The sequence below is a fragment of the Mesorhizobium sp. M0663 genome (assembly GCF_040320585.1).
Classification (GTDB): Bacteria; Pseudomonadota; Alphaproteobacteria; order Rhizobiales; family Rhizobiaceae; genus Mesorhizobium.
In genome coordinates, this window is sequence record NZ_JAMYPX010000003.1 from 57525 (window position 1) to 114212 (window position 56688).

The 56688-nt window shown below is 63.7% G+C and carries 52 protein-coding genes, 1 tRNA gene and 1 other RNA gene (2 of these 54 running past the window's edge); 30 read left to right on the forward strand and 24 right to left on the reverse strand.

Annotated features, from left to right (window positions below):
- The 15 genes from NKI54_RS06725 to NKI54_RS06795 form a co-directional block, all read right to left on the reverse strand.
- Window positions 1-262, reverse strand: partial view of an amino acid ABC transporter permease gene (locus tag NKI54_RS06725; RefSeq protein WP_023676829.1) — the start only. It extends 413 nt beyond the left edge of the window; only the first 262 of its 675 coding nucleotides appear in the window; it begins with the start codon at window positions 260-262; its stop codon lies beyond the left edge, outside the window.
- Window positions 263-371: 109 nt separating this feature from the next.
- Complete coding sequence (locus tag NKI54_RS06730) at window positions 372-1163, reverse strand: ABC transporter substrate-binding protein (protein ID WP_023676830.1); 792 nt, start codon at window positions 1161-1163, stop codon at window positions 372-374.
- 177 nt (window positions 1164-1340) lie between these two features.
- A complete protein-coding gene (locus tag NKI54_RS06735; RefSeq protein WP_023676831.1) occupies window positions 1341-1736 on the reverse strand; it encodes a RidA family protein in 396 nt (131 codons plus the stop codon).
- A 72-nt stretch (window positions 1737-1808) separates the two neighbouring features.
- Window positions 1809-2957 carry an acyl-CoA dehydrogenase family protein gene (locus NKI54_RS06740; RefSeq protein WP_023676832.1) on the reverse strand — a complete coding sequence of 383 codons (1149 nt, stop codon included), beginning with the start codon at window positions 2955-2957 and terminating at the stop codon, window positions 1809-1811.
- A gap of 224 nt (window positions 2958-3181) precedes the next feature.
- On the reverse strand, window positions 3182-3994 hold the full coding sequence (locus NKI54_RS06745) for an enoyl-CoA hydratase family protein (protein WP_023676833.1): 813 nt from the start codon (window positions 3992-3994) through the stop codon (window positions 3182-3184).
- Window positions 3991-4461, reverse strand: coding sequence for a MarR family winged helix-turn-helix transcriptional regulator (locus NKI54_RS06750; RefSeq protein WP_352690999.1), 471 nt, complete (start codon window positions 4459-4461; stop codon window positions 3991-3993). Before NKI54_RS06750 ends, NKI54_RS06745 begins: the two co-directional genes overlap by 4 nt.
- The gene (locus tag NKI54_RS06755; RefSeq protein WP_023676835.1) at window positions 4455-5228 is read right to left on the reverse strand and encodes an SDR family NAD(P)-dependent oxidoreductase; all 774 of its coding nucleotides are present in this window, start codon (window positions 5226-5228) and stop codon (window positions 4455-4457) included. The genes NKI54_RS06750 and NKI54_RS06755 overlap by 7 nt, the downstream gene beginning before the upstream one ends.
- Complete coding sequence (locus tag NKI54_RS06760; RefSeq protein ID WP_023676836.1) at window positions 5225-7519, reverse strand: bifunctional salicylyl-CoA 5-hydroxylase/oxidoreductase; 2295 nt, start codon at window positions 7517-7519, stop codon at window positions 5225-5227. The genes NKI54_RS06755 and NKI54_RS06760 overlap by 4 nt, the downstream gene beginning before the upstream one ends.
- 138 nt (window positions 7520-7657) lie before the next feature.
- A complete protein-coding gene (locus NKI54_RS06765) occupies window positions 7658-8257 on the reverse strand; it encodes a VOC family protein (protein WP_023676837.1) in 600 nt (199 codons plus the stop codon).
- An 80-nt stretch (window positions 8258-8337) separates the two neighbouring features.
- Window positions 8338-9168 (reverse strand): ATP-binding cassette domain-containing protein, encoded by an 831-nt coding sequence (locus NKI54_RS06770; protein ID WP_023676838.1) that lies wholly within the window; start codon window positions 9166-9168, stop codon window positions 8338-8340.
- Window positions 9161-10051: an ABC transporter ATP-binding protein gene (locus NKI54_RS06775; protein ID WP_031211797.1), complete on the reverse strand. Its 891-nt coding sequence runs from the start codon at window positions 10049-10051 to the stop codon at window positions 9161-9163. The genes NKI54_RS06770 and NKI54_RS06775 overlap by 8 nt, the downstream gene beginning before the upstream one ends.
- Window positions 10048-10896, reverse strand: a complete 849-nt coding sequence (locus tag NKI54_RS06780) for an ABC transporter permease (RefSeq protein WP_023676840.1) — start codon at window positions 10894-10896, stop codon at window positions 10048-10050. The genes NKI54_RS06775 and NKI54_RS06780 overlap by 4 nt, the downstream gene beginning before the upstream one ends.
- A complete protein-coding gene (locus NKI54_RS06785; RefSeq protein WP_023676841.1) occupies window positions 10889-11896 on the reverse strand; it encodes an ABC transporter permease in 1008 nt (335 codons plus the stop codon). Before NKI54_RS06785 ends, NKI54_RS06780 begins: the two co-directional genes overlap by 8 nt.
- 64 nt (window positions 11897-11960) lie before the next feature.
- On the reverse strand, window positions 11961-13487 hold the full coding sequence (locus tag NKI54_RS06790; RefSeq protein WP_023676842.1) for an ABC transporter substrate-binding protein: 1527 nt from the start codon (window positions 13485-13487) through the stop codon (window positions 11961-11963).
- A 107-nt stretch (window positions 13488-13594) separates the two neighbouring features.
- Window positions 13595-15169, reverse strand: coding sequence for a phytoene desaturase family protein (locus NKI54_RS06795; RefSeq protein WP_352691001.1), 1575 nt, complete (start codon window positions 15167-15169; stop codon window positions 13595-13597).
- Window positions 15170-15286: 117 nt separating this feature from the next.
- Between NKI54_RS06795 and NKI54_RS06800 the strand changes: the two genes are divergently transcribed.
- The 5 genes from NKI54_RS06800 to NKI54_RS06820 all read left to right on the forward strand — a co-directional run bounded on the left by NKI54_RS06800 (window position 15287) and on the right by NKI54_RS06820 (window position 22062).
- On the forward strand, window positions 15287-16078 hold the full coding sequence (locus tag NKI54_RS06800; protein WP_023676844.1) for a cyclase family protein: 792 nt from the start codon (window positions 15287-15289) through the stop codon (window positions 16076-16078).
- A gap of 149 nt (window positions 16079-16227) precedes the next feature.
- The gene (locus NKI54_RS06805) at window positions 16228-17799 is read left to right on the forward strand and encodes a phytoene desaturase family protein (RefSeq protein WP_352691003.1); all 1572 of its coding nucleotides are present in this window, start codon (window positions 16228-16230) and stop codon (window positions 17797-17799) included.
- Complete coding sequence (locus NKI54_RS06810; protein ID WP_352691005.1) at window positions 17799-18278, forward strand: MarR family winged helix-turn-helix transcriptional regulator; 480 nt, start codon at window positions 17799-17801, stop codon at window positions 18276-18278. Before NKI54_RS06805 ends, NKI54_RS06810 begins: the two co-directional genes overlap by 1 nt.
- 42 nt (window positions 18279-18320) lie before the next feature.
- On the forward strand, window positions 18321-20474 hold the full coding sequence (locus NKI54_RS06815) for a thiamine pyrophosphate-dependent enzyme (protein WP_352691007.1): 2154 nt from the start codon (window positions 18321-18323) through the stop codon (window positions 20472-20474).
- A complete protein-coding gene (locus NKI54_RS06820; RefSeq protein WP_352635811.1) occupies window positions 20467-22062 on the forward strand; it encodes an indolepyruvate oxidoreductase subunit beta family protein in 1596 nt (531 codons plus the stop codon). The genes NKI54_RS06815 and NKI54_RS06820 overlap by 8 nt, the downstream gene beginning before the upstream one ends.
- A 36-nt stretch (window positions 22063-22098) precedes the next feature.
- Here NKI54_RS06820 and NKI54_RS06825 read toward each other — a convergent pair.
- Window positions 22099-22174: transfer RNA gene (locus tag NKI54_RS06825), tRNA-Thr, on the reverse strand.
- 354 nt (window positions 22175-22528) lie between these two features.
- On the opposite strand from NKI54_RS06825, the gene NKI54_RS06830 reads away from it, so the two are divergent.
- Complete coding sequence (locus tag NKI54_RS06830) at window positions 22529-23692, forward strand: hypothetical protein (RefSeq protein ID WP_352691009.1); 1164 nt, start codon at window positions 22529-22531, stop codon at window positions 23690-23692.
- Between the two features lie 102 nt (window positions 23693-23794).
- Here the strand turns inward: NKI54_RS06830 and NKI54_RS06835 are convergent, their stop codons facing one another.
- Window positions 23795-25396, reverse strand: a complete 1602-nt coding sequence (locus NKI54_RS06835; protein WP_352635863.1) for a cisplatin damage response ATP-dependent DNA ligase — start codon at window positions 25394-25396, stop codon at window positions 23795-23797.
- A 238-nt stretch (window positions 25397-25634) separates the two neighbouring features.
- A complete protein-coding gene (locus NKI54_RS06840; protein ID WP_023676852.1) occupies window positions 25635-26645 on the reverse strand; it encodes a ligase-associated DNA damage response exonuclease in 1011 nt (336 codons plus the stop codon).
- Window positions 26646-26752: 107 nt separating this feature from the next.
- On the opposite strand from NKI54_RS06840, the gene NKI54_RS06845 reads away from it, so the two are divergent.
- Together NKI54_RS06845 and NKI54_RS06850 are read left to right on the forward strand one after the other, a co-directional pair.
- Complete coding sequence (locus tag NKI54_RS06845; protein WP_352635808.1) at window positions 26753-27697, forward strand: methyltransferase domain-containing protein; 945 nt, start codon at window positions 26753-26755, stop codon at window positions 27695-27697.
- Between the two features lie 55 nt (window positions 27698-27752).
- Entirely contained in the window at window positions 27753-28109 is a 357-nt protein-coding gene (locus NKI54_RS06850; protein WP_023676854.1) for a hypothetical protein, read from the forward strand.
- 7 nt (window positions 28110-28116) lie between these two features.
- On the opposite strand, the gene NKI54_RS06855 is transcribed toward NKI54_RS06850, so the two are convergent.
- Together NKI54_RS06855 and NKI54_RS06860 are read right to left on the reverse strand one after the other, a co-directional pair.
- Complete coding sequence (locus NKI54_RS06855) at window positions 28117-28980, reverse strand: prephenate dehydratase (protein WP_023717847.1); 864 nt, start codon at window positions 28978-28980, stop codon at window positions 28117-28119.
- Between the two features lie 32 nt (window positions 28981-29012).
- Complete coding sequence (locus NKI54_RS06860) at window positions 29013-29741, reverse strand: 3-deoxy-manno-octulosonate cytidylyltransferase (RefSeq protein ID WP_352635806.1); 729 nt, start codon at window positions 29739-29741, stop codon at window positions 29013-29015.
- A gap of 191 nt (window positions 29742-29932) precedes the next feature.
- Between NKI54_RS06860 and NKI54_RS06865 the strand changes: the two genes are divergently transcribed.
- The 9 genes from NKI54_RS06865 (at window position 29933) to NKI54_RS06905 (ending at window position 40223) form a co-directional block, all read left to right on the forward strand.
- Window positions 29933-30592, forward strand: a complete 660-nt coding sequence (locus NKI54_RS06865) for a c-type cytochrome (RefSeq protein WP_352455085.1) — start codon at window positions 29933-29935, stop codon at window positions 30590-30592.
- 173 nt (window positions 30593-30765) lie between these two features.
- Entirely contained in the window at window positions 30766-32649 is a 1884-nt protein-coding gene (locus NKI54_RS06870) for an extracellular solute-binding protein (RefSeq protein WP_352635804.1), read from the forward strand.
- Complete coding sequence (locus tag NKI54_RS06875; RefSeq protein WP_352635802.1) at window positions 32649-34517, forward strand: extracellular solute-binding protein; 1869 nt, start codon at window positions 32649-32651, stop codon at window positions 34515-34517. Before NKI54_RS06870 ends, NKI54_RS06875 begins: the two co-directional genes overlap by 1 nt.
- Before the next feature lie 30 nt (window positions 34518-34547).
- Complete coding sequence (locus NKI54_RS06880) at window positions 34548-35642, forward strand: microcin C ABC transporter permease YejB (protein WP_352635800.1); 1095 nt, start codon at window positions 34548-34550, stop codon at window positions 35640-35642.
- Window positions 35642-36781: an ABC transporter permease gene (locus tag NKI54_RS06885; protein WP_352691012.1), complete on the forward strand. Its 1140-nt coding sequence runs from the start codon at window positions 35642-35644 to the stop codon at window positions 36779-36781. The genes NKI54_RS06880 and NKI54_RS06885 overlap by 1 nt, the downstream gene beginning before the upstream one ends.
- A gap of 46 nt (window positions 36782-36827) precedes the next feature.
- A complete protein-coding gene (locus NKI54_RS06890) occupies window positions 36828-37061 on the forward strand; it encodes a hypothetical protein (RefSeq protein WP_031211801.1) in 234 nt (77 codons plus the stop codon).
- A complete protein-coding gene (locus NKI54_RS06895) occupies window positions 37061-37561 on the forward strand; it encodes a type II toxin-antitoxin system VapC family toxin (RefSeq protein ID WP_352691014.1) in 501 nt (166 codons plus the stop codon). The genes NKI54_RS06890 and NKI54_RS06895 overlap by 1 nt, the downstream gene beginning before the upstream one ends.
- Window positions 37558-39186, forward strand: coding sequence for an ABC transporter ATP-binding protein (locus tag NKI54_RS06900; protein ID WP_023676864.1), 1629 nt, complete (start codon window positions 37558-37560; stop codon window positions 39184-39186). The genes NKI54_RS06895 and NKI54_RS06900 overlap by 4 nt, the downstream gene beginning before the upstream one ends.
- A gap of 95 nt (window positions 39187-39281) precedes the next feature.
- Window positions 39282-40223: a 2-hydroxyacid dehydrogenase gene (locus tag NKI54_RS06905; protein ID WP_023676865.1), complete on the forward strand. Its 942-nt coding sequence runs from the start codon at window positions 39282-39284 to the stop codon at window positions 40221-40223.
- 24 nt (window positions 40224-40247) lie between these two features.
- On the opposite strand, the gene NKI54_RS06910 is transcribed toward NKI54_RS06905, so the two are convergent.
- Genes NKI54_RS06910 through NKI54_RS06920 form a run of 3 tightly spaced genes read right to left on the reverse strand, consistent with a single transcriptional unit; the run spans window position 40248 to window position 41975 of the window.
- Window positions 40248-40550 carry a Dabb family protein gene (locus tag NKI54_RS06910; protein WP_023676866.1) on the reverse strand — a complete coding sequence of 101 codons (303 nt, stop codon included), beginning with the start codon at window positions 40548-40550 and terminating at the stop codon, window positions 40248-40250.
- A 25-nt stretch (window positions 40551-40575) separates the two neighbouring features.
- Window positions 40576-41517 carry an NAD(+) diphosphatase gene (gene nudC, locus NKI54_RS06915; protein WP_352570306.1) on the reverse strand — a complete coding sequence of 314 codons (942 nt, stop codon included), beginning with the start codon at window positions 41515-41517 and terminating at the stop codon, window positions 40576-40578.
- A gap of 38 nt (window positions 41518-41555) precedes the next feature.
- Window positions 41556-41975 carry an HIT family protein gene (locus NKI54_RS06920; protein ID WP_023676868.1) on the reverse strand — a complete coding sequence of 140 codons (420 nt, stop codon included), beginning with the start codon at window positions 41973-41975 and terminating at the stop codon, window positions 41556-41558.
- Window positions 41976-42334: 359 nt separating this feature from the next.
- Between NKI54_RS06920 and ffs the strand changes: the two genes are divergently transcribed.
- From ffs to NKI54_RS06985, 13 genes are all read left to right on the forward strand, one after another.
- Window positions 42335-42431, forward strand: an RNA gene (gene ffs, locus NKI54_RS06925) — signal recognition particle sRNA small type.
- Between the two features lie 104 nt (window positions 42432-42535).
- Window positions 42536-44356, forward strand: a complete 1821-nt coding sequence (locus tag NKI54_RS06930) for a DNA polymerase III subunit gamma/tau (RefSeq protein ID WP_352448578.1) — start codon at window positions 42536-42538, stop codon at window positions 44354-44356.
- A gap of 32 nt (window positions 44357-44388) precedes the next feature.
- Entirely contained in the window at window positions 44389-44712 is a 324-nt protein-coding gene (locus NKI54_RS06935) for a YbaB/EbfC family nucleoid-associated protein (protein ID WP_023676870.1), read from the forward strand.
- Window positions 44713-44933: 221 nt separating this feature from the next.
- Entirely contained in the window at window positions 44934-45872 is a 939-nt protein-coding gene (locus NKI54_RS06940) for a cell wall hydrolase (protein WP_352589010.1), read from the forward strand.
- 122 nt (window positions 45873-45994) lie between these two features.
- Window positions 45995-46600: a recombination mediator RecR gene (recR, locus tag NKI54_RS06945; RefSeq protein ID WP_352448580.1), complete on the forward strand. Its 606-nt coding sequence runs from the start codon at window positions 45995-45997 to the stop codon at window positions 46598-46600.
- Window positions 46601-46778: 178 nt separating this feature from the next.
- Window positions 46779-48056, forward strand: coding sequence for a lytic murein transglycosylase (locus NKI54_RS06950; protein WP_352621951.1), 1278 nt, complete (start codon window positions 46779-46781; stop codon window positions 48054-48056).
- A 201-nt stretch (window positions 48057-48257) separates the two neighbouring features.
- Entirely contained in the window at window positions 48258-49901 is a 1644-nt protein-coding gene (locus NKI54_RS06955; protein ID WP_352635792.1) for an ABC transporter substrate-binding protein, read from the forward strand.
- Between the two features lie 31 nt (window positions 49902-49932).
- Window positions 49933-51000, forward strand: a complete 1068-nt coding sequence (locus NKI54_RS06960) for an ABC transporter permease (RefSeq protein WP_023676874.1) — start codon at window positions 49933-49935, stop codon at window positions 50998-51000.
- A 13-nt stretch (window positions 51001-51013) separates the two neighbouring features.
- A complete protein-coding gene (nikC, locus tag NKI54_RS06965) occupies window positions 51014-51934 on the forward strand; it encodes a nickel transporter permease (protein WP_352448584.1) in 921 nt (306 codons plus the stop codon).
- Between the two features lie 10 nt (window positions 51935-51944).
- Complete coding sequence (locus NKI54_RS06970) at window positions 51945-52778, forward strand: ABC transporter ATP-binding protein (RefSeq protein ID WP_023676876.1); 834 nt, start codon at window positions 51945-51947, stop codon at window positions 52776-52778.
- Window positions 52775-53524 (forward strand): ABC transporter ATP-binding protein, encoded by a 750-nt coding sequence (locus tag NKI54_RS06975; protein ID WP_352635790.1) that lies wholly within the window; start codon window positions 52775-52777, stop codon window positions 53522-53524. The genes NKI54_RS06970 and NKI54_RS06975 overlap by 4 nt, the downstream gene beginning before the upstream one ends.
- A gap of 44 nt (window positions 53525-53568) precedes the next feature.
- Entirely contained in the window at window positions 53569-53883 is a 315-nt protein-coding gene (locus NKI54_RS06980; protein WP_352635788.1) for a hypothetical protein, read from the forward strand.
- A gap of 287 nt (window positions 53884-54170) precedes the next feature.
- On the forward strand, window positions 54171-55448 hold the full coding sequence (locus tag NKI54_RS06985; RefSeq protein ID WP_352635786.1) for a 4-aminobutyrate--2-oxoglutarate transaminase: 1278 nt from the start codon (window positions 54171-54173) through the stop codon (window positions 55446-55448).
- A gap of 9 nt (window positions 55449-55457) precedes the next feature.
- Here the strand turns inward: NKI54_RS06985 and NKI54_RS06990 are convergent, their stop codons facing one another.
- Window positions 55458-56688: the 3' portion of an NAD(P)/FAD-dependent oxidoreductase gene (locus NKI54_RS06990; RefSeq protein ID WP_352635784.1), read on the reverse strand. 23 nt of this gene lie beyond the right edge of the window; the window shows 1231 of its 1254 coding nt (coding positions 24-1254); its start codon lies off the right edge, out of view; its stop codon occupies window positions 55458-55460.

Genomic DNA, 56688 nt, shown 5'->3' on the forward strand with positions numbered 1-56688 from the left:
TGCCGAGGAACGGCAGCGCATAGTAGATCAGGATCAGCACGACCAGCACCGGCATCGCCCGGAAAACGTCAATGTAGCCGACAGCCAGCAGCCGAAGCGGCTTTGGCGCATAGAGCCGCACCAGGCTGATCGCGAGGCCGACGGGAATACCGATGCCGATGCTCATGATTCCGAGCAGCAGGGTGTTCAGGAAACCGCGCAGCAGCGCCGGCAGGCTGGAGACCATGACGTCGGCGTTGAAGAAGGTGTCCAGCAGCGACATCGCAGCATTTCCGAAACGTTTGGCGTCCCGCGACGCTCGAGCCCGAGCCCGAAATCCGAAATCGTGCCGGCATCGAAAGCCGGCACGACATTTAAGCGCGAACTGCCGCTCAGGCCTTCGGCATAGGCATTTCCTTGACGGTCGAGGAATCGGCAGGTGCGTCGCTGCCGAACCACTTCTTGTGGATCGCGGCCAGCGTGCCGTCCTTCTTCATCGCGGTCACCGCGTCGTTCAGCTTGCCGAGCAGCGGGTGGTCCTTGGTCATCATCAGACCGTACTGCTCGCCGGTCTTGATGCGCTCTTTTACGGCGAGATCCTTCATCCTGGTGAAAGAATATTCCAGGCCCGGAATATCGCTGACCGCCGCATCGACGCGGCCGGAGCTGAGATCGAGCAGCAAATTCTGCTGCGTGTCGTAGCCCTTGACGTCACTGAACCCGTCCGCTTCCTGGTGGGCCTTGACCCAGGCTTCGCCGGTCGAGCCGGACAGCACGCCGACAATCTTGCCCTTGAGGTCGGCCTCGGCCTTGATCGGGCTGTCGGCCTTCGCGGCGATGCCCATGTCGGAATCATAGTAGGGCTGCGTGAACGACTGAGACTTCAGCCGCTCCGGCGTGATGGTGATCGACGAGATGGCGACGTCGATGCGCTTCGAGGTGGTGGCGGCGAACAGCGCCTGGAAACCGAGATCGGCGATATCAGTGGTCATGCCGATACGCTTTGCCGCCTCATTGATGATGTCGACTTCGAAACCCTCGAACGTGCCGCTCTCGTTCTTGTATTCAAAAGGCGGATTGGTCGGATAGGCGCCGACATTCAGCGTGCCTTCGGCGTAGGCCGGGCCGCCGGCGATACCGATGGCAGCAGCAAGAAGCAGCAGGTTGCGACGGGTGAAGTTCATTTTCGTTCCCTCTGGTTGTGATGGACGGGTTTGGCCCCGCACGGTTTTGATGCGCCAAGTGACGGGACTGCCGGAAAGCCCTCCCGGCACGGCAGTCGCAAGACATTGGATGCTATCCAAAGTACCGCGCTTTTCAAGGCGAAAGTTTTAAGCTTAAAAAATTGCCACGTGTTGCCGTCACTCCGGAATAACCGCCGTGGCCTGGATCTCAACCTTGGCGCGATCCTCGACCAGCGCCATCACCTGCATGGCGGCCATCGCCGGAAAATGCCGGCCGATCACCTCGCGATAGACCTCTCCGATCCCCTTGAGATTGGCCAAATATTCCGCCTTGTCGGTAAAGTACCAGGTCATCGAGGTGATATGTTCCGGCTTGGCGTCGGCCTCGGCGAGCACAGCAACAATATTGGCCAGCGTCTGCCGCACCTGGCCGACAAGATCATCGGTCTCGAAGCGGCCCTGTCCGTTCCAGCCGACCTGCCCGCCGACGAAGACAAGCTGCCCACGCGCGGCGACGCCATTGGCGTAGCCGACGGGTTTCGCCCAGCCTTCCGGCTGCAGGATGGTGTGCATGTCAAAACCTCCCAATGCTCAAATCCGGTCGCTCAAAACTCGAAGACAATAATTTTCACGCAAACTCCTGTCTCAGGCCGCTCCCATCACTTGTCGTGCAATCACCACCTTCTGCACGTCGGACGCTCCCTCGTAGATGCGCAGCGCCCGGATCTCGCGATACAGGCTTTCGACGATATGGCCCTTGCGGACGCCGTCGCCGCCATGCAGCTGCACAGCCTTGTCGATCACCTCCTGCGCTTTGTCGGTAGCGAACAGCTTGGCCATGGCGGCTTCGCGGGTAACCCGAGCCGCGCCCATGTCCTTGGTCCAGGCGGCACGATAGACCAGCAACGCGGCGGCATCGACATCCAGCGCCATGTCGGCGATGTGGCCCTGCACCATCTGCAGCTCGGCCATCGGCGCACCGAACAGCCTGCGCTCGGCCACTCTTGTGATGCTTTCGTCCAGCGCGCGCCGGGCAAAGCCGAGCGCCGCTGCGCCGACGGTCGAACGGAACACGTCGAGCACGGACATGGCGATGCGAAAACCGTCACCGGGTTTGCCGATCAGCGCCGAGGCTGGAATGCGTGCATTGTCGAAGGACAGCCGGGCGAGCGGGTGCGGCGCGATCACCTCCAGCCGCTCGGCAACGATCAGCCCCTCGGTTTCGGAAGGCACGACAAAGGCGGATAGCCCCTTGGCGCCGGGCGCTTCGCCGGTGCGGGCAAAGACAGCATAAAAGTCAGCGATACCGCCGTTGGAGATCCAGGTCTTTTCGCCGGACAAGAGATAGCTGTCGCCGTCACGCGTGGCCGTCATTTCCATATTGGCGACGTCCGAGCCCGAGCGCGGCTCCGACAGCGCGAACGCCGAAATCGCCTTACCGGCCCGTGTCTTAGCCAGCCAATGCTGCTGCTCGGGCGAGCCGAACAGGCCGAGCGCACCGGTGCCGAGTCCTTGCATCGCGAAGGCGAAATCGGCCAGCCCGTCATGCCGGGCCAGCGTCTCGCGCGTGAGGCAGAGCGTGCGCACGTCGAGCGGTGAGGGGTTGTCGGTATCGAGCGCCGTCGGCTTCAGCCAGCCGTCCTTACCGAGCTTGGCCACCAGCTCGCGGCAGGCCGCGTCGACATCGTCATGCGCAACCGGCAGGTTCTTGGCGCACCATGCCTCCAGCCGCTCCGCCAGATCGCGGTGGCGATCCTCGAAGAACGGCCAGGAGAGGAAGGAACGGTCAGGCATTGCTGCCTCCACAATTCTCCGGCCCTGGCGCTCCACGGCGCCCCCCTCTGTCCTGCCGGACATCTCCCCCTCTAGGGGGGAGATTGGCGGCTTCGCTGCCACGGCTCTCCCTGCGATGTTGGAGATTGGCGAAAGCGGGCCTGATATCCAATCTCCCCCCTTGAGGGGGAGATGGCCGGCAGGCCAGAGGGGGGTGCTGTCCCGCCAGCGTGGAAGCGATCATCTCAATTTCCCTCGAACACCGGCTTCTCCTTAGCCACGAAAGCCGTGTACGCCCGCTCGAAATCGCGGGTCTGCATGCAGATCGCCTGCGCCTGCGCTTCCGCTTCGATCGCCTGGTCGAGACCCATCGACCATTCCTGGTTCAGCTGCGTCTTGGTCATGCCATGGGCGAAGGTCGGGCCGGAAACGATGCGCGCGGCCATGTCGAGCGCGTCGGCCTCAAGCGTTGCGGTATCGACCAGCCGGTTGTAGAAGCCCCAGCGCTCGCCTTCCTCGGCACTCATCGTGCGGCCGGTATAGAGCAGCTCGGCGGCGCGGCCCTGGCCAATGATGCGCGGCAGGATCGCGCAGGCCCCCATGTCGCAGCCGGCAAGGCCGACGCGGGTGAACAGGAATGCTGTCTTGGCCTGGGGCGTGGCGATGCGGATATCGGAGGCCATGGCGATAATCGCGCCGGCGCCGACCGCCACGCCATCGACCGCCGCAATAATCGGCTTGCCGCAATTCAGCATCGCCTTGACGAAATCGCCCGTCATGCGGGTGAAGGCGAGCAGCGCCTTCATGTCCATCTTGACCAGTGGGCCGATGATTTCGTGGACATCGCCGCCCGAGCAGAAATTGCCGCCATTGGGCAGGACCACCACAGCATCGACATCATCGGCGTAGACAAGGTCGCGAAATATGTCGCGCAATTCGGCATAGCTGTCGAAGGTCAGCGGGTTCTTGCGCTCCGGTCGATCGAGCCGGATCTTTGCGATCTTGCCTTCGACCTGCCAGAGGAAATGCTTCGGCTTGCGGCCGGCCAGCTTCGTCATTCCCGTCCCTCCCAATTGCTGCGGAAGGAGGTCAGCATGCCGGTCAGCCGGCGCGCCTCATCCTCGCTCACATTGCCCAGCAACTCGCCGACCCATTTCTCATGCGCGCCGGCGATCACGGCGAAAATCTTCGATCCCTCTTCCGTCAGCCGTACCATCGAGGTACGGCGGTCGCCATTGCGTCGGGCCCGCATCACCAACCCTTCCGAGACCAGCCGGTCGATGATGCCGGTGACATTACCGTTGGACACCAGCAGGAAGCGCGAAAGATCGCTCATCAGCATGCCCTCCGGCGCGCGGTAGAGCGCGGCCATCACGTCGAAGCGTGGCAGCGTTGTGTTGAACTCTTGCCGCAGTCGTTCGCGCAGCTCGGCCTCGATGGTGCGCGAGGCGCGCAGCAGGCGTATCCACAGCCGCAGGCGGTCCTTGCCGGGTCCGGACGGGGCGGGCAGGGGACCGGCTACCATGTCTCACCTCCGGAGATCGAAATCGTCTGCCCGGTAATCGACCGGGCGGCGTCGCCACACAGATAAAGTACCGCGGCCGCAATTTCTTCCGGCTGGATGAAGCGGCCTTGCGGGTTGGTCGCGGCTAGGCTTGTCCGTGCCTGCTCGGACGAGCGGCCGGTCGTTTGGACGATGCGCTGGACGGTGCTCTCCAGCATCTCGGTTTCGACAAACCCTGGGCACACGGCATTCACTGTTATGCCGGACTTGGCGGTCTCGACGGCGAGTGCCCGCATCAGGCCGACGACGCCATGCTTGGCGGCAACGTAAGCTGCGACATAGGGATAGCCTTTCAGTCCGGCGGTGGAAGCGACGAAGATGATACGGCCAGTCTTGCGCACTGCCATGCCGGCCAACGCCGGCTTCACCGTCAGGAACGTACCGGTCAAGTTGACGTCGAGCGTGCGCTGCCAGTCTGCCAGCGAGGTCCGCTGCGCCGGGGCACTGCCGGACATGCCGGCATTGGCAACGACGATGTCGAACGCTCCGCGTGCCGCTTCCGCGGCCTCGTAGAGCGACGCCATCGACGTCTCGTCGGTGACGTCGGCGGCAATGGCGAAGATGGACTTGTTCTCCGCGGCGACCTCGGCAAGCGGCTCCACGCGCCGGCCGCAGATGGTCACGTCAACGCCCGCGCCGGCCAGCGCCAGCGCGATCGCGCGGCCGACGCCGGAGCCGCCGCCGGTGACCAGCGCATGACGCCCCGAAATCGTCGCCGCGGCACTCATACTTTCAACCCCGCTGCCGCTTCGCGTTCGGCCAGCCGGTAGAGCTGGTCGCGGCCGGGCAGATAGGGATCCGGCCATTTGACGCCGCGATCGCCAAGCATGACGGCCGCGTGCAGCGTCCAATACGGATCGGCAAGATGCGGCCTAGCCAGTGCGACGAGATCGGCGCGGCCCGCCATCAGGATCGAGTTGACGTGGTCCGGCTCATAGATATTGCCGACCGCCATCGTCGCCATGCCGACCTCGTTGCGGATGCGATCGGAAAACGGCGTCTGGAACATGCGGCCATAGACCGGTCTTGCCACGGCCGAAGTCTGGCCGGCCGATACGTCGCAGATGTCTACGCCGGCCTCATGCAGCAGCCGCGCGATCTCTACGGCATCGGCCGGCGTCACGCCTTCGATGCCCAGCCAGTCATTGGCGGAGATGCGCATCGAGATCGGCTTCTCGGCCGGCCACGCGGCGCGCACCGCATGAAAGATTTCCAAGGGGTAGCGCATGCGGTTTTCCAGCGAGCCGCCATAGGAGTCGGTGCGCCGGTTGGTCAAGGGCGTGATGAAGGAGGACAGGAGATAGCCGTGCGCGGCGTGGATTTCGAGCATGTCGAAGCCGCAGCGCGCCGCCATCTCGGCCGAAGCGACAAACTGGTCGCGCACCATATCCATGTCGGCGCGGTCCATCGCCTTCGGCACCTGGTTTTCCCGCGACCACGGCACGGAAGACGCTGCCATGACGGGCCAATTGCCTGAGGGCAGCGGCACGTCGGTTCCCTGCCAGCCGAGCCTGGTCGACCCCTTGGCACCGGAATGGCCGATCTGGGCGCAGATCTTGGCCTCGGTTTCGGCATGGACGAACTCGACCAGCCGCTTCCAGGCGACCTCATGCTCGGGCGCATAGAAACCAGGGCAGCCAGGCGTGATGCGGCCCTCCGCGCTGACGCACGTCATCTCGATGTAGAGGAGACCGGCGCCGCCCTTGGCCCGTTCGGCGTAATGGGCGAAATGCCAATCGGTCGGACAGCCGTCGACCGCTTTGTACTGCGCCATCGGCGAGACGACGACGCGGTTCTGCAGCGCCATGCCGCGCAGCCGGAACGGCGCGAACATCGGCGCGCGACGCAGATTGTTGCCCCCGGCGCCGGCCTGGCGCTGGAACCACTCCTCGGCGCCGGCCAGCCATTCGGCATCGCGCAGGCGCAAATTCTCGTGACTGATGCGTTGCGAACGCGTCAGCAGCGAATAGTTGAACTGCACCGGATCGAGGCCGAGATAGCGCTCGACCTCCTCGAACCATTCGAGCGAATTGCGCGCCGCCGACTGCAGCTTCAGCACTTCGGTGCGGCGGGCGTCCTCATATTTGCTAAAGGCGGCCTCGAGGTCTGGCTCGGACTCGAGATAGTCGGCCAGCGCCACCGCGCTTTCCAGCGCCAGCTTGGTGCCGGAACCGATCGAGAAATGCGCGCTCGCCGCCGCGTCGCCCATCAGCGCCAGGTTCTTGTAGGACCAGCGTTCGCACAAGACGCGCGGGAAATTGATCCACGCCGAGCCGCGGATATGATTGGCGTTGGTCATCAGCGCGTGGCCGCCGAGATGACGGGCAAAGATGCGCTCGCAGACGGCAATCGATTCCTGCTGCGACATCGCGCCGAAGCCGAAGCGCTGCCAGGTCTGCTCGCTGCATTCGACGATGAAGGTCGCGGTATCGCTGTCGAACTGGTAGGCATGCGCCCACACCCAGCCATGCTCGGTCTTTTCGAAGACGAAGGTGAAGGCGTCGTCGAATTTCTGGTGGGTGCCGAGCCAGACGAACTTGCATCTACGAATGTCGATATCGGGCTTGAACACGTCGACGAAGGCGCTCCGCGCTTTCGAGTTCAACCCGTCGGCGGCGACAACCAGGTCGTGCCTCTCCATATATGGCTTGGGATCGGCGATGTCGGTTTCGAAGACCAGCTTGACGCCGAGTTCGCGCGCCCGCCGCTGCAGCAACGTGAGCAGCCGCTTGCGGCCAATGCCGCAAAAGCCGTGACCGGTCGAGACCGTGCGCACGCCGTCATGGATGACGGCGATATCGTCCCAATAGGCGAAATGCTTGCGGATCCAGACGGCGCTGACCGGGTCGTTTTTGGTCAGGTTCTCCAGCGTTTCCGCCGACAGCACGACGCCCCAGCCAAACGTATCATCGGCACGGTTGCGCTCGAACACCGTGACCTCATGCGCGGCATCCCTGAGCTTCAGCGAGATTGCAAAGTAGAGCCCGGCTGGTCCGCCGCCGAGAACCGCAACTTTCATCGTGCGATCTCCTCTTCGCTTCTGTTTGTCGAGTTTACGCCTGAGACAGATTAATTCAAGCTTGAAGTTTCAGGATTGAAACAATCCGCCCCAGAAACCCAGCTTGCCGGCAGTTGCGCAGGCCAGGGACGCCCCGGGCTATTTTTCCGGGTTCTTCGGGCTCCACAGCACCGTCTCCGCATCTTTTTCATAGGCCATGCCATTGGGATAGCTGATCGCTTCCAACTGCAAGCCCCAGGGCGCCTGGAAGTAGAGGATGGTCTGGCCGGCCGCCGGGCCTTCGGTAACCGGCAGCGGTCCCATCCGCGTCTTGACGCCCTTGCCGTCAAGATAGGCTTTTGCGGCGGCGATGTCGTCGACATAGAAGGCGATATGGAAGCCGCCTATGTCGCTGTTGCGAGGCGTCAGGTCCTTCTGGTCCGGCGCGGTGTATTTGAACAGCTCGATGTTCGACCCGTGTCCGCAGCGGACCAGGGTGATCTCCTCAATCACCGCCTTGGGATCGACGCCCAGCAGATCCTGCATGAATGTGCCCTTGTCGTCGGCGAACGGGCCGAACGACATCGCCTTCTTGCAGCCAACCACCTCGGTGAAGAAATCGACCGCCTGCTCCATGTCGGGGACGGTGACGCCGGTGTGGTCGTGGCCACGCATGCCGGGAATGGAACTGGCGTAAGCCGTGCCGATGCCTCCCAGCACGGTGGCGGTGAGCACTGCGTAGCGGATTGCATTCTTCATGTCAGTCATCCTCCATCGCGGGACATTTTGCCGGGTGCACGCCTGAGGCCCGCTCTTTAGCGTGCGAATAGGATTGTGTTTCATGCCGGCGCCTTTGCGGCGGGAAGCAGCCAGGCATCATCGATCTCGGGCAGCGGAATGGCGGCGAGGAGGTCGCGCGTGTAAGCCTGCTGCGGCTTCTCGAACAAAGTATCCGTCGCACTGGCTTCGACGATCGCGCCTTCGCGCATGACGATCACTTGCCGGCAGAGCCGCCGGATCACCGACAGGTCATGGCTGATGAAGGCGACGGTCAGGCCCATCTCCGCTGCAAGCTTTTCCAGCAGCGTCAGGATCTGTGCCTGCGTCGACACGTCGAGGCCTGAGACGATTTCGTCGGCCAGCACGAATTTCGGCGACAGCGCCAGCGCTCGGGCAATGCCGACGCGCTGGCGCTGGCCGCCCGACAATTCATGACGATAGCGGCTGGCGAAGCCTTGCGGCAGGCCGACGCGCTGAAGCGCTTCAGCAACTCGGGCTTTCAGATTGTCGCCGAGGCCATTCTGTTTGAGTGGTGCGGCGATGATGCTGGCGATGGTGCGGCGTGGGTTAAGCGACGACATCGGGTCCTGGAAGATCATCTGCAGATTGCGGCGCAGCGGCCGGAGTTCGGCCTCAGCCAGATGCGTGATGTCGCGGCCGTCGAAGATGACCTTGCCGGCGCTCGGCTCCAGAAGCCGCACTAAGGCGCGGCCAAGCGTCGATTTGCCGGAGCCGGATTCGCCGACGATGCCGGTCACCGATCCCTTTGGCAGGTCGAAATCCAGCCCTTTCAGGATCTCGGCCAAGGGCGCGCGGCCGATCAGCGGCTTGCGCGTCATGTCGGGCAGCGCGACCTTCAGCCCACGCACGGAAAACAGCGGCTCAGCCATGCGGGCGCCTCCAGGCCTGATCGGCGGCGGCGATCTCCGAAGCAAGCCCGGCCAGCACCGCCTCGTCCACCGGCTTCAGCGAGGCGAAGGGATCGGTGTAGCGTGGCGTCGCGGCCATCAGAGCTCGCGTGTAGGGGTGCTGCGGAGCGGCGAAGAGAGCGGCCGTTTCGGCCTCCTCGACCACCTTGCCAGCATAGAGCACCGAGACCTTCTGGCTGATCTTGGCGACGACGCCGAGATCATGGGTAACGAACAGGATCGCCGTGCCGTGCTCGCGCTGCAGTTGCGCGATCAGCCGCAGGATCTGCTTCTGCACAGTCACGTCGAGCGCCGTGGTTGGCTCGTCGGCGACGATCAGCCTTGGTTCGGCTGCGAACGCCGCGGCGATCAGCACGCGCTGGCGCATGCCGCCGGACAGCTCGTGCGGATAGCATTTGAGGACACGCTCGGGTTCGCGGATTTGCACCTCGTCCAGCAATTGGCGGATGCGTGCATCGGCCTTCTCGCCGCTCCAGCCGAGGATGCGCACCAGCCGGTCGGTCATCTGCGGGCCGATGCGGCGTGACGGGTTGAGCGCGGTCAGCGGGTCTTGCGGGATCAGCGCCGTGCGCGCGCCGATCAGCGTGCGCCTTGCCTTGGCCTGCAGTTTGCCGAGGTCCTCGCCCTCAAGCAGCATGTCGCCTTCGACGATGCGCACGCTCGAAGGCAGCACGCCAAGCACCGCCTTGCCGATCATCGTCTTGCCGGCGCCGCTCTCGCCGACCAGCGCGCGCACCTCGCCGGGCTCGACGGCGAGCGACACCGAGCGCAGCACGCGCAAGCCATTAGGCAGCACCGCGCTAAGGCTGCGTATGTCGAGGCAGGGTTTCGCCAGCGCGTTCATCGCAGCACCGGATCGAAACGTGCCCTGAGGCCCTCGCCAAACTGGCTGAACGACAGCACCGTCAGGATCAGCGTGACCAGCGGGAACACCAGCACCCACCAAGCCTGATGGATCGACAGGCGGCCCTCGGCGATGATGCCGCCCCAGGTTGGGTCGTCGGTCGAGATCGACAGATTGACGAAGGACAGGATCGCCTCGACGATGACGGCAATGCCCATCTCCAGCGACAGCAGCGCGACGATCGACGGCACCACATTGGGCAGCACTTCGCGCAGCATGATGCCGATGCGGCCGTAGCCGGCGATGCGGGCATTCTCGACATAGTCCATGCGCGACTGGCCCATCGTCTCGGCGCGGATCACCCGGCAGAAGCGCGTCCAGTCGATGACGGCAATGGCAATGATAACCGAGCTCAAGCCGGTGCCGAGCACGGCGACCAGAAGGATGGCAAACAGCACCGGCGGAAACGCCATCCAGACATCGACGATACGCGAGATGATGCGGTCGGCCCAGCCGCCGAAATAGCCGGCGATCAGCCCCAGCGTCGAGCCGACCAGGCAGGCGGCAAGGGCTGCCGCGAAGGCGACGATGAAGGCGATGCGGGCACCGAAGATCAGCCGTGACAGGAGATCGCGGCCGAGACTATCGGTGCCGAGCCAGTAGCCGGGCTCGGCTCCATCGAGCCAGAACGGCGGCAGGCGCTCCAGCATCAAATCCTGCGCCAGCGGGTCCTGCGGTGCGACCAGCGGCGCAAAAATTGCGGCCAGCAGCGCAATCAGCAGCCAGCCGCCGGCCAGCCACAGGCGTGCCCGCGAGCCATGTCTCGAAATGCGGGCCTCATCCATGGCGCAGCCTCGGATTGAGCAGGGCGTACATCATGTCGACGGCAAGGTTGATCAGCACAAACAGCAGCGCGAAGACCAGCACGATGCCCTGGATCAGCGGCAGGTCGCGGTTGATGACGGCATCGATCGCCATGTTGCCGAGACCTTCATAGGAAAACAGTCGTTCGACGATGACCGTGCCGCCGATCAGGAAGGTGAACTGCACGCCGACCAGCGTCAGCGTCGGCAGGGCCGCGTTCTTCAGCGCCTCGCGCAGGATGACCTGCGTTTCCGAAAAGCCCTTTACCCGCGCCAGCACGACGTAGTCGAGGTCGAGCACTTCCTTCAGCGACTGTTTCAGCAGCTGCGAGATGATCGCGGCCAGTGGCAGCGCCAGCGCAATCGCCGGCATCAGCATGTGTGCCAGCAGGTCCCTGGTCAGGTCGAAGCGCAGCCGTACGATGCTTTCGAACAGATAGAATTGCGTGGCGAAGGGCAGGTCGAGCTGCGGCGACACCCGGCCAGAAATGTCGAAGATAGGCACCAGCACGCCGAACAGAAGGATCAGCACCAGGCCCCACAGGAAATCGGGAATCGAGAGTGCCGCACCGCTGGCAATGTCGATGCCGGCTTCGACCGCGGTGCCGCGTTCGCGCGCGCCGAGGATCGCCGTCGTGCCGCCGATCGCCAGCGCCATCACAAGCGCGACGATGGCGAGTTCCAGCGTGGCCGGGAGGCGATTGAAGACCAGCCCAAGCACGTCCTGCCGCAGTGAGATCGACGTGCCGAAATCGCCCCTGACGACACCGGCCAGCCAGATGAAGAATTGCTGGACGATGGTCTTGTCCAGCCCGTAAAGCGCGCGCAGCCGAGCGATGTCGGCATCGGTCGCGCCGGGCGGCAGCATCATCGCGATCGGGTCGCCCGGCGCGACACGGATGACGATAAAGACGACGACGGCCACGCCGAACAGCGTGATCGCCATCGTCAGAAGACGGATCAGGAATCTTTGCAGCAGCATGGTCGCCCGTGGCGGAAAATGCGCGCCGTCATTCCGGACGGCGCGCGGCAAGCCGAAGACTGTCTCAGGCCGGGCTCATCAGCGCCGGCAGAAGTGCGCCCGACACATGCTGCACCACATTGACGCCCTTGGCATGCACGATCGGCTGCGCATACTGGATCAGCGGCAGCACATAGGCCTGTTCGGCGATGTATTTGTCGACGGCCTTCCAGCCGGCAATGCGCTTGGCCTCGTCCTTCTCGCCCCATAGTGGATTGATCATGTCGATCAGGTCCTGGCTGTCCCATACCGAATGCGGGCTTGGGCCATACATGGCAAAGCCGGTCGACGTGGTGGGATCGCCGATGGCATTGCCCCAATTGTAGAAGGCCGCCGGCGCCAGCTTGTCGGCGGCGCGCAGCTCGTAGTGCTTGGCGATCTCGTAGACCTCGATCGTTGCCTCGATGCCGACCTTGCGCCACATGCCGACGATCGCCTGGATCATCTCGTAGTCCTTGGGCTTGAAGCCCTTGGTCGTCTGTATCGTGAACTTGACCGGCTTTTCCGGCGAATAGCCGGAGGCGGCCAGCAGTTCCTTGGCCTTGTCCGGATTGTGCTCCACCTTGATCGACGCATCGTAGGCCTCGTATTCCGGCGTCTCCAGCGTATCGATGGGCTGGCCGTAACCGCGCAGCAGCCGGTCGACCAAAAGCTTTTTGTCGACCGCCATCACCGCCGCCTGGCGCACGTTCTTGTCCAGCATCACGTCGATGTCGTTGAAGAAGATCATGCCGATGTCGGAGACGTTCTTGCATGAGCCGGCAAGTCCATCCTTGGCGATCAGGCGGTCATATTCCTCATAGGGGATTTCCAGCGTCACCTGCGAGGAACCGGACTCGATCTCGGCGACGCGGCTCGCCGCATCGGTGACGAACTTGATGGTTACGTTTTCGAAGGCCGGCTTGCCGCCCCAGTAGTTCGGGTTGGCCTTGAGCCGCAGGAAGGCGTTGCGCTCGAATTTGTCGACCATATAGGGCCCGGTGCCGATCGGGGCTTTCTCAAAACCCTCGGCGCCGACCTTTTCGTAATAGGCCTTCGGCATGATGTAGCCGGTCAGGAACGACATCCACTTGAAATACACCGGGTCGAATTGCACGACGTCGCCGGTGATCTTGTTGCCGTCGATCTTGAAGTTGTTGACGTTCTTCCAGACGAACTGGATCGGGTTGCCGGTCTTTTCATCGCCCGCCCGCTGCAGCGACCAGACCACGTCTTCGGCCGTGAATGGCGAGCCGTCATGCCAGGTGACGCCCTCGCGCACCGTCATCATGATCTTGCTGCGATCCTCGTTCCAGCCCCATTCGGTGAGCAGGCCGGGCGCGAAAGAAAGATCCGGCTTCTGCGGGATGAACTGGTCGAACACCGACTGGTAGAGACCCTGGATGGTCGGGTTGACCGCCGAAGGCCCGGTGGTCGGGTCCCAGGACGGCAAATTGACATTGTAGGCGATGGTCAGTTCGCCGGCAGCCTTGGCGATTTGCGGCAGGCCGAGCGCCGTGGCGCCAAGTGCGGCCGCGCCATATCCGAGCAATTCTCGTCTGTTGATTGTCATGGTCGTTCCCCTGTTGCTTTTATGCGCGGTGTCGTTGTCAATCGGTGGGTTCAGGCTCCTTGGGCAACCGCGCCTTGTCCTCCTTCACCCTAGATGAAAAATGGAGCCTACCTCCCGCCAAGTTGTTGCGCGAGCATGTAGCCCGACGCCGCCCCGGTGCCGGCGCCGGGCCATGTTGCCGCCCCGGTCAGGTGCAGATTGCCGACCGGCGTGTTCCAGCCGGCGTAACCGCGCGCCGGCCGGAACAGGAAATTCTGCGCCAGATGATGGCTGCCGCAGATCTGGTCGCCGCCGACAAGGTTCGGGTTCTCGCGTTCGAGGTCGATGGGCGAGAACACGGCGCGGCCGAGGATCTTCCGACGAAGGCCGGGCGCATAGCGCTCGATAATGTCGAGGACGCGCTCGGCGTAGTGCTCCCTAGCCTCGTCCCAGTGAGCCGCCGCGATCGTGCCCGCTGCATCGCCTGCAATCTCGGCTGGCAGCATGCGCACCTGCACCCAAAGTACGTGCTTGCCGTCCGGCGCGCGCGAGGGATCGACGGCCGTCGGCTGGCCGACGACCAGCACCGGTTCATCCGGCAGCATGCCTGCCATCACCTGCTGGTAGGTCAGCGACATGGCGTCGAGCGACGGCGAAAGGTGCACATAGGCGAACTGCCGAAGCTCGGCGCCGGCGCGCCAGTCCGGCAGATCGTCGAGCGCCAGATGGATCATCAACGTCCCCGGCGCGTGGCGGAATTTTTTCACGGCCGTGTCGAAGCCGGTGTCGCCCGATCCGTTAGGCAACAGTTTCCCGGTCAGCGCCTTGGGCGCGACACCGGCGATGACGGCCTTGGTGGCTGTGTGGGTCTCGCCGGAAGCGAGCCGCACGCCGGTCGCTTTGCCGGCCGAAACCGTGATCTCGGCGACATCAGCCCCGGTGACGATCTTGCCGTCGGCGGCCGTGAGCATGCCCGACAGAGCGCGGATAATGGTGTCGGCGCCGCCTCTGCCGAGCACCATGCCGAAGCGCTGGTTGGCCATGGATTCGAGGTAAGGGAACACCGCGCCGCCGGCGATATCGGGGGCGAAGTCGAGATGCATGCCCCAGGTGGCGAGCGTCGCCCTGACATGCGGTGACTGGAAAGTCTCCTCGAGCCAGGCGCGGGGTGACGAAAGCAGCAACCGACCAGTATCGAGCGCGCCGGCAAAACCCTTCTTGCGCCAGAGGTTCCAGGCGGTGCCGGCGAGCGCACGGCCGCTCATCGGCGAGCCCAGCAGCCGGAACAGATGCTCGGCCTCCGCCGGGAATGCCGCAACCAGACGGCGCCATGTCTGTGCGTCGGCGTCGGAAAAAGCGGCCATGCGCGAGGCGGTCTTTTCCAGGTCGCTGCTGACGCCGAACCAGCGACCGTCGGGGAAGGCGCTGGCAAAACAGTCGGCCACCGGCACGAATTCCAGCCCGTGGGTTTTCAATTCATTTGCATATTTCTTGTGAAAGGCCGAGCCGGCGAACAGGCTGAGATTCATCGCGCCGAAATCGTGCCGGAAGCCCGGAAGCGTCAATTCGCGCGTCTGGACGGCGCCGCCGATCGTTGCATTACGCTCGAAAACTGCCGTTTTCCAGCCTTTGAGCGCCAGATGCGCGGCGCATGCCAGACTGTTGTGGCCTGCCCCGACAAATACGGCGTCGAACTCGCTCACGCCCCGTCCCATTTGCTTTATGCTTAAAGATAATTGCAGATGCATATGTTTTCGTCTAGTAGGATATTAAGGGCCGCGAGAGCCTTCAGCACCATCGAGAAAGAGGGAACAGAGACCATGGACACACAACAACTTCTAGGCGAAGTCGCCGGCCAGCTGCTTTCAGGCGCCATCCAGGTGGTCGACCTGACGGCGCCGCTCGGGCCCAACACGCCACTGATCAAGCTGCCGCCGGAACTGGCGGTCGACACGCCGAAGATCGAGATCCACGCCATCTCCGCCTATGACAAGAATGGCCCGTGGTGGGCGTGGAACTGGCTCAAGCTCGGCGAGCATTCGGGCACCCATTTCGACGCACCCAACCACTGGATCACCGGCAAGGATTATCCGGACGGCGCCACCGACACCATTCCGGCGCAGAACTTCGTCGGCCCGGTCAACGTCATCGACTGTTCGAAGCAAGCGGCAGCCGATCACGATTTCCTGCTCACCGTCGATCACATCAAGGCATGGGAAGCCGAACATGGCGCTATCAATCCCGGCGAGTGGGTGGTGATGCGCACCGACTGGTATAAGCGCAACGGCTCGGAAGCCGAGTTCCTCAACGCCAATGAGACCGGACCGCACACGCCTGGCCCGACCGCCGAAGCCATCCAGTATCTGATTAGCAAGGACATCAAGGGCTGGGGCAGCGAGACGATCGGCACGGATGCTGGAAAAGCAGGGGGAATGGAGCCGCCGTTTCCGGCGCACAGCCTGATGCACAAGGCCAACCGCTACGGCCTCGCCAGCCTCTGCAACCTCGACCGGCTGCCGCCGAAAGGCGCGATACTGATCGCTGCACCGCTCAAGATCGAGCACGGCACCGGCAGTCCGATCCGCGCGTTGGCGTTGGTGCCAAGGCAATAGGGTAGCTGCGGTCTTCGGGAGAAGATCATGTGCGGAAATGGCACTGTGGTGACGGAGTGGGAGCGGCAGCCTTGCAAAGCTGCGGCTCTACGGCGCCGTAGAGCGCCAATCTCTGCAATTGAACTCCTGCCGGCTAGGAGCACGCATCGATGAGCGCTCCCGATCACATCGTCGTCGGCAGCGGCATCAACGCGCTGGTCTGCTCGGCGATGCTTGGCGGCAAGGGGGCGAAGGTGCTGGTGCTCGAGCGCAACGACCGCATCGGCGGCTGCATGCGAACCGAAGAAATCACCGCGCCCGGCTTCATCCACGACGTGATGGCGACGACCTTTGTCCTGTTCATCACCTCGCCGGCGTATGCGGCGCTGGGCAAGGATCTGGCGCGGCACGGCCTGGAGTTTTGCAACACCTCCACGCCGACCGGTGTGCTGCGCCCGGACGGCAGCCATGCCGTCCTGCGCACAGATCGTATCGCCAATGTAGCGGCGATCAATGCGCTTGCCGCGGGCGACGGCGACCGGCACGCAAACGATGTCGGCAAGATCGAGCGCAACGCCGGTCTGCTGTTCGGACTGCTCGGTGGCAGCCTGTGGTCCTACCCGACGGCCAGGCTGCTGGCGGGTGAAGCCTGGCGGTGCGGCCCGCGTGGCCTTGCCGCCTTTCTCGGCAGCGCGCTGGTGCCGGCGCGCGGTTGGCTGGAAAGCACCTACCAGTCGGAAACCATGCGCGCGCTGTGGGCACCCTGGGTGCTGCATGCCGGCCTCGGGCCTGAGGACGCGTTCTCCAGCCAGATCGCCAAGGTCATCGCCTTCGCGCTTGAGGCGGCCGGCGCGCCGATCGTCAAGGGCGGTGCCAGGAATCTGCTGGCCGCCTTCGAAGCCTTGATCAGGGAACGCGGCGGCGAAATCCGCACCGGCGCCGACGTCGCGGCTATTGTCCAAAGCAGAGGCCGCGCCGCCGGCGTGCGGCTGGCTTCGGGCGAAACGATCAACGTGAACAAGAGCGTCATCTGCTCGGTCACGCCGACCCAGCTCTACCAGCGGCTGCTCGGCGACGCGGCGCCGAAAGCCGACGTCGAGGCAGCGCAAAAATACCGCTACGGCAAGGGCAATTTCCAGATCCACTATGCCTTGGACAAGCCGCCGGCATGGCGCGGCGAGGGCCTGGATAAAGTCGCGCTGCTGCATCTGACGCCGGGGCTCGACGGCGTCTCGAAGGCCTGCAACGAAGCCGTGCGCGGCATGCTGCCGGAGGTGCCGACCATGTGCGTCGGCCAGCCGCACGCGCTCGACCCATCGCGCTGCCCGGACGGCAAGGCGGTCCTGTGGCTGCAACTGCCCGAGGCGCCACGGCATATCAAGGGCGATGCCGCCGGCAAACTGCAGACACCGGCAGACGGTCGCTGGACCGAGGCGCTGCGCGAAGCCTATGCCGACCGTGCCGAAGCGATCCTCGCCAGCCATATCGATGGGTTCAAGGACAGCGTCATCGCACGCCGCGCCTGTTCGCCGACCGACCTGGAAGCGATGAACATCAATCTGGTCGGCGGCGACCCCTATGGCGGTTCCTCGGCTATCGACCAGTCGTTTCTGTGGCGGCCGTTCAAGACGAGCCGCAATCACGCCACCGGGGTCAGGGGTCTCTACCACATCGGTGCCTCGACCCATCCGGGTGCTGGCTTGGGCGGCGGCTCCGGCTTTCTCCTGGCGGGGAGGCTGTGATGGAACAGAACGTTGAAAAGCGCCAGCGCATCTCGACTTTGGGCCAGATCGGCCTGCAGCAATTCGCGCCCTATCTGATGAACCGCATCATGGGCCGCTACAACGCCACCTTGCGTGACAATTTCCGCAAGCAGGGCCTGACCATTCCGCAGGTGCGCACGCTGGCCGTGCTGTCGGTCACCGATGGCGTCACCGTCAACGATCTCTCGGTCTATACCGTCATCGAGCAGTCGACCTTGAGCCGCACGCTCGACACGCTGGAGGGGCAAGGGTTTGTGCGGCGCGAGCAGGGGGTCACCGACAGCCGTATCCGCCATGTGTTCCTGACCGACGATGGCCGCGCCGAGTTCGCGCGCGCCTGGCCGGCCATGCACGACGCTTTCGAGGCAATGTTCGACGATGTCGACGATGCCGAATACGCGGCGCTGATCGCGACATTGCAGAAGATGCTGAAGAACATTCGCAAGCACGACATCTGATCTTACGCGCCGCCATCGGGGCGGTAACGGAAGGAGCCCAAAATGGCCGAACGGTCTTTTGCCAAGGAAGTCGAAAAGCTCAGGCTCGGCGCCGGCGAGGAGTTTTCCGGCGAAGGCATTCTCGCCATCACCAAGGCGCTGCTGCAATGCGGCGTCGGCTATGTCGGCGGCTATCAGGGCGCGCCGATCAGCCATTTGATGGACGTGCTGGCCGACGCGCAGGATATCCTGGGCGAGCTCGGCGTGCATTTCGAGGCGAGCGCCTCGGAAGCCACGGCCACCGCCATGCTTGCCGCATCGGTGCATTATCCTATCCGCGGCGCGGCGACCTTCAAGTCGACGGTCGGCACCAATGTCGCCTCCGACGCGCTCGCCAATCTCGCTTCCGGCGGCGTCACCGGCGGGGCATTGATCATCGTCGGCGAGGACTACGGCGAAGGCTCCTCGATCATGCAGGAGCGCAGCCACGCCTTTGCCATGAAGAGCCAGGTCTGGCTGCTCGACCCGCGACCGAACCTGCCGTCGATCGTCAAGGCGGTGGAGGACGGCTTCGAGCTGTCCGAGGTTTCCAACACGCCGGTCATGCTGCAGGTCCGTATTCGCTGCTGCCATGTCCACGGCCATTTCATCGCCAAGGACAACAAGCGCCCGGCAATGACTGTGGCCGATGCGCTCGAGGCGCCGCGCCGCGACACCGGCCGCATCGTGCTGCCGCCCGCGTCCTTCCTGCACGAGAAGGAAAAGGTGCAGAAACGCTGGCCGGCGGCGGTGGATTTCATCCGCACCAACAAGATCAACGAGTTTTTCGGCCCGGAGCACGGCTCGGTCGGCATCGTCATGCAGGGCGGCATGTACAATTCGGTCATCCGGGCGCTGCAGCGGCTTGGCCTCGCCGACACTTATGGCGACACCGACGTGCCGCTCTATGTGCTCAACGCCGTCTATCCCTTAGTCGACGACGAGTTCCTGTCTTTCTGCGAAGGCAAGGACGCCGTCCTCGTCGTCGAGGAAGGCCAGCCCAACTACATCGAACAGGCCTTTGCCGCGATGCTGCACAAGGCCGGCCGCGGCACCAGGCTCGTCGGCAAGGAACATCTGCCTATGGCCGGCGAATATACCGGCCAGGTGATGCTCGACGGCATCGGATCGTTCCTGCGCGCCACCATCCCGCATCTGCTGCCAAGCGAGGTCCGCGCGCCGAACAAGATCGGCGACGGGCTCGACATCGCCGACCTGATCAACGTCGTCCCGGGCCGGCCGCCCGGCTTCTGCGTCGGCTGCCCGGAGCGGCCGATCTTCGCCGCCACCAAGCTGGTCGAGCAGGAGCTGGGCAAGCACCACATCGCCTCCGACATTGGCTGCCATCTGTTCTCGATCATGCCGCCTTTCGAGCTAGGTGCCACTACCATGGGCTACGGGCTGGGGCCGGCCTCGGCTTCGGCGTTCAATTCGCCCGATGCCAAGCGCCGCTCGATCTCCTTCGTCGGCGACGGCGGCTTCTGGCACAACGGTCTGACCTCGTCGATCGGCAACGCGGTGTTCAACAAGAACGACGGCGTCATCGTCATCGTCGACAATTTCTATTCGGCCGCCACCGGCGGCCAGGACATCCTGTCGTCCCGCGCCGGCAACAAGACCAAGTCGACCAAGCACCCGATCACCGAGGCGGTGAAGGGCATGGGCGTCAAATGGCTGCGCCACATCGACCGCACCTACGACGTAACCAAGATGCAAGACACGCTGCGCGAGGCGCTGACGACGGACGAAAAGGGCCCGAAAGTCATTGTCGCCTCGTCCGAATGCATGCTCAACCGGCAGCGCCGCGAAAAGCCGCTGGTCGACAAGGCGATCAAGGGCGGGGCGCGCATAGTCAAGCCGAAATTCGGTGTCGACGAAGATATCTGCACCGGCGACCATGCCTGCATGCGGCTGTCCGGCTGCCCGTCGCTGTCGGTGAAGTCGCTGGACGACCCCCTGCGCGACGATCCGGTGGCGCATATCGACCAAAGCTGCGTCGGTTGCGGCAATTGCGGCGAGGTCGCCGATGCGGCGGTGCTCTGCCCATCCTTCTACCGCGCCGATGTCGTGCACAATCCGAGCCGCTGGGACCGTTTCCTTGAAGCCGCTCGCCGCGCCATGATCGGTCTCTTGCAGCGGCGCCGTGAAAGCCGGCGCCTGATATTCGCCGATGCTTGACGCCGTGCCCTCATCGCGCTCGAAAGCCGGCGCCCCCGAAGACGAGCGCGTCATCAAGCTTGCCGTGCTGGCGGTCGGTGGCCAGGGCGGTGGCGTGCTGGCCGACTGGATCACCGACGTCGCCGAGCGCAACGGCTACGTCGCGCAATCGACCTCGGTCGCCGGCGTCGCCCAGCGCACCGGCGCCACCATCTATTATGTCGAAATGTGCCCCGACACCGGCCGCCTGCCGGTCTTCGCGCTGTCGCCGTCGCAGGGCGACGTCGACATCCTGATTGCCGCCGAACTGATGGAGGCCGGCCGCGCCATCATCCGCGGCTTCGTCACGCCCGAGCGCACGACGCTGATCGCCTCGTCGCACCGCATCGCCGCGGTCTCGGAGAAGATCGAGCCCGGCGACGGTCGCGCCTCGTCCGCCAAGGTGCATGCCACGGCGGAAGCCGCGGCCAAGCGCTTCATTGCCTTCGACATGGAGAAGATCGCCGCCGACAATGGCTCGATGATCTCGGCCAGCCTGCTCGGCGCGCTGGCCGGCTCCGACGCCTTGCCGTTCAGTCGCGAAAGCTATGAGCAGGCGGTCAGTGCCGGCGGCCGCGGTGTGAAGGCCAGCCTCGCCGCCTTCGGCGCCGCCTACGATCGGGCGCGCGGCATCGCGAGTGCGCCTTCGGGCGACAAGACTGCAGGGCCGGCGGCCGCTGAAACCGGCTCGGGCGCCGCGACAGAAGTCAGCGGCCCGGAAAGCCTGTTGAAGGGCTGGCAACAATTGGCGGCGCGCGTCGCTACGCTGCCTGTACCCGTGCGCGACATGGCGCTTCGCGGCCTGAAAAAAGTGGTCGACTATCAGGACGTTGCTTATGGCGGCGAGTATCTCGATAGGCTCGACCGGGCCGTCGCTCTGGACGATGCCGAACACGCCTACGCGCTGTCGATCGCCGCCGCCAAGCATCTGGCCAACGCCATGTGCTACGACGACATGATCCGCGTCGCCGACCTGAAGACGCGCTCTAGCCGCGACCGACGCGTACGCCGTGAGGTTGGCGTCAAGGACGGCTCGGTCCTGCAGGTGACCGAATATTTCCATCCGCGCATCGAGGAATTCTGCGGCACGCTGCCGGCCGGGCTCGGCAGCTACATCGAGGCGCGGCCGAAGCTCGCCGCCTTCCTCGACCGCCGCATCAACCGCGGCCGCCATATCCGCACCGACAGTTTTGCCGGCTTTGCCGCATTGTGGTTCATCGGCGGCCTGCGCCGCTGGCGCCGCCGGCTGCTGCGCCACAAGGTCGAGACCGCGCATCTCGAGCGCTGGTATGCGCTGGCGCTCGGCCATGTCGGCGAGGACTACGCGCTTGGCACGGAGATCCTCAACTGCCGCCGGCTGATCAAGGGCTACAGCGACACCCACGCCCGCGCGCAGTCGAAATTCGACCGCGTGCTGTCGGCGCTCGACCTGGTCAAGGGCCGCCCGGACGCCGCAGACTGGATCCGGCGCCTGCGCGAAGCCGCGCTGAAGGACGAAAAGGGCGACATGCTCGACGGCGCGCTGAAGACCGTGGCGTCGCTGGGCGACGGCGACGTTCCATCAAGTTGATCTGTGAAATGGTCCCGTTTAATTCATCGAGAATTTTGGTGCCGCTTAGGTGACTCGAACACCTGACCCCATCATTACGAATGATGTGCTCTACCAACTGAGCTAAAGCGGCCCGGGAAACCGAGCTTCCAAGATGGGCTGCGTGATAGACGCAACCGGCCGCGAATTCAAGATGGCAGTCGCGATTTCAGGACGAGGCATTTCGTGCCGCCTCCGGCCGGGCGCAAGGGCAGCCGCCGCGCGGATCTACCATTGGCCGCGTGATGCCGTATCGGCAGGCCGTCCCGTCCGCCACGTTGGCCGTGGCGGGAAAATCAGCGAAAAATGTTGATTCCTTTACCGAAAACCGCCGAAATGAGCTTTGTGCCCCTCGGCAAGGCAGAATGCGGCCGCTCGCTTGTTGATTGATTGGTCGCCTGCGGCTAACGATCATGGCAATGTGAGTGAAATTGCAGAGGGAATTCGCTTGGACGCGATCGAAAAAGCGATCCGCAATGCCTTCGAGAAAGGCAATGCCGACGACCGGGCGTTTCGCGAGCGGGTCTATCGATCGGCTTTCGCGGCACTCGACCGTGCCCTGCAGGCCAATCCAAACGTCACGGTGGAGGTCGCCATCAAGCGCCGCAAGGCGGTCCAGGCGAAGATCACCGAAATCGAATCGGAATTCCTGCCGGCGGTTGCCGACGTCGCCGCGCCGACCGACAGTTTGCAGGCAGCACCGGCGGTGGAGCCTCCGGCTGAAACTGAAACCGAAGCCGAGCCCGCGCCGTCGCCCGATGTCGTCGTTGACGGTCCAGCGCAGCCGCCCGAATCCGATGCGCCGCGGTCGCGCGTCCTGCCGGTCGTTCCCGACATCATGCCCGATGCGCCTGTTCCCGAGGCGCCGGTGATCGACATGGGGGCCTCGGTTCCGACCGAAGCCGACGTCGAAACCGACGATGCGGAAGTGACGCCCGACCGCGACGACCGGCGGGCGAGGCGGCGGCGCCTGCCCTTGACCGCGATCTTCTTCGGTGTGACGCTGCTCGCAGCCGCCGGCATCGGCCTTTATTTCGCCAACCAGACCGGCGTCTTCAAATCGGCGACCGAGCTCGACACAGCGCCACCGGAAGCGTCGCCAACGGTCGACGGCGAAGATTTCACGCCGGACGACACCGCTTCGCCGCCGAAGCAGGGCGAGCAGGACGAGGCGCGCGACTGGATCAACGTTTTTTCGCCGGGTGACCCGACGCAGGTCAATGCACCGTCGGACGCCAAGGCCGACGTCATCCAGGACGAAAGCGGTTCCTTCCTGCGCATCCGCTCGGGGGCATCCGGCTCGGCCATCAGCTTCGACGTCGGACAAGGCGTGTTGGAAAAACTAGCCGGCAAGCATGCCACATTCGACATCATCGCGCGCTCCGAGGAGGGGCAGGAGACGCAGATTTCCGTTGATTGCAATTTCGGCGAACTCGGCGACTGCGGCCGCAAGCGCTATGCGGTCGGTCGCGAGCGCAATGAATATCTGTTCGACGTGCGCTTTCCCGACAAGCGTCCGGGTGCTGCCGGCACCATCGCCATCAATTCCGACTTCGATAAGCAGGGCAAGTCGGTCGACATCTACGAGATCCGCGTTTCAGTCGTTCCCTAAAGCACGTCGCGTTCGGACCGGTCTTATGCGACGCACTTTAGGTTCTTGTTTTGATGCATGTCGTTACCGCAAAACCGCTGCACACTTTTTGCTCGACATGCATTAACTATCGAGCAGCGCCTGCAGCGTCTCGATGCGGTCGGCTTCGGCCGCCGGCTTGTCCCAGCGCAGCCGCGAAATGCGCGGAAAGCGCATGGCAACGCCGGATTTGTGCCGCGTCGAGCGGTTGAGCCCTTCGAAGGCTACCTCAAGCACCAGCCCGTTCCTGCGGTCGGCCCGTACCGAGCGCACCGGGCCGAAGCGCTCGATCGTGTTGTCGCGGACATATTTGTCGATCTGCCTCAGTTCCTCGTCGGTGAAGCCGAAATAGGCTTTTCCCACCGGCACCAGCTCCTCCGATCCTTCCGGCCCGGACCAGACGCCGAATGTGTAGTCGGAATAGAAGCTCGAACGCTTGCCGTGGCCGCGCTGGGCATACATCAGCACCGCGTCGACCGTGTGCGGATCGCGCTTCCATTTGAACCACGGGCCCTTCGGCCGCCCGGCCACATAGGGCGAATCCCAGCGCTTCAGCATGACGCCTTCGATGACCGGATGCAGCGGCTTGCGGCGCAATTCCTCGAGTGCCTGCCAGTTGGTGAATTCGACCAGCGGCGACAGATCGAAGCGGCTCGGATCGAGTGTCCTGACGAAGGCCTCGAGCCGGCCGCGCCGTTCGCGGAAGGGAAGTCCGCGCACATCCTCGTCACCAATCTGCAGCGCATCGTAGCAGCGCATGAAGGCCGGGTATTGCTGCTGGATCTTGGGTGACACGCTCTTGCGGTTCAGCCGCTGCTGCAGATCCGAGAAGGTGCCCGTCGCCTGCCTGGGGTCTCCGACCAGAAGCTCGCCGTCGAGGGCGCCGGAAAAATCCATCGCCTCCGCAAGGTCCGGAAAGGCACCCGAGACATCGTCACCGGTGCGCGAATAGAGCCGGCGAATGCCGCCTTCGCAAACCGCCTGGACGCGGATGCCGTCCCATTTCCATTCGGCCGCGTAGTCGGCCGGGTCGAGCTTTTCGAGGTCGCCGTCGCCGACGGCATTCGACAGCATCACTGGCCTGAACAGCGCCAGCGCCGTCTTCCTGGGTTTTTCCGCTTTACCCTCCAGCCAGGCGAACAGCGCGAGATAGGGCGGCGTCAGCCCGTGCCAGAGTTCCTCGATCTCGGCGATTTCGACCTTGCCGAAATCGGCCAGCGCCTGCTTGGCAAGCCGCGCCGAGACGCCGATGCGCAGGCCGCCGGTGACCAGCTTTATGATGGCAAAGCGCGCCGAAGTGCTGGCGCTGTCGAGCAGCCGGGCCAGCACTTGCGGCCCGTCGGAACGGCTCGCCGCCTGCAGCTTGGCCACCACCTCGGCCAGCGTCGGCTCGTGGTTCGCAATGTCGACCGGCGCCTGCGGCCAGACCAGCGATACGGTCTCGGCCAGGTCGCCGACATAGTCGTAGGAATACCCGAACAGCACCGGATCCATGCGCTCGATCACCAGTGTGCGCAGCATCGCCGGCTTGACCGCGGCGATGGACAGATCGCCGGTGATGGCCGCCAGCGCCAGCCCGCGGTCCGGATCCTCGACGCTGCGGAAATAATCGGTCAAAAGCGTCAGCTTGCCGTTGCGCGACGGCGTCAGGACGAGGCGGTCGAGAAGCTCGGCGAAGCGGTTCATGACGGTGAGAACCATGGGCGGGCGTCGCGTTCTATCGCGCCCCCCTCTGTCCTGCCGGACATCTCCCCCTCAAGGGGGGAGATTTGCTGTCGCGACTGCTTTCGCCAATTTCCAACGTTGCAGGATGAGCGGCAAAACCAAAGCTGCCGATCTCCCCCCTTGAGGGGGAGATGTCCGGCAGGACAGAGGGCGGCGCCGCAGAGCGCCGTACCGGCGATTGCTGGATCCAAAAACACCATCAATCGCCCTCGTCCTCGTAGCCGACGAGATGCAGCGGCCGAGCCGCAATGCCTTCGAGCTCGCACCAGCGCACCAGCGCCTCCTCGCGGCCATGCGTTACCCAGATTTCTTCGGCGCCGGTCTCCTTGATCGTGGCGGTCAACTCGCCCCAGTCGGAGTGGTCGGAAATGATCAGCGGCAGCTCGACGCCGCCCTGCTTGGCGCGCTGGCGGATGCGCATCCAGCCTGAGGCGAAGCACGACATCGGATCGGGAAAACGCCGCGCCCAGCGATCGGCGAAGGCGGATGGCGGGCCGACGACGATGGCGCCGGCAAAGTCGCTTTTTTGGCCGGTCTCGACGGTCGCCGGTTCCAATGTGCCGAGATCGATATTCTGGCTCTGGTAATACTCGCTGAGCTTGGCCAGCGCGCCGTGGATGTAGATCGGCTTTTCGTAGCCGGCATCGCGCAGCAGCCGCATGACGCGCTGCGCCTTGCCCAGCGCATAGGCGCCGACCAGATGCGTTCGCTCGGGAAACTGCTCGGTCGATTTCAGCAGCCGGGCGATCTCTTCGGTATCGGGCGGATGCCGAAACACCGGCAGACCGAACGTCGCCTCGGTGATGAAGACGTCACACTTGAGCGGCTCGAACGGCTCGCAGGTCGCGTCCTTCTGGCGTTTATAGTCGCCGGACGCGACGATGCACGTACCCTGATGCGCGACCTTGATCTGGGCCGAGCCAAGCACATGACCAGCCGGGTGAAAGCTGACGGCCACACCGCCAAGCGCAATCGTCTCGCCGAGCACGGCGGCTTGCGTCGTTCCGGCAAAACTGTCGCCGTAGCGCAGCCCCATGATGTCGAGCGTCTGCTGCGTCGCCATCACCGAGCGGTGGCCGGAGCGGGCATGGTCGGAATGGCCATGTGTGATCAGCGCCCGGTTGACCGGCCGCACCGGGTCGATGAAGAAATCGCCGGGCGGGCAATACAGCCCTTCCGGCCGGGGATGAAGCAGGTCGCTGGCGCGCATGGCCCCAAGATAGGCGCTAATTCCGGCGCGGGAAGCCTGTTGTATGTCACTGCTGACTCCAGCATAGAGCGCAAGCCGGCTGCAAACACCCGGCGGAACCCGATCGCATGAAACCGCTCCAGACCTCGTCCGGCGATTTGACCGCCGACCGCCGCGCCGACTATGCCGAAATGCTCTATGCATCCGGCGATCATGCGGCAGCGGCGGAATTGCTGCTCGGCGCGCTCGAACTGGCGCCGCAATGGCCAGCCGGCTGGTTCCGCCTCGGCGAGATGCAGGAAGCGGCGGGCGCGCGCGATCGTGCCGCGCAGGCCTGGACGACGGCACTGCGGCTCGACCCGGCGGACAGGCTCGGCGCGGTGCTCAAGCTGCAATTGATCGGCAGGGCAGCGGCGGCCCAGGCGCCGCCCAGCGCCTTTGTCGAGACGCTGTACGACCACTATGCCGGGAGTTTCGAGGCTGAACTGGTCGACAGGCTCGGCTATCGTCTGCCCGAATGCCTCGACCGCGCCATCCAGGCAGCACGGCCGGGCCGGTTTTCGCTGGCGCTCGATCTCGGCTGCGGCACCGGCCTCATGGGCCAGAAGCTGCGGCCGATCGCCGACCGGCTGGAGGGTTACGACATCTCGGCCGCCATGCTGAGGCAGGCGCGCGCCAAAGGCGTCTACGATCTGCTCGTCAAGACGGACCTGCAGGATTTTTGCTATTCTGGCCCGAAAGCCGATCTGGTGACGGCGGCCGATGTGTTCATCTATGTCGGCGCACTCGAAAAGGTGGTGAACAAGATTGCCGGAATGCTTGCCGGCGGCGGTCTGTTTGCGTTCTCCGTCGAGACGCTCCCGGGCGGAGAATCGTCTGACAGCGCCGGCTTCGCCCTGCTGCCGTCCCGCCGCTACGCGCATTCCCAAAGCTATGTAGAGCGGGTTCTGGACGCCGACGGCTTTTCAGTCCTGTCGCTGCAGGCAACGATCATCCGGCAGGATCGCCGCCAACCGGTCGAAGGGCTGGCCGTAGTGGCAAGCTTGCTTTCCGGCAGCGTAAAATCTGGCTAAGACTTCTGCCGCTGCGCATGAGAAGCCGCAGCTGCGAACGACAAGGAGCACGTTCATGCGCTGGAACATGACGGTCTTGGCATCTTGCCTGGCGATGGCCGGCTGCGTCGGCAATTCGATGTCCGAACGGCAGGACGAAAACGTCCAGTCCTCGCTGCAATATGACAAGGTGCCTTGCGATCAATTGCTGGCGCAACGAAACGGCCTGGCGCAGCAATATCATCTGCCGGTGGACGCCAAGCCGTCCTTCTCCAACCCGGCGACGGGCTTTGGCCCGTTCACGCCGGATATGCGCTCGAAAGCCAAGCGCGATGCCGACCAGGCAAGCGGCAAGATCGACGCCATGAACCGGTCGATTGCCCGCCGCGAATGCGGCAAGCCGGCCAAGCAGAACAAGCTCGGCCTGACCTGACCGGATCCTAATCCGCCACCTTCCACTGCTCGCGCGAGGCGCTGGCGGGATAGACGCCGAGAATGCGCATTTCGCGCGAGAAAAAGCGCAACTCGTCGAGTGCCAGCTTCACCAGCGGATCGTCGGGATGGCCCTCTATGTCGGCGTAGAACAGCGTCGCCGTAAACGCGCCGAGCTGGTAGCTTTCCAGCTTGGTCATGTTGATGCCGTTGGTGGCAAACCCGCCCATCGCCTTGTAGAGCGCTGCCGGCACGTTGCGGACGCGGAAGATGAAGGTCGTCATCATCCTGGCGTCGGCCGAGGGGCGCTCGGCCCATTGCTTGTTCTTGGTCAGCACGACGAAGCGGGTAACGTTGCTGTCGGTGTCCTCGACATTCTCTTCGATGATGTCGAGCCCGTAGAGCGTCGAGGCCAGCGCCGGCGCCAGCGCGGCCATGGTGCGGTCCTTCATTGCGGCGACCATCTTGGCGGCGCCCGCGGTGTCGCCGGCCACCGTCGCCTTCCAGCCGTTCTTGCGGATGTATTTGCGGCATTGGCCGAGCGCGTGGATGTGGCTGTGCACGGTCCTGATCTCGTCGCGCCTGACGCCGGGCAGCACCATCAGCTGGAAGTGGATCGGCAGAAAGTATTCGCCGATGATGTGCAGCTTCGATTCCGGCAAGAGGTGATGGATGTCGGCGACGCGGCCGGCAATGGTGTTCTCGATCGGGATCATCGCCAGATCGGCTTTGCCGGTCTCGACCGCATTGAAGGCGTCCTCGAAGGTCGGGCACGGCAACGGCTCCATCGACGGGAACATGTTGCGGCAGGCGGTGTCGGAATTGGCACCCGGCTCGCCCTGGAAGGATATTTTGTTGGTCTTTTCAGGCATGCGCAGTGTCTCGGGATTGGGGGAGGAATTTCTTAGTTGGAAAGGAGCGCCCTGGCGCGTTCGAGATCGTCCGGCGTATCGACGCCAAGCGGCACCGACTGGACGATCTCCGCATCGATGCGCATGCCGGCCTCCAGCGCCCGCAATTGCTCCAGCCGCTCGCGGCGCTCCAGCGGCGACGGCCTCAGCGCAACGAAGCGTTCGAGTGCGGCGCGGCGATAGGCATAGAGGCCGATGTGATGGTAGAGCGGGCCTTCGCCCCAGGGCGCGGTGGCGCGGGTGAAATAGAGCGCCCTGAGCCGTGTCGCCGAGAGTGGCGAGCCGACCAGCTTGACGACGTTCGGATTGGTCTTTTCCTCGTCGCGGACGATCTCGACGCAGAGCGTGGCGATATCGACCGCTCTGTTCTCGAAAGGCTTCAGCGCGGCGCCGATAACAAGGGGGTCGATGGTCGGCAGATCGCCCTGCACATTGACGATCGTCTCGACGCTGTTGCCAGGGTCGAGAATGGCCAGCGCTTCGAAGATGCGGTCGGAGCCGGTTTCGTGGTCCGCCCGCGTCATCACCGCCTCGAAATCATGCGCGCGCACCGCCTCCGCAACGCCTTGCGTATCGGTGGCGACGACCACCCGGCCGAGCCCGGCCTCGGCAGCGCGGCGGGCGACGTGGACGATCATTGGAGTGCCGGCAATGTCGGCGAGCGGCTTGCCCGGCAGGCGGGTCGAGGCCATGCGGGCCGGGATCAGGATGAGCGTGGACATGAGGCGGGCAGGGGCTCGAAAAAGAGGAGGACAAAGTGGCAAAAGGTCTCACTGGCAGCGCCCTTATAGGTGTTGCAACGCCGGAGCAAAAGACCTAGTTTCCGCGCGATTTGGCCGGTTCCACCGGGTGGATCACGATACCGACGGACGGAGTGGACGGATCGGTCCGCCGGAAAGGGAGCCTGGGGCGTATGGATTCCAACGAAGTCAACAAGCTGCTCGCCGGTCTCCTCGGAACCGTGTTCATCGTCTTTTCCGTTGGCATCGTGTCCGACGCGCTGTTTGCCTCGCCGGCGCCGGAAAAGCCCGGCTTCGCCATCGAGGCGACCGAGCCCGCCGAAGGCGGCCCGGCCGCTCCCGCCGCGGCCGTGAAGCCGATTGCCGAGCTGCTGACCACTGCCAACGCCGAAGCGGGCGCCGCCATCTTCAAGAAATGCCAGGCTTGCCACTCCGGCGAAAAGGGTGGCCCCAACAAGGTCGGCCCCGATCTCTGGGATATCATCGACCGTCCGGTCGCCGAGCATGAGGGCTTTGCCTATTCTGCCGGCATGAAGGAGTTCTCCAAGGGCGGCAGCGAGAAGTGGACCTATGACAATCTCAACCACTTCATCACCTCGCCGAAGAAGTTCGTGAAGGGCACCGCGATGGGCTTCGCCGGCCTGCCCAAGGATGAGGACCGCGCCAACGTCATCGCCTATCTGCGCACGCTGTCGGACAATCCTAAGCCGCTGCCGGCGCCCGGCGCCTCGGCCGAAAATGAGCCCGCCAAGCCGGCCGAAGGTGCGGCCCCTGCCAAGCCGGCAGAAGGCGCGGCGCCAGCCGCTCCGGCGCCGGCTGCGCCCGCAAAATAACAAAACTGTAATGGCATAATCCTTGAAAAAGCCGGGTTCAGCCCGGCTTTTTCGTTAGGAAAAATGCATATGCGACGACAAAGCCGCTCGGTTGCGGTTTTCAGCGCCGCCAAATGATCTAGATTGGGCCCAGACGCTATGGTGACGGCGCTATATCGCGAAGAGGAGAACGCATGACGGTTGGCCGAGCGCGGACGCTTCTGAAATCGGTACTGATGCTGGCTGCTTTTGCCGGCGGCCTGCAGGCGACCTTTGCGGACGAATGGCGCACGACCTCCTCGCTGATCGGCGAATCCAAATACGGCGATAATTTCCAGCACTACGATTACGTCAATCCGGATGCACCGAAGGGCGGCACAGTGAACTCAGTGGTGCTCGGCACGTTCGACAGCTTCAATCCTTACATCGTGCAGGGTTCGCCGGCCGCCGGCTTCGCGCAGTTCGGCGGCGGCCTGCTCTACGACACGCTGATGGAGCAGGCGACGGACGAGGGCAGCACCAGCCATCCGCTGATCGCCGATGCCTATAAATATCCGACCGACTATTCCTCGGCGACCTATCGTCTCGACCCGCGGGCCAAATGGCATGACGGCCAGCCGATCACCACCGACGACGTGATCTGGTCGTTCCAGGTGCTGAAGGCCAACAGCCCGCAATATAGCCGCTATTTCGAAAACGTCACCGACGCGGTCGCCATCTCCGACCGCGAGGTCGAGTTCCATTTCAACCAGAAGGGCAACCGGGAGCTACCGAAGATCCTCGGCGATCTCGTCGTGCTGCCCAAGCACTGGTGGGAAGGCACCGACGCCAACGGCAAGAAGCGCGACGTCACCAAGCCGACGCAGGAGCCGCCGCTCGGCTCGGCCGCCTACAAGATCGCGAGCTTCAAGCCGGGGTCCGAAATCATCTGGCAGCGCGTGCCCGATTACTGGGCGGACAAGCTGCCCGTAAAAATCGGCCGCGAGAATTTCGACAGGCAGCGTTTCACGTATTTTCTCGACGACAATGCCGCCTGGCAGGCCTTCACCAAGGGCGGCTTGGACGACATCAAGCCGGAGAACAGTTCGAGGCGCTGGAACACGGCCTATAATTTCCCGGCAGTCCAGGCCGGCGACGTCATCAAGAAGGAATTCAAGACCGCGTCGCCCGAACCGATGCAGGCCTTCATGCTCAACACCAGGCGCCCGCTGTTTAGGGATCGCCTGGTGCGCGCCGCGCTGATGTATCCGTTCGACTTCGAGACGATGAACCGGACCCTGTTCTTCGGTTCCAACACCCGCACCAGCAGCTATTTCCAGGGCACGGAACTGGCGTCGAGCGGCCTGCCGCAGGGCAAGGAACTTGAAATCCTCGAGCAGTACCGTGACAAGCTGCCGCCTGAAGTCTTTACCCAGGAATTTAAGCTGCCGGTCTACGACACCCCGCAGGCTGAGCGCAAATACCTGAAGACCGCGGTCGATCTGTTCGCCAAGGCAGGCTGGGTCATCAAGGGCGGCAAGATGGTCAACGCCAAGACCGGCGAACCGTTCAAATTCGAGATCCTCGGCTGGAACGACACCGACCAGGTCATCGCCAGTCCGTATATCGCCAATCTGCGCAAGATCGGGGTCGACGCGACGCTGCGCCTCATCGATCAGACCCAGTATATCAACCGAGTCACTCACTTCGACTTTGACGTGGTCACTTCGATACTCGGGCAGTCGGACTCTCCCGGCAATGAACAGCGCGATTTCTGGAGTTCCAAGGCCGCCGATTCGCCGGGATCGCGCAATTACGCCGGCATCAAGAATCCGGTCGTCGATGCGCTGGTCGACCGGGTCATCTTTGCCACCGACCGCGACGATCTGGTTGCCACCACCCATGCGCTCGACCGGGTGCTGCTGTGGAACTATTATGTCGTGCCGCAATATTACCGCGCCGTGGTCTGGCTCGCCTACTGGAAAAAGTTCGGCATGCCGGAGAAGCAGCCCGCATATAGCGGCGTCGACCAGAATTCCTGGTGGATCGACCCGGACAAGGAAAAGGCGCTGGCGGCCAAATACAAGAGCGGCAATTGATGGCAGCGCTGCCTCGTCGCGACTTCCTCGCCCTGGGCGGTGCTGCCGCCGCTGCGGCACTGCTGCCAGGCCGAGCTTTCGCGGCCATTCCGACCGGCGTGAAACTGCACGGGTTGTCGGCTTTTGGCGATCTCAAATACGGGCCGGATTTCACGCATTTCGACTATGTCAATCCAGACGCTCCCAAGGGCGGCCGGATGAATTTCGGCCCGCCGAACTCCACCCTCAATCAGAGCTTTCTGACTTTCAACACGTTGAACTCGCTGGTGTTGAAGGGGGATTCGCCGCCGCGCACCGAGCTCTGTTTCGATTCGCTGATGGCAAGGGCGCTCGATGAGCCGGATGCGGTCTACGGCGTGCTTGCCGAATCCGTTACGTTGTCGCAGGACCGCAACGGCTTCCGCTTCAGCCTGCGGCCACAAGCGCGCTTCCATGACGGCTCGCCCCTGACGGCCGAGGACGTTGCCTTCGCCTTGAACCTCTACAAAGACCGGGGACACCCGAACCTTTCCCAAGCGCTGCGGCATATGACGGATGCGGTCGCAATCGATCCGCTTACTGTCAGCCTTACCTTCAACGGCAAACAGTCGGCGCAGAATATCCTCGCGATCGCCGTAATGCCGATCGTGTCCAAAGCCTTCTATACGGCCAATGATTTCGACGCCTCGACGATGACCCCGCCGCTCAGCTCCGGGCCGTACAAGATGGGACGGGTCGTGGCAGGGCAGACTATCGAATATGAACGCGTCGCCGACTATTGGGGGCGCGATCTCGCCGTGAACCGCGGGCTTAATAATTTCGACCGTATCCGTATCGATTTCTATCTTGATCGCCAGGCAGCGTTTGAAGCGTTCAAGAAAGGCGATACGCATTTTCGCGAGGAATTCACCGCGCGGGTATGGGCGACCGGTTACGACTTTCCGGCCCTGAAGGACGGCAGGGTCGTCAAACGGGAATTTCCCGGCGAGAAATCGCCCGACATGCAGGCTGTCGCGCTGAACCAGCGCCGGCCGCAATTCCGCGATGTGCGCGTGAGACAGGCGATCGCCTATTGCTTCGATTTCGAATGGACCAAGCGGGTACTGTTTTTCGGCTCCTACGAGCGCTCGCAATCGAACTTCGAACGATCGGACTACAAGGCCGAGGGCCTGCCCTCGCCCCAGGAATTGAAACTGCTGGAGCCGTTTCGAGCCGAGTTGCCGCCGGAAACCTTCGGCGAACCGGTGGTGCAACCCGTCTCGGACGGTTCCGGTCACGACCGTAAGGTGCTGCGCGAAGCTTCGAGACTGCTTGCCGAAGCCGGCTGGAAGCGAGCGGGCAATTTCGTCGTCAATGAGAAGGGCGAGCGACTGCGGGTGGAAATGCTGGCCGAGGACGAGGGTCTCGTTCGCATTTTCGCGCCGTGGTCCGAGAATATGAAGGCGATTGGCATCGACGCTTCGATCCGGCAGGTCGATTCGACGCAATTTGAAGCGCGGCAAAGCAACTACGATTTCGATTTCAACATGCTACATTGGTTGATCGGGGCGACGCCTACTGCCGACGGCCTGGAAATCCTCTACAATTCCCGGATGGCGAAAACGCCGGGGATGCGCAACTATCCGGGCACGGAAAGCAAAGCCATCGACGCGCTGATCGAGGCAGCCGGCAAGGCGCAGAGCCGGATCGAACTCGTCACAGCGCTCAACGCGCTCGATCGGGTCTTGCGCGCGCGGCTAGACTGGATTCCAACATATCATCTGGCGAATCACCGGGCAGCCTTCTGGGACATGTTCGGCTTTCCCGCTCAAAAGCCGGATTACGACTTTCCGGTCGAGACGCTGTGGTGGTTCGACAAAGACAAGGCGGCAAAGATTGGCAAAGCCTGAGATTTTTGCACAAGCGAGGCAGGGAACCTGATGGGCGCCTATATACTGCGCCGCATCCTTTTGATGATCCCGACCCTGTTCGGCATCATGGCGGTGTCATTTGCCGTCATCCAGTTTGCTCCAGGCGGGCCGGTCGAGCAGGTCATCGCCAGGCTGACCAACCAGGGCGGCAGCGATCGCCTCGGCGGCGGCGGGGGTGATGCCGGCGGCGCCAATTTCGATGTCGCCGGTGACGTCGGCTCGAAATACCGCGGCGCGCAAGGGCTCGATCCGGAATTCATCAAGAAGCTGGAGAAGCAGTTCGGTTTCGACAAGCCGCCGCTCGAGCGCTTCGGCATGATGCTGTGGAACTATCTCCGCTTCGATTTCGGCGACAGCTACTTCCGCGACATCTCAGTGCTCGACCTGATCCTGGAAAAGATGCCGGTGTCGATCTCGATCGGGCTGTGGATCACGCTTTTATCCTACCTGATCTCGATCCCGCTCGGCATCCGCAAGGCGGTCAAGGACGGCTCCACTTTCGACGTCTGGACCAGCGGCGTCGTCATCGTCGGCTACGCCATTCCGGGCTTCCTGTTCGGCATCTTGCTGATGGTGCTGTTTGCCGGCGGCTCGTTCTGGGACTGGTTTCCGCTGCGCGGCATCACCTCCGACAATTGGGACCAGCTGTCCTGGCCGCAGCGGATCGTCGACTATTTCTGGCATATGACCCTGCCGCTGACCGCGCTGGTGCTGTCGGCCTTCGCCACGACGACGCTTTTGACCAAGAATTCCTTCCTCGAGGAAATCCGCAAGCAATATGTGGTCACAGCCCGCGCCAAGGGCCTGTCGGAGCGGCAGGTGCTTTATGGCCACGTCTTCCGCAACGCCATGCTGATCGTCATCGCCGGTTTTCCCGGTGCTTTCATCTCGGCCTTCTTCACCGGCTCGCTGCTGATCGAGAACATATTTTCGCTCGACGGCCTCGGCCTGCTCGGCTTCAACTCGGTGGTGCAGCGCGACTATCCGGTGGTGTTCGCCAATCTCTTCATCTTCTCGCTGCTTGGCCTGTTCGTCGGGCTTTTGTCCGATCTGATCTATACCTGGGTCGATCCACGCATCGATTTCGAGCGGAGAGACGTCTGATGGCGCAGGCCACAGCCGAAACGGCGCCGGCACGGATCGCGCGGCCCTTTCTGTCGCCGCTCAACCAGCGGCGCCTGCAGAACTTCAAGTCCAACCGGCGCGGCTACTGGTCGTTGTGGATATTCCTGTTCCTGTTCGTGCTGTCGCTGGTTTCGGAATTGGTCGCCAACGACAAGCCGATCATCGCCTCCTACAAGGGCGAGATCCTGTTTCCGGTCCTGGTCGCTTATCCCGAGGAGAAGTTCGGCGGCTTCTATGCGGTCACCGACTACCGCGACCCGGTGATCCAGGACGAGATCAACGCCAATGGCTGGATGGTCTGGCCGCCGGTGCGCTACTCCTACCAGACCGTCAACAACGCTATTCCCGAAGCAGCACCGACCACGCCGTCCTGGCTCTACGACAAGAAGACGCGCTGCAACCAGTATCCGAAAGGCGAGGCAGACCCCAATTGCAACGTCGGCAACTGGAACTGGCTGGGCACCGACGACCAGGCCCGCGACGTGCTGGCGCGCGTCATCTACGGCTTCAGGATATCGGTGCTGTTCGGCCTGATCCTGACCGCCGGCTCGGCGCTGATCGGCGTGGCGGCCGGCGCTCTGCAGGGCTATTTCGGCGGCTGGACCGACCTCCTGTTCCAGCGTTTCATCGAGATCTGGTCGGCGATCCCGGTGCTGTATCTGCTCTTGATCGTCGCCGCCATCCTGCCGCCCGGCTTCTTCATCCTGCTCGGATTGATGCTGCTGTTCTCCTGGGTGGCACTGGTCGGCGTGGTGCGGGCCGAGTTCCTGCGCGCCCGCAATTTCGAATATGTCAACGCGGCGCGCGCGCTCGGCGTATCCAATGTCACCATTATGTTCCGGCATCTGCTGCCCAACGCCATGGTGGCGACGCTGACCTTCCTGCCCTTCCTGCTCAGCGGCTCGATTTCGACGCTGACCTCGCTCGACTATCTCGGCTTCGGCCTGCCGCCCGGCGCCGCCTCGCTGGGTGAGTTGCTGAAGCAGGCACAGCGCAATCTCAACGCGCCCTGGCTCGGCATTTCCGGCTTCGTCGTCATCTCGCTGATGCTGTCGCTGCTGGTCTTCGTCGGCGAGGCCACCCGCGACGCCTTCGATCCGCGCAAGACGTTCAGATGAGGGCGATGCAGGCTGGCATTCGGCATGTTATATTCCGGAAATGGCAATGAATAGGATCATCCTTGAACACTACCCGGCATCGAAGCTCCCGGATGAACTGCGAAAAGGCATAGCTCCGAGCGCCTCGGTCAAAGTGACAGTGGAGGAGGAGGCCAACAGGCCCCTTGGCCGCGAACAATTGCTTGAACTCATGCGGGATGCTCAGGCCAACGCGCCGGGAACAAGCCTCGACGAGGCTGTCGCGCGTGTTCGTGCCCTCCGCGATGAGTGGGAGGATTGATGGCTGCAGTCCGGCTTTACGTCGACACCAACATTTTCATCTATGCCTTTGAAAACAATGATGCGCTTGCAAAAAAACTGCTTCAGCTCATTTCACTGAACGAGGGCAGAAAGCAGCCTTTCCTGGCGACGAGTGAGATCGTGCTCGCGGAGTTGATGGTCGATCCCTTGAGAAAGAACAATGAGCGACTGATCGAGCTCTACGACAATATTTCAATCGGCAATGCCTTCATCTCAATTGGGACGATAACTCGCGACGTTCTCTGGCACGCAGCACAGTTACGTTCGGAATTCCTTTCCTTGAGATTACCAGACGCGATCCATCTTTCCACAGCGATGCACTTCGGCTGCACACAATTTCCGACCGCGGATACGAGATTGAAAGAGACCTATTCCATCGCACCAACTCGTCTCGTCCCACGTCAAATGGCAGCCAAAATATCGATCATACGACCGGAAATTTCCGCCTTGGACGGGGTTGTCGCGGAAGTTGAGCTATGACCGCCCCTCTCCTTTCGGTCCAGGACCTCAGCGTCGCCTTCACGCAAGGCGGCGACCAGTCGATCGCCGTCGACCATATTTCCTTCGACCTCGCCAGGGGCGAGACGGTGGCGCTGGTCGGCGAATCCGGCTCCGGCAAGTCGGTCACCGCGCTGTCGGTTCTGAAGCTGCTGCCCTATCCGACCGCCAGCCACCCGTCGGGAAAGATCCTGTTCCTCGGCGCCGACCTGCTTGCCGCCGACGAGAGAGACCTGCGCCGCGTGCGCGGCAACAAGATCACCATGATCTTCCAGGAGCCGATGACCTCGCTCAACCCGCTGCATACGATCGAGCAGCAGATCGTCGAGGTATTGAAGCTGCATCAGGGCCTGGGGGATCGCAAAGCCAAGGCGCGCACGCTGGAACTTCTGCACGAGGTCGGCATCCGCGAGCCGGAGAAGCGGCTCGACGCCTATCCGCACCAGCTTTCCGGCGGCCAGCGCCAGCGCGTCATGATCGCCATGTCGCTGGCCAACGAGCCTGAACTTTTGATCGCCGACGAGCCGACGACGGCGCTCGACGTCACCGTCCAGGCGCAGATCCTCGAGCTGCTCGCCGGCCTGAAAAGCCGCAAGAACATGTCGATGCTGTTCATCACCCACGATCTCGGCATCGTCAGGAAGATCGCCGACCGGGTCTGCGTGATGACCAAGGGCAAGATCGTCGAGACCGGCCCGACCAAGGAGATATTCGCCAATCCGCAGCACGCCTACACGCGGCATCTGCTTGCCGCCGAGCCGAAAGGCAAGCCGCCGGCGGCCAACCAGGCCGCCAAGCCGGTGATGGTCGGCAAGGACGTCAAGGTCTGGTTTCCGATCAAGAAGGGCTTCTTCCGGCGCACCGTCGACAATGTGAAGGCGGTCGACGGCATCGACGTCACCGTGCGGGCCGGCCAGACGCTTGGCGTCGTCGGCGAATCCGGCTCAGGCAAGACGACGCTCGGCCTGGCGCTGGCCAGGATGATCTCGTCGACCGGGACCATCCAGTTCAACGGACGCGGCATCAATCAGCTGTCCTTCAACGAAATGCGGCCGCTGCGGCGCGAGTTGCAGATCGTCTTCCAGGATCCGTTCGGTTCGCTCAGTCCGCGCATGTCGGTCGCCGAGATCATCGAGGAAGGGTTGAAGATCCACGAGCCGAAGCTGTCTCCTGATGGGCGCGACGAGCGTGTCGTCGACGTGCTGAAGGAAGTCGGCCTCGATCCGGCGACGCGCAACCGCTATCCGCACGAATTCTCCGGCGGCCAGCGCCAGCGCGTCGCCATCGCGCGCGCCATGGTGCTCAACCCGCGTTTCGTCATGCTGGACGAGCCGACCTCGGCGCTCGACATGAGCGTGCAGGCGCAGGTCGTCGACCTCTTACGCAGCCTGCAAGCCAAGCACGACCTCGCCTACCTCTTCATCAGCCACGATCTGAGGGTCATCCGCGCGCTCGCCAACGAAGTCATCGTCATGCGTAACGGCAGGATCGTCGAGGCCGGTCCTTCCGAACAGATTTTCGGCAACCCGCGGACCGACTACACAAAGGCGTTGATCTCGGCCGCCTTCAAGATCGAAACGGCGCCGGTCGGCATCGTCAGCGAGTAGATTTTCGCCAGAGATCATGCACAAAATCAAAACACTGCCGCGCCTTGCGCGTCGGAACGCGAACGCTGTTGGTAAAAAGGGAAAAACAATCCACAATGGAAAAAGGCCGCATCCTGCTTGCCCTCACCGGTATTCATCCGCTGCGCTGGCGCGAACTGCTGTCGGCGGAGCGCGAGGTGGTGCTCGAGCCGAATGGCGCCGGCGATCCCTCGATTACCTATGCTGTGGTGTGGAAACAGCGGCCGAACCTGTTGTCGTCGCTGCCCAATCTGCGCGCCATCTTCTCGATCGGCGCCGGCGTCGACCACATCTTCGCCGATCCCACCTTGCCCGACGTACCGGTCGTCAAGGTGGTGGCCGACAACCTGACCCAGTACATGACCGAATACGTCGTCTGGCGGGTGCTCGACCACCATCGCCAAGGCATGCTCTACCGCGCCCAGCAGCAGAAGAAGATCTGGCATGAACCGCAGCAGCGGCCGGCCAGCGACATCTCGGTCGGCATTATGGGGCTCGGCACGCTTGGCCGCGCGGCGGCATCGGTGCTGTTGTCGCTCGGCTTTCCCGTCAATGGCTGGTCGCGCAGCGATCGGCCGATGCAAGGTGTCTCGACTTACGCGGGCGAGGCCGGCCTGATCCCGTTCCTAAACGCCACCGACATCCTGGTGGTGCTGCTGCCGCTGACGCCGCAGACGCACGGTATCATCAACCACGGCGTGCTGAAGGAGCTGCGGAAGCGCAACGGCCTCGGCGGCTCAGTGCTGATCAATGCCGGGCGCGGCAGGCTGCAGAAGGACGCCGACATTTTGCGCGCGCTGGACGACGGCACGCTGAAGGAAGCCAGCCTCGACGTTTTCGAGGTCGAGCCGCTGCCGAAGACCAGCCCGCTATGGAGCCACCCCAAAGTGTTCGTGACGCCGCATGCGGCGGCAACTTCCGATCCGGTCCACCTGGCGCCGATCATGCTGCGCCAGATGGATGCTTTCGAGAGCGGCGAACCGCTGGAAAATGTGGTGGATCGCGACGCCGGGTATTAATTTTTAGAGCGCCGCTTTCCAGTCTCAGCCCCAGCCGAGCGGCACGTAGTCGATCTCCATAAACGCCTCGACTTCCGGGATCCAGCGGTCGCGGACGAAGGCGACGTGGTCGGGATGGTCGTTGTAGCCGGAATAGGCCCGCTGATCGGCGAACTCCATCGAGAAGCCGAAGCGGTAGTCGTTCTTGGGACTGACCTGCCGCAACTGCTCGAAATGCGTGACGCCCTTTATCGCCGTGAGAATCCTCTTGGCGTCGGCGAGGAACCGTTTTTCCTCGAGCGAATGCGGCGGGTGTTTCAGCGTGAACACGACGGTGTGACGGATCATTTTTTGCTCCTGCGATATCTTCGTGTCACGCGCTGTCAGCCCAGGCGCGGATGAGGTTATAGGCGATCGCCCCCTTCGGCGGTGTCATCAGGCCGCCCGGATGCTCGCGGGCCAGCATCAAGAGCACCTCGTCGCGAAAGAACCAGCGGCAATCTTCCAGCTCGTTGAGGTCGGGCTGGATATCGTCGTTGAGCGGTTCGCCGAAGCAGCCGATCATCAGCGAATAGGGAAACGGCCAGGGCTGGCTGGCGTGGTAGACGACACGGCCTAGCCGGATGCCGGCTTCCTCCAGCGTTTCGCGGCGCACCGCCGCCTCGATCGTCTCGCCCGGCTCGATGAAACCGGCGAGCGCCGAATACATGCCGGGCCCGAAATGCCGGCCGCGGCCGAGCAGGCATTTTTCGCGTGTTGCCGTCAGCATGATCGCCACCGGGTCGGTGCGCGGAAAGTGCTCCGTACCGCAGGCCGGGCAATGCCGCTTGTAACCGCCCGCCCGCATCTCGGCTTCGGTGCCGCATTTGCTGCAGAAGCGATGGCTGGCATGCCAGGCGAGCAGCGCCGCCCCTTGCGCCAGCGCGCCGGCCGCCGCTTCGTCGATCAGCCCCTGCATATAGACCGAGCGATAGTCGATCGCCTTGATCGTCTCGGGAAGCTGCTCGGGCTCGACCCCGGCCGGCACCGCCAGCACCGGGCCGCTTTCGGAAAAACCGAGCAGGACGCCGTTTTCGAGCGACGCTTCGAGCGGTCGGCATTCGGCCACGCCGAACCAGGGGTCGAATGCGCCTTGCGCAAGCTTCAAATAGAGCCGGCCGCCACGCATCAGCAAAAGCCGCGCCGAGGGATCGGCGAGTGCCTTTTCGACGGAATCGTCGGCGCGGTTTTCGGACTGCCGGTCGATAATGTTGCCGGCGAAGCCGACGAACTGGCTCGGCTCGCGCAAGGGCGCGTCAAACAGGCGAAAGCTCATGCAGACTCGGGAAGGTTCAAGGTGGACACGGGAGAGGCTTATAGCGCTGCCTTGATCTTTTCCGCAAACTTGCGAAGGTCGGAGCGCTGATAGGGCTCGCGCAGGCCGTGCCCCCACACCGGGCCGGGCCAGCCGGGATCGCCTTCCGAGCGCGCAATGACGTGTACATGCAACTGGCGCACGATGTTGCCGAGTGCGCCGGTGTTGATCTTGGTGCAGCCGGTCACCCGCTTCAGCGCCAGCGCCACCATGTTGGTCTCGAAGGTCAGCATCGCCTGGTCCAGCGGCGTCATGTCGTGGATTTCCTCGATGCCCGGCCGCTGCGGCACCAGCAGCAGCCATGGCCAGCGGCGGTCGTTCATGACGCGCAATTCGCACAGGCCGAGCCACATCAACTGTTCGCTGTCGGCTTCCAGCTGGGCGTCAAGCGTGAATCCGGCCTTGAGGCCCGGCAGCATCGGCGTTTCCCTCACTTTTTGACGTTTTTTGAACTCCATCGACGCTAGAGCGGCTTCCGAAGGGCCGCAAGGGGCAGCAACCAACATTGGCCGTCGCGGCGCTGATTGTGCGCGAAGAAGTGAGGGCCCGGGCAAATTGCATCAGGTTGGCGCTGCCCCGCCGAGGTCGACGATTTTGATCGCGGCCACATTTTGTTCTTGCTTTGTGCCGGCAGCTATGCTACTAATTTCGCTATGGTGATTATTCGCACCAACGACCCGCCCGCCGAGGCGGGTTTTTGGTTTCAGCTTTCGCCGTCGCTCAAGGCCCCTATCATCCGCACTTGCATTTCATCGCCGGATTGCCGATATGGAGGCTGGGAGGTTGGTGGTGGACGGTCCACTCGCCAACCGGGTCAGGTCCGGAAGGAAGCAGCCCTAACGAGCCCGGAACGGGTCATTGTTCCAGCCTCCCGCCTCTTCGCCTTTTGCCCCGACATTGACGGCGCCAAGCCGTGCGGGCGAAACTATGCGCAGGAATCGGCCGCCTCCAGTGGCAGCCCTTGGAGCTTAACGGGCGAATGAGCGAAGCCGGAAACGAGGCCGGGAAATTGGACAAGCCTGCCGCCTACCGCGTGCTGGCGCGCAAATACCGACCGTCGAATTTCTCCGAACTGATCGGCCAGGAGCCGATGGTCCGCACCTTGACCAATGCCTTTGCCACCGGCCGCATCGCCCAGGCCTGGATGCTGACCGGCGTGCGTGGCGTCGGCAAGACGACGACCGCGCGCATACTCGCGCGGGCCCTGAACTACAAAACATCGACCGTCGACCAGCCGTCCGTCGACCTTGCCGTGCTCGGCGAGCATTGCCAGGCGATCATGGAAGGCCGGCATGTCGACGTCATCGAGATGGACGCCGCCTCGCATACCGGCATCGACGACATCAGGGACATCATCGAGCGTGTGCGCTACGCCCCGGTGTCGGCGCGCTACAAGGTCTACATCATCGACGAAGTGCACATGCTTTCCAACCAGGCCTTCAACGGCCTGCTGAAGACGCTGGAAGAGCCGCCGCCGCACGTCAAGTTCATCTTCGCCACCACCGAAATCCGCAAGGTGCCGATCACCGTCCTGTCGCGCTGCCAGCGTTTCGACCTCAGGCGCATCGATGCGGCAATGATCAAGGCCGACCTTGCCAGGATAGCCGGACTGGAGGGCATCGAAGTCGAAGACGATGCGCTGGCGATGATCGCGCGCGCGGCCGAAGGCTCGATGCGCGATGCGCAGTCGATCCTCGACCAGGCGATCGCCCATGGCGGCGGCGCGGTCAGCGCCGAAGCGGTGCGTGCTATGCTCGGCCTTGCCGACCGTGCCCGCATCGTCGACCTGTTCGAACATGTCATGAAGGGCGACGTCGCCGCCGCACTTGCCGAATTCCGTGCCCAGTACGATACCGGCGCCGATCCTGCCGCGGTGCTGACCGACCTTGCCGAGTTCAACCATCTGGTCACCCGTCTGCGTTTCGTGCCGGCTGCCATCGACGACGCCTCGCTGTCCGAGGACGAGCGCCGGCGCGGCGCCGATTTCGCCAGCACGCTGTCGGTCAAGGTGCTGTCGCGGACGTGGCAGATGCTCTTGAAAGGCATTCCCGAGGTGCAGACTTCCAACCGCCCGGTCAGCGCCGCCGAGATGGTGCTGATCCGGCTGGCCCATGCCGCCGACCTGCCGACGCTGGACGAGGCGCTGAAATCGCTGGAGAACGGCGGTACCCTGCCGGGCGCCGCGCCGCGCGCGAATGGCACGCCGGCAAGCCCCGGCCCCGCAAACCATGCGCCTGCAAGCGGTGGTGCCGGCGCCGTGGCGCAGGCGCGGATGCCGACGGCCAATGGCGGCGCCCAGACAATGCGCCTGGTCGAGGCCGAGCCCGTGCCGACCAACTTCGTTGCTCCGCCGGAGCCGGCGGTCGAGGCGCCGCCGGTGCCGGTGAAATCGCTGGCCGACATTGTCGCCCTTGCCGACGCCCAGCGCGACATGGCCTTCAAGGTGCTGGTGAAGCGTTGCGTGCGGCTGGTGCGCATCGAGCCCGGTCGTATCGACGTCAGCCTGACCGACGATGCGCCGAAGATGTTGCTCAATGATTTGACCGCCAAGCTGCGCGCCTGGACCGGCCGCAACTGGCTGGTGTCGCTGTCGAAGGACGAGGGCGGCCAGACCTTGGCCGAGATGGAATCGACAAAGCGCGAAAACGCCTTCCTCGATGCCAAGAGCGACCCGACGGTCGCCGCCATCCTGGCGCGCTTTCCCGGCGCCAAGATCATCGACGTGCGCATTCCCGACGCGCCGGAAGCCGACGAGGCCGAAGTGCCGGTCGAGCCGCCGGCCGACGACGACGAAACCTGAAACAACCAGCACCAGCTGCAAAGGACCGTGCGATGAAAGACCTTCTCGGCATGATGGGCAAGGCAAAGGAAATGCAGGCCAAGTTCCAGGCAATGCAGGATGAGATCGCCACGCTGGAAGCCACCGGGCAGGCCGGCGGCGGCCTGGTCAGCGTGACGCTGACCGGCAAATTCGAGATGAAGTCGCTGAAGATCGACCCGTCGCTGTTCAAGGAAGACGAGGTCGAGATTCTCGAGGACCTGCTTCTCGCTGCCCACAACGACGCCAGGACCAAGGTCGAGCAGATCATGCAGGAGAAGACCAGGGCGCTGACCGCGGGCCTACCGATCCCGCCGGGAATGAAGCTGCCGTTCTAAGGTGTGTTGATATCCAGGTGATGCCGGCCTGCAAACGGCGGCTTCCTGCGCTTCCGGTGCTCACGAAACGTACGCTCCGCTCCGGTTCTCGGAAGCCCGCCAGCTGTGTCTATTAGGCAACTCCCCACACTTAATAACGCTTTAGCCATCTTTTTGCCTGAAAGTGTCTCATTCTTGCCGCAACCAGGGGCGGGCTGGCAGCAGAATTGAGGGGACACCTGTTGATCTCTACCCGATGGAAGACGCCGTTGCGGCTCGGCGTCGTTATCTCGCCGCTGTTTTTGGCCGCTTGCAGTCAGACCGCCTCGCACGGCATGTCCAGCCTGACCGATGCCATTACGCCGAGTTTCCTGAGCTCGCGCTCCTACAATTCCACGCCGAAGGAGAAGGAATGCCTGGAGCGGGCGATGTTCTTCGAGTCCAACCGGTCGAGCCGTGACGGCATGATTGCGGTCGGCACGGTGGTGATGAACCGTCTGCGGTCCGGCAATCACGGCAACACCATCTGCCAGGTCGTCGGCGAGCGCGGGCAGTTCGCGCCGGGCGTCATGACACGGCCGATGAATTCGAAGGCGATGCCCGACGTCGAGGAAGCCGCCGAGGCGGTGCTCAAGGGCGAGCGCAAAGCCAAGCTGAAGAACACCATGTTCTTCCACACCGCCGGCCTGCGCTTCCCCTACAAGAACATGCACTACACCATGGTCGCCGGCGGCAATGCCTTCTATGAAAAGCGCGGCCGCAACTGGCAGCCGCTGCCGGACGAGCCGGTAGTCGCCATGGCCCAGGCCAAGCCGCAAGCGCCTGCCGCTCAGGCCATACTTGTCGCCTCGGCGGAGCCGGCACGCAGCGCCAAGCCGACATTCGCCAAGGCAACCTATGTGACCGCCGCTGCATCGCTGCCGGCAAAGCAGACAAGGGTGACCGCCGGAATGGCGACCCCGGAGAAGGCGACGGCGGAGAAGCCGATACTTGTGGCGCTGCAAGAGCCAATGCAGGAGCCGGATGCGGCCCGTTTTGGCGGAACCGTGAGCGAGCGGCCTGTCACCTCCTTCCAGGCCGCGCCGGCAGAGCCGACAATGTCGTTCGAGGCGACGCCCGAGAACACCGACGCCATCGGCGCGATGATCGCCGGCCAGACCCGGCCACTGGAAGAAAACTGAGGACGGCAGCACTGGCCGCGACGTCGGCCTTCCCTTCTCCCACAACAAGGGGAGAAGGGAAGAGCGGAGCCCCTGGCCGCTCAACTGTTCCAAAGCGTGCGGAAAAATCCTAAACCGGTGCGATGTCGAAGCGAATCGCCGGTCCCGAGATCGAACGCCTGATCCAGCTGCTGGCCAAGGTGCCGGGGCTCGGTCCGCGTTCGGCACGCCGCGCCGCGCTCCACCTCATCAAGAAGAAGGAACAGTTGCTGGCGCCGCTCGCCGCCGCCATGGGCGAGGCGGTCGACAAGGTGCGCATCTGCTCGACCTGCGGCAATGTCGATACCTCAGATCCATGCATGATCTGCACCGACCCCCGCCGCGACCCCACTACGCTCATCGTCGTCGAGGACGTGGCCGACCTTTGGGCGCTGGAGCGGGCGACAGCCATGAACGTGCGCTACCATGTGCTCGGCGGTACGCTGTCGCCGCTCGACGGCATTGGTCCTGATGAGCTAAACATCCGTTCGCTGGTCGATCGCGTCGCCGGCGGCGAAGTCAAGGAAGTGATCCTCGCCGTCAACGCCACGGTCGAGGGCCAGACCACCGCGCACTACCTCACCGACCAGCTTTCCGGCTTCGACATCAAGGTGACGCGCCTGGCGCACGGTGTTCCGGTCGGCGGCGAACTCGATTATCTCGACGAAGGCACGCTGGCCGCCGCACTGCGCTCGCGGACGGTGTTTTGAGGCGAGCGGCGGGAAGGGTGCTTCTGTGATGATTGCATTCTGTCGCGCCCCCCTCTGTCCTGCCGGACATCTCCCCCTCAAGGGGGGAGATTGGCTGTCGCGCTGGCTTTCGCCAATCTTCAACGGTGCAAGGCTGGAGCAGAAATCGAAGCTGCCAATCTCCCCCCAAGTGGGGGAGATGTCCGGCAGGACAGAGGGGGGCGCGACAGAACGCCGACCTCGCACACTAGCCTGCCTCTCGTTTCTAGCAGCCCTACTTGGGTTGATCCTCGCCACCCCGGTCTCCGCCGCAAAAATCGACGACCAGTTCCACGCCTGGCTCAGCAATGACCTCTGGCCCGAAGCCAAGGCCAAAGGCATCTCCAGGAAAACCTTCGATGCCGCCTTCGAAGGCGTCAAGCCGAACCTGAAGCTGCCCGACCTGGTGAAGCCGGGCGAGAAGGCGACGACGCCGCAGAAGCAGCATCAGGCCGAGTTCGGTTCGCCGGGCGCCTATTTCGCTGAAAAGATAGTCCGAGCGGTGACCGCCGGCGGCCGCACCCGCGAGGCGACCAACGCTAGGACGCTTGCCGCGATCGAGAAACGCTACGGCGTGCCTGGCGAAGTGCTGCTGGCGATCTGGGGCCGCGAGAGCGGCTTCGGCGCGGCGAAGATGCCTTATGACGCCTTCGAGGTGCTGGGCACCAAGGCGTTCATGTCGACCAAGAAGGAATTCTTCCGCACCGAGCTCTTGGCTGCGCTCGAGATCGTCGAGCGCGGGCTTGCCCCGGTCGGCGCGATGAAATCGTCTTGGGCAGGCGCGCTTGGCCAGCCGCAGTTCATGCCGACATCGTTCCTCAAGCATGCCGTCGATTTCGACGGCGACGGCCGCACCGACATCTGGAATTCGACGCCCGATATACTGGCATCGATCGCCAATTATCTCGTCCATTATGGCTGGGTCAGGGGCCGCGGCTGGGGCTTCGAGGTGACTGTGCCGGACAGCGTCTCGTGCTCGCTCGAAGGTCCGGACCAGGGCAAGAAGATTTCCCAGTGGGCTGATATGGGCATCAGGCGTGTGTCGGGTAAACCGTTCCCGGCGAGCGAACTGAAAGCCGAGGGCTTTCTTTTGATGCCGGCCGGGCGTAGCGGCCCGGCCTTCATCGTCACCCCCAATTTCTATGTGCTGAAGCAGTATAACACCAGCGATCTCTATGCCCTGTTCATCGGCCATGGCGCCGATCGCATCGCCCATGGCGACAGCAATTTCTCGGGCAATTGGGGCGCGGTCGGCGGGCTCTACCGATCCGACATCGCCGCCCTGCAGCGGGCGCTGGAAGCTAAGGGCTACGATGTCGGCAGCGCCGACGGCCTGCCTGGCTTCAAGACGCGCCGCTCGATCGGCAAATGGCAGGCCAGCAACGGCCGTTCCGCTACCTGCTTTCCCGACGCCGACCTGGTTACCGCGCTGAAATAGCCGGATTTTCGCACCGCCGGTCTGGCCCAATCGACCGTTCTGCAAATGCTCGTTGCCGCGCTCGAAACCGCCGGATATGGTGAACCTGAACCGCACAAAAAATTGCCAAGACAACGGTCCGGGGATCACCGTTCGACGCGGCAAGAAATGCCACAACCCTGAGCCGGGAACTCAGGTCAACAACAACAGGGAACAGTTAAAATGATGATGGAAAAGTTTGCTCTACGCTCCCGCTTCTTGCTCGCGGGCGCGGCCATGTCCGCGCTGCTTCTGGCCGGTGCGCCTGCCTTCGCGGTCACGCCCGCCGACACGCTGGTCGAGGGTTTCGCCATCGACGACATCATCACCATGGATCCGGGCGAAGCATTCGAATTGTCGACCGCAGAGGTCACCGGCAACACCTATGATCTTCTGGTACGCCTCGACCTCAGCGACACATCCAAGGTCAAGGGCGATCTCGCCGAAAGCTGGAGCGTCTCCGACGACGGCCTGACCTACACGTTCAAGCTCAAGCCCGGCCTCAAATTCGCCTCCGGCAATCCGATCACAGCGGCCGACGTCGCCTATTCGTTCGAGCGCGCCATCAAGCTCGACAAGAGCCCGGCCTTTATTATCGGCCAGTTCGGTATCGATGGCGGCAACGTCACCGAGAAGGCCAGGGCCGTTGATGACACGACGTTCCAGTTCACCGTCGACAAGGCCTATGCGCCGAGCTTCGTGCTGAACTGCCTGTCGGCGACGGTCGCCTCGGTCGTCGATGCCAAGCTGGTCAAGGAGCATGTCGCCGCGGTCACGCCGAGCGCCGACTACAAATGGGACAATGATTTCGGCAACGCCTGGCTGAAAACCGGCTACGCCGGCTCCGGTGCCTTCAAAATGCGCGAATGGCGGGCCAACGAGGCCGTCGTCCTTGAGCGCAACGACAATTACTACGGCGAAAAAGCCAAGCTTGCCCGCGTCATCTATCGCAATATGAAGGAAAGCTCGGGCCAGCGCCTGGCGCTGGAAGCCGGCGATATCGACGTCGCCCGCAATCTCGAGCCGAACGACCTCGATGCGATCGCCAAGAATGCCGACCTCACCACCACCTCGGCGCCGAAGGGCACGGTCTTTTATATCAGCCTCAACCAGAAGAACCCGAACCTCGCCAAGCCCGAGGTTCGCCAGGCGTTCAAATATCTCGTCGACTACGACGCGTTGGGCTCGACCATCCTCAAGGGCATCGGCGAGATCCATCAGACCTTCCTGCCCAAGGGCGTGCTCGGCGAGCTGGACGAAAACCCCTTTAAGCTCGACGTCGCCAAGGCCAAGGAACTGCTTGCCAAGGCCGGCCTCGCCGACGGCTTCAGTGTCACCATGGACGTACGCAGCACCCAGCCGATTACCGGGATGGCGGAATCGATCCAGCAGACGCTGGGACAGGCCGGCATCAAGCTGGAGATCATCCCCGGCGACGGCAAGCAGACGCTGACCAAATACCGCGCCCGTAACCACGACATCTATATCGGCCAGTGGGGCCAGGATTATTTCGATCCGAACTCCAACGCCCAGACATTCGCCAGCAACCCCGACAATTCGGATGAAGGCAAGACCAAGACGCTGGCCTGGCGCAACGCCTGGGACATTCCGGACCTGACCAAGCAGACCGAAGCCGCCTTGCTCGAGAAGGACGCGGCCAAGCGCGCCGCAATGTACCAGGATCTCGAGAAGAAGATCCTCAATACCAGCCCCTTCGTCATCATCCACCAGCAGCTGGAAGTGGCCGGCCTGCGCAAGAACCTCAAGGGTTTTGCGCTCGGCCCGAGCTTCGACACCAACTTCGTCGGCCCCGTCTCGAAGGAGTGATGCCGGGGAGTGACGCCGGCGGACGCGCTGTATGAGTGTGGCTGAAAGCGAGGTGACGGCAGGGCGCGGCGGCGCCCGCGCCGTTGCCGTGGCCTCATCTATCGCCCGGTTCCTGGTCATCGCGATAACGACCTATCTCGGTCTGCTCGCGGTGACCTTCTTCATCGGCCGCGTGATCCCGATCGACCCGGTGTTGGCGGTGCTCGGCGACCGGGCGCCGGCCAACGTCGTCGAACGAACGCGCCGCGAGATGGGCCTCGACCTGCCGCTGGTCGAGCAGTTCTACATCTATGTCAAACATGCCCTGAACGGTGATTTCGGCACCTCGGTGCTGACCACCAATCCGGTGATGACCGATATCCGCCGCGCCTTTCCGGCGACGCTCGAACTGGCGACGTTGGGAACATTGATCGGTTCGGTGATCGGCGTGCCGCTTGGCGTGCTGGCCGCCGTGCGGCGCGGCAGCGTCATCGACCAGATCGTGCGCATCATCGGCCTTGTCGGCTATTCCGTGCCGATCTTCTGGCTGGGGCTGCTGGCGCTGGTGCTGTTCTACGCCAAGCTGCAATGGGTCGCCTTTCCCGGCCGGCTCGACGTCGTCTACGAATACACCTTCACGCCGATTACCGGCTTTTACCTGCTGGATGCGCTCTGGCAGCGGCAGTGGGACGTATTTGCCGATGCCTTCCGCCACATCATCCTGCCGGCCTCGCTACTCGGCTATTTCTCGCTCGCCTACATCAGCCGCATGACGCGCTCGTTCATGCTGAACGAACTCACCCAGGAATACATCGTCGCAGCGCGCGCCAAGGGCCTGTCGGAAACGCGCATCATCTGGGGTCACGCGCTGCGCAACGCCGCGGTGCCGATGGTCACGGTGATCGCTCTGTCCTATGCCGGGCTGCTCGAAGGCTCGGTGCTGACCGAGACTGTGTTTTCGTGGCCGGGCATCGGCCTCTACATCACCAACTCGCTGCAGAACGCCGACATGAATGCCGTGCTTGGCGGCACGATCATCATCGGCTCGGTCTTCATCGCCATCAATCTATTCTCCGACCTGCTCTACCGGCTGCTCGATCCAAGGACCAAGGCAGGATGAGGACCAAGGCAGGATGAGCACGGAAGCGATTCAAACTCGCCGCGACTGGCTGCTCAGCGAGCGCCCGGCGTCGCGCGTGCAGGCGAGGCTCGGCCGCGCCTATGTGGCGTGGCGGCGCTTTTCCGCCAACCGGCTGGCGTTTGCCGGCCTGCTCATCATCGTCGCCCTGCTGGTGGTCGCGGCATTCGCCGATGTGCTGGCGCCCTATTCGCCGACATTCGGCGACCTCAAGGGCTCGCGGCTCCTGGCGCCGAGTGCGGCGCACTGGTTCGGCACCGACGATCTCGGCCGCGATATCTATTCGCGCATCATCTTCGGCTCGCGCTGGACACTCTACGTCGTCATTCTGGTTGCCATTATCGCCGCGCCCATCGGCTTGCTGGTCGGCACCGTCGCCGGCTATGCCGGCGGCTGGACCGATGCGATCCTGATGCGCATCACCGACATCTTTCTCGCCTTTCCGAAGCTGATCCTGGCGCTGGCCTTTGTCGCGGCGCTCGGCCCCGGCATCGAAAATGCCGTGCTTGCCATCGCCATCACCTCGTGGCCGCCCTATGCCCGCATTGCCCGCGCCGAAACGCTGACGGTGCGCAATTCCGATTATATCAAGGCGGTGCAATTGATGGGCGCCTCGCCGTTTCGCATCGTGCTTCGCCACATCATGCCGCTCTGCATCTCCTCGCTGATCATCAGGGTGACGCTCGACATGGCCGGCATCATCCTGACCGCGGCCGGCCTCGGCTTCCTCGGCCTCGGCGCGCAGCCGCCGCTGCCCGAATGGGGCGCGATGATCGCGTCGGGCCGCCGCTTCGTGCTCGACCAGTGGTGGGTGGCGGGTGCTCCGGGCTTTGCCATCCTCATCGTCAGCCTCGGCTTCAACCTGCTCGGCGACGGACTGCGCGACGCGCTCGATCCCCGAAGTGGCGACCAATGAGTGGCGACCAATGAGCACGCTTCTCGAAGTCAACGACCTGCGCGTTACCTTCCCGACGCGCACCGGCCTGATCGAGGCGGTGCGCGGCGTCTCCTTCTCGCTCGGCCGCGAGCGGCTCGGCATTGTTGGCGAGAGCGGTTCGGGCAAGTCGCAGACCGGCCGCGCCATCATGGGCGTCACCCCGCCGCAGGCCGAGGTGACCGCGAAGACGCTCGCTTTTGACGGCATCGACCTGCTGGCCGCCTCGCCGCGCGAGCGCCGCGCGCTGCGCGGCAAGCGTATCGCCATGATCCTGCAGGATCCGAAATATTCGCTCGACCCGGTGATGAGCATCGGCCGCCAGATCGTCGAGACGCTGCGCACGCATGAGAAGGTCTCCAAGGCCGAAGCCCGCGACCGCGCGCTGGCCATGCTGGAGGCTGTGCAGATCCGCGATCCGGCCCGTGTCTTCGACCTGCATCCGCACGAGGTTTCCGGCGGCATGGGCCAGCGCGCCATGATCGCCATGATGCTGATCGCCGGGCCGGAAATGATGATCGCCGACGAGCCGACCTCGGCACTCGACGTCACTGTCCAGCTCGACGTGCTCGGCATCCTCGACCGGCTGGTCAGCGAGCGCGGCATGGGGCTGATCTTCATCTCGCACGATCTGCGCCTGGTCTCGTCCTTCTGCGATCGTGTCATCGTCATGTATGCCGGCAAGGTGGTCGAACAGCTCAAAGCCTCGGAGCTCGGCCGCGCCCAGCATCCCTATACGCGCGGCCTGCTCAACTGCATGCCCAAGATCGGCGCCGACCGTCACCCGCTGCCGGTGCTCGACCGCAAGCCGGAGTGGGCAGCATGACGGCAGCCCTTTCCGTCGACAGGCTGGAGGTGGTCTTCGACCGCTTCCGCGCGTTGAAAAGCGTCAGCCTCGAGGTCGAATCCGGTGAATCCTTCGGCCTGGTCGGCGAGTCCGGCTCCGGCAAGTCGACGTTGCTCAGGGCAATCGCCGGCCTGGCGCCGGCCGCATCAGGCACCATCGCGGTCAACGGCAAAACGCTCGGCGCGCGTCGCGACAAGGCGTTTTACCGCGAGGTGCAGATGGTCTTCCAGGACCCGTACGGTTCGCTGCACCCGCGCCAGACCGTCGACCGCCTGCTGCAGGAGCCGCTCGCCATTCACGGCTTCGCCGACGGCGAAAAGCGCATCCAGCGGGCACTCGACGAGGTCGGCCTCGGCACCGGGTTCCGTTTTCGCTATTCGCATCAATTGTCCGGCGGTCAGCGCCAGCGCGTGGCGATCGCCCGCGCCCTGATTCTGGAACCGTCGATCCTGCTGCTCGACGAGCCGACCTCGGCGCTCGACGCTTCGGTGCAGGCGGAGGTGCTGAACCTGCTGGAAGAGATCAGGCGCCGCCGCAAGCTGACCTTCCTGATGGTCAGCCACGACCTAGCCATCATCACCCACATGTGCGAACGGCTGATGGTGATGCAGAACGGCGAGGCGATGGAGAATCTGACCGCGGACGATCTTGTCGAACGCCGTGTCACCAAGGATTATACGCGCAATTTGCTGAGGGCCAGCGAGGGGTTCGTGAGAACCGCTTGAACCTTCTCACGGTGCGCAGGACTAACTGTCTTCGGGAGATTCCCATGGAGCAATGGACGTTCCCAGACCCGCCCAATGTCGCGGTGTTTTTGGATCGGGTCATAATTACCCGCGGCGATTGGATTGCACACGTCTCGCATGACGATGACGACGGCAGTTGGCAATTCCACAACAGCGAAATTGGACCTGTTGACGAAGGCGACATAATGATTGTCAGCTTGCAAAACGTTGTGCAGCGGGATGAAAGTATCCTTGCGTTGGCCGACTTGCCGGAAGGCTGGCATGCTTGGCGCGAGTCAAAATCGTCGCCGTGGCAGCGCGCCAGGTCGCGCCCTGTACCCTCCAACGATAACGAATGATCCGGCAAAGCCTTAAGTCGGACCTTGCACCGGTTCGCCGGTCTCCAAAACGGGTAGCTCTTTCCAGCCTTTCGGCTCCTTGACCTGAACCACGCCGAATAGCGCGCCGGCAGGAACAGCAGCATGATCGCTGCGCCGGCGATAGTGCCGGGCCATCATCGCGTAGCTGCCGGACCGCAGGCCCAATCGCCCGCCGCCAGTGCCAACTTGAGGAAAACCTGAAATAAGCCCAGAAGAGTCTCAACAGCCATCAAACGAGAGCGGGCGCCGGCCCGGTGAGGGATACGATGACAAATTCAGCCATTTCCGAACGCAAGAGCCAGTCGATTTCGCGCGGCGTCGGCATGACCACGCAGATCTATGCCGATCGCGCCGAAAACTCGGAGATCTGGGATGTGGAAGGCCGCCGCTACATCGATTTCTCGTCCGGCATCGCCGTCGTCAACACCGGCCACCGTCACCCCAGGGTGATCGAAGCGGTCAAGGCGCAGCTCGACCGCTTCACCCATACCTGCTACCAGGTCGTGCCCTACGAGAGCTATATCCGGCTGGCCGAACGGCTGAACGGCATGCTGCCCGGCAAGTTCGACAAGAAGACGATTTTTGTCACCACCGGCGCCGAGGCGGTCGAGAACGCGATCAAGATTGCGCGCAACGCCACCGGCCGGCCGGCGGTCATCGCTTTTTCCGGCGGCTTTCACGGCCGTACCTTCATGGGCATGGCGCTGACCGGCAAGGTCGTGCCCTACAAGGTCGGCTTCGGCGCCATGCCGGCGGATGTCTTCCATGCGCCGTTCCCGGTTGCGCTGCACGGCGTGTCGGTCGCCGATTCGCTGGCTGCGCTCGACCGGCTGTTCAAGGCCGATGTCGATCCGGCCCGCGTCGCCGCGATCATCGTCGAGCCGGTGCAGGGCGAGGGCGGCTTCTACGAGGCGCCGCGCGATTTCATGACCGCATTGCGCAAGATCTGCGATCAGCACGGCATGCTGCTGATCGCCGACGAGGTGCAGACCGGCTTTGCCCGCACCGGCAAGATGTTCGCCATGGACCACCACGAAGTGGCGGCCGACATCACCACCATGGCCAAGAGCCTGGCCGGCGGCTTCCCGTTGGCGGCGGTCACCGGCCGCGCCGAGGTCATGGATGCGCCGAACCCCGGCGGACTCGGCGGCACCTATGGCGGCAGCCCGATCGGCGTCGCCGCGGCGCATGCCGTGCTCGACGTCATCGACGAGGAGAAGCTCTGCGACCGGGCCAACACGCTGGGCAACCGGCTAAAGCAGCGCCTGCAAGCGATCCGCGACGAAGCCCCGGAGATCGTCGATATCAGAGGCCCCGGCTTCATGAACGCGGTCGAGTTCAACGATGTGACGAAGGGCCTGCCGTCGCCGGAACTCGCCAATGCGGTCCGGCTGAAGGCGCTCGACAAGGGCCTGATCCTGCTGACCTGCGGCGTCTACGGCAACGTCATCCGCTTCCTCGCGCCGATCACCATCCAGGATGGCGTCATGAACGAGGCGCTCGACATCCTGGAAAGTTCGATCCGCGAGGCCCGCGCCGGCTGAACGATACGATTATCCTGCCGCGTGGGCCGGCTCTGCCTGCTGGAAGGCAGCGAGCGCTGCCTTCAGCCCGTCGGGCCCGGTCGCGACAATCTGCGGCGGCGGCGAAAAGCCGGCGCCGAGCATCTTGCGGCCAAGCATGTGGTCGCCGGGCCGGTTGACCGATTCGATGCCGAGCAGCCGGCTTCCGGCATAGTGGTAGATGGAGAATTTGTTCTCGGCCACGTCGCCCAGCACGACATGGCTGTCGCCGCCCGAAATCAAGCCGACCATCTGCAGCTTCATGTCGCCGATATCGGACCAGAACCACGGCACTGCCGAGTAATTGTCGGTGTGGCCGGCGATGGTGCGTGCGGCGAGCCGCGCCTGGTCAGTGGCGTTCTGCACCGATTCCAGCCGCACGTCGCCGCCGGTGAACCAGTGCCGGTAAGACGCCGCGTCGCCGATGGCGAGGATTTCCGGCACCGACGTGCGCATCTGCTGGTCGACGCGGATGCCGTTGGCGATGGCAATGCCGGCGGCTTCGGCCAATTCGACATTCGGCACGACGCCGATACCGATGACGACCATCTGCGCCGGCAATCTTTCGCCGGATGAGGTGATTGCAGCCGAAACACGGCCGTTCTCGTCCTCCAGCCGTTCGATGGTGGTGCCGGTAAGGATGCGCACACCGGTGGCCTCCAGCCGCTGGCGCACATGGCCGGCGATGACCGGTGCCACGGCGCGGGCGAGCAGCCGGTCGACCGCCTCGACCACCGCAACCTTGCGGCCTGCCGCGGTGAGCGTTGCGGCAATCTCCAGGCCGATGAAGCCGCCGCCGAGGATGACGACCTCCTCGCTTTGCGCGCTCAATTCGCGGATCAGGCGGGCATCGCCGAGCGAGCGCAGCGACACAACGCCGGAAAGCTCCGAACCCGGCAGCGGCAGCAGGCGCGGCCGCGCGCCGGTGGCGAGGATCAGCCGGTCAAACGGCAACACACCGCCGCCCGATATCTCCAGCCTGCGGCCGCCTACGTCGATCCGCTCGACCCGGATGCCTGGCCGGAAGTCGATGGCGCTGCCGGTATAAAAAGCCTCGCCGCGCAACGGCTGCGGCTTTGCTTGCTGATCCTTGATGAAGGTCTTCGACAGCGGCGGCTTGTGGTAGGGCAATTCGTTTTCGTCGCCGACCAGGATCACCGGGCCGTCATAGCCTTCTTCCCGCAGGCTGGCGGCCGCTTGCACGCCCGCATGACCCGCACCG

What these genes read in the sequence shown, in the direction of transcription:
- NKI54_RS06810 (WP_352691005.1), top strand. Translation starts at nt 17,799, where the DNA reads ATGGAACAGAACGTTGAAAAGCGCCAGCGCATCTCGACTTTGGGCCAG.
- NKI54_RS06955 (WP_352635792.1), top strand. Translation starts at nt 48,258, where the DNA reads ATGATGATGGAAAAGTTTGCTCTACGCTCCCGCTTCTTGCTCGCGGGC.
- NKI54_RS06840 (WP_023676852.1), bottom strand. Translation starts at nt 26,645, where the DNA reads ATGCGCGCCAGCGACCTGCTTCATCCCCGGCCGGAAGGGCTGTATTGC.
- NKI54_RS06895 (WP_352691014.1), top strand. Translation starts at nt 37,061, where the DNA reads ATGGCTGCAGTCCGGCTTTACGTCGACACCAACATTTTCATCTATGCC.
- NKI54_RS06745 (WP_023676833.1), bottom strand. Translation starts at nt 3,994, where the DNA reads ATGACGAAGCTGGCCGGCCGCAAGCCGAAGCATTTCCTCTGGCAGGTC.
- NKI54_RS06985 (WP_352635786.1), top strand. Translation starts at nt 54,171, where the DNA reads ATGACAAATTCAGCCATTTCCGAACGCAAGAGCCAGTCGATTTCGCGC.
- recR (WP_352448580.1), top strand. Translation starts at nt 45,995, where the DNA reads ATGTCGAAGCGAATCGCCGGTCCCGAGATCGAACGCCTGATCCAGCTG.
- NKI54_RS06760 (WP_023676836.1), bottom strand. Translation starts at nt 7,519, where the DNA reads ATGAAAGTTGCGGTTCTCGGCGGCGGACCAGCCGGGCTCTACTTTGCA.
- NKI54_RS06980 (WP_352635788.1), top strand. Translation starts at nt 53,569, where the DNA reads ATGGAGCAATGGACGTTCCCAGACCCGCCCAATGTCGCGGTGTTTTTG.
- NKI54_RS06900 (WP_023676864.1), top strand. Translation starts at nt 37,558, where the DNA reads ATGACCGCCCCTCTCCTTTCGGTCCAGGACCTCAGCGTCGCCTTCACG.
- nudC (WP_352570306.1), bottom strand. Translation starts at nt 41,517, where the DNA reads ATGAGCTTTCGCCTGTTTGACGCGCCCTTGCGCGAGCCGAGCCAGTTC.
- NKI54_RS06775 (WP_031211797.1), bottom strand. Translation starts at nt 10,051, where the DNA reads ATGAACGCGCTGGCGAAACCCTGCCTCGACATACGCAGCCTTAGCGCG.
- NKI54_RS06960 (WP_023676874.1), top strand. Translation starts at nt 49,933, where the DNA reads ATGAGTGTGGCTGAAAGCGAGGTGACGGCAGGGCGCGGCGGCGCCCGC.
- NKI54_RS06800 (WP_023676844.1), top strand. Translation starts at nt 15,287, where the DNA reads ATGGACACACAACAACTTCTAGGCGAAGTCGCCGGCCAGCTGCTTTCA.
- NKI54_RS06845 (WP_352635808.1), top strand. Translation starts at nt 26,753, where the DNA reads ATGAAACCGCTCCAGACCTCGTCCGGCGATTTGACCGCCGACCGCCGC.
- NKI54_RS06865 (WP_352455085.1), top strand. Translation starts at nt 29,933, where the DNA reads ATGGATTCCAACGAAGTCAACAAGCTGCTCGCCGGTCTCCTCGGAACC.
- NKI54_RS06820 (WP_352635811.1), top strand. Translation starts at nt 20,467, where the DNA reads ATGCTTGACGCCGTGCCCTCATCGCGCTCGAAAGCCGGCGCCCCCGAA.
- NKI54_RS06815 (WP_352691007.1), top strand. Translation starts at nt 18,321, where the DNA reads ATGGCCGAACGGTCTTTTGCCAAGGAAGTCGAAAAGCTCAGGCTCGGC.
- NKI54_RS06905 (WP_023676865.1), top strand. Translation starts at nt 39,282, where the DNA reads ATGGAAAAAGGCCGCATCCTGCTTGCCCTCACCGGTATTCATCCGCTG.
- NKI54_RS06930 (WP_352448578.1), top strand. Translation starts at nt 42,536, where the DNA reads ATGAGCGAAGCCGGAAACGAGGCCGGGAAATTGGACAAGCCTGCCGCC.
- NKI54_RS06850 (WP_023676854.1), top strand. Translation starts at nt 27,753, where the DNA reads ATGCGCTGGAACATGACGGTCTTGGCATCTTGCCTGGCGATGGCCGGC.
- NKI54_RS06880 (WP_352635800.1), top strand. Translation starts at nt 34,548, where the DNA reads ATGGGCGCCTATATACTGCGCCGCATCCTTTTGATGATCCCGACCCTG.
- NKI54_RS06870 (WP_352635804.1), top strand. Translation starts at nt 30,766, where the DNA reads ATGACGGTTGGCCGAGCGCGGACGCTTCTGAAATCGGTACTGATGCTG.
- NKI54_RS06770 (WP_023676838.1), bottom strand. Translation starts at nt 9,168, where the DNA reads ATGGCTGAGCCGCTGTTTTCCGTGCGTGGGCTGAAGGTCGCGCTGCCC.
- NKI54_RS06920 (WP_023676868.1), bottom strand. Translation starts at nt 41,975, where the DNA reads ATGCTGCCGGGCCTCAAGGCCGGATTCACGCTTGACGCCCAGCTGGAA.
- NKI54_RS06935 (WP_023676870.1), top strand. Translation starts at nt 44,389, where the DNA reads ATGAAAGACCTTCTCGGCATGATGGGCAAGGCAAAGGAAATGCAGGCC.
- NKI54_RS06835 (WP_352635863.1), bottom strand. Translation starts at nt 25,396, where the DNA reads ATGAACCGCTTCGCCGAGCTTCTCGACCGCCTCGTCCTGACGCCGTCG.
- NKI54_RS06890 (WP_031211801.1), top strand. Translation starts at nt 36,828, where the DNA reads ATGAATAGGATCATCCTTGAACACTACCCGGCATCGAAGCTCCCGGAT.
- NKI54_RS06950 (WP_352621951.1), top strand. Translation starts at nt 46,779, where the DNA reads ATGTCCGGCAGGACAGAGGGGGGCGCGACAGAACGCCGACCTCGCACA.
- NKI54_RS06730 (WP_023676830.1), bottom strand. Translation starts at nt 1,163, where the DNA reads ATGAACTTCACCCGTCGCAACCTGCTGCTTCTTGCTGCTGCCATCGGT.
- NKI54_RS06750 (WP_352690999.1), bottom strand. Translation starts at nt 4,461, where the DNA reads ATGGTAGCCGGTCCCCTGCCCGCCCCGTCCGGACCCGGCAAGGACCGC.
- NKI54_RS06755 (WP_023676835.1), bottom strand. Translation starts at nt 5,228, where the DNA reads ATGAGTGCCGCGGCGACGATTTCGGGGCGTCATGCGCTGGTCACCGGC.
- NKI54_RS06855 (WP_023717847.1), bottom strand. Translation starts at nt 28,980, where the DNA reads ATGCCTGAAAAGACCAACAAAATATCCTTCCAGGGCGAGCCGGGTGCC.
- NKI54_RS06790 (WP_023676842.1), bottom strand. Translation starts at nt 13,487, where the DNA reads ATGACAATCAACAGACGAGAATTGCTCGGATATGGCGCGGCCGCACTT.
- NKI54_RS06875 (WP_352635802.1), top strand. Translation starts at nt 32,649, where the DNA reads ATGGCAGCGCTGCCTCGTCGCGACTTCCTCGCCCTGGGCGGTGCTGCC.
- NKI54_RS06735 (WP_023676831.1), bottom strand. Translation starts at nt 1,736, where the DNA reads ATGCACACCATCCTGCAGCCGGAAGGCTGGGCGAAACCCGTCGGCTAC.
- NKI54_RS06805 (WP_352691003.1), top strand. Translation starts at nt 16,228, where the DNA reads ATGAGCGCTCCCGATCACATCGTCGTCGGCAGCGGCATCAACGCGCTG.
- NKI54_RS06780 (WP_023676840.1), bottom strand. Translation starts at nt 10,896, where the DNA reads ATGGATGAGGCCCGCATTTCGAGACATGGCTCGCGGGCACGCCTGTGG.
- NKI54_RS06765 (WP_023676837.1), bottom strand. Translation starts at nt 8,257, where the DNA reads ATGAAGAATGCAATCCGCTACGCAGTGCTCACCGCCACCGTGCTGGGA.
- NKI54_RS06970 (WP_023676876.1), top strand. Translation starts at nt 51,945, where the DNA reads ATGAGCACGCTTCTCGAAGTCAACGACCTGCGCGTTACCTTCCCGACG.
- NKI54_RS06740 (WP_023676832.1), bottom strand. Translation starts at nt 2,957, where the DNA reads ATGCCTGACCGTTCCTTCCTCTCCTGGCCGTTCTTCGAGGATCGCCAC.
- NKI54_RS06860 (WP_352635806.1), bottom strand. Translation starts at nt 29,741, where the DNA reads ATGTCCACGCTCATCCTGATCCCGGCCCGCATGGCCTCGACCCGCCTG.
- NKI54_RS06910 (WP_023676866.1), bottom strand. Translation starts at nt 40,550, where the DNA reads ATGATCCGTCACACCGTCGTGTTCACGCTGAAACACCCGCCGCATTCG.
- NKI54_RS06785 (WP_023676841.1), bottom strand. Translation starts at nt 11,896, where the DNA reads ATGCTGCTGCAAAGATTCCTGATCCGTCTTCTGACGATGGCGATCACG.
- nikC (WP_352448584.1), top strand. Translation starts at nt 51,014, where the DNA reads ATGAGCACGGAAGCGATTCAAACTCGCCGCGACTGGCTGCTCAGCGAG.
- NKI54_RS06885 (WP_352691012.1), top strand. Translation starts at nt 35,642, where the DNA reads ATGGCGCAGGCCACAGCCGAAACGGCGCCGGCACGGATCGCGCGGCCC.
- NKI54_RS06975 (WP_352635790.1), top strand. Translation starts at nt 52,775, where the DNA reads ATGACGGCAGCCCTTTCCGTCGACAGGCTGGAGGTGGTCTTCGACCGC.